The 56697-nt window shown below is 73.2% G+C and carries 48 protein-coding genes (1 of these 48 only partly in view); 23 read left to right on the top strand and 25 right to left on the bottom strand.

Annotated features, from left to right (window positions below; genetic code table 11):
- Positions 1 to 571, bottom strand: partial view of an RtcB family protein gene (locus ACIP4O_RS28810; RefSeq protein ID WP_401578920.1) — the 5' end (the start) only. Its footprint begins 623 nt before the window's first position; only the first 571 of its 1194 coding nucleotides appear in the window; its start codon is at positions 569 to 571; the stop codon falls past the left edge of the window.
- Between the two features lie 328 nt (positions 572 to 899).
- Between ACIP4O_RS28810 and ACIP4O_RS28805 the strand changes: the two genes are divergently transcribed.
- From ACIP4O_RS28805 to ACIP4O_RS28795, 3 genes are all read left to right on the top strand, one after another.
- Positions 900 to 1778: a hypothetical protein gene (locus ACIP4O_RS28805; protein WP_401578919.1), complete on the top strand. Its 879-nt coding sequence runs from the start codon at positions 900 to 902 to the stop codon at positions 1776 to 1778.
- 140 nt (positions 1779 to 1918) lie between these two features.
- Entirely contained in the window at positions 1919 to 2905 is a 987-nt protein-coding gene (locus ACIP4O_RS28800) for a DUF3558 domain-containing protein (protein WP_401578917.1), read from the top strand.
- 241 nt (positions 2906 to 3146) lie between these two features.
- Entirely contained in the window at positions 3147 to 4658 is a 1512-nt protein-coding gene (locus ACIP4O_RS28795; RefSeq protein ID WP_401578915.1) for a DUF2637 domain-containing protein, read from the top strand.
- 70 nt (positions 4659 to 4728) lie between these two features.
- Here ACIP4O_RS28795 and lysS read toward each other — a convergent pair whose 3' ends face one another.
- Entirely contained in the window at positions 4729 to 6462 is a 1734-nt protein-coding gene (lysS, locus tag ACIP4O_RS28790) for a lysine--tRNA ligase (RefSeq protein WP_401578913.1), read from the bottom strand.
- A gap of 171 nt (positions 6463 to 6633) precedes the next feature.
- Here lysS and argS point away from each other — a divergent pair, with 171 nt between their 5' ends.
- Positions 6634 to 8427: an arginine--tRNA ligase gene (gene argS / locus ACIP4O_RS28785; protein ID WP_401578911.1), complete on the top strand. Its 1794-nt coding sequence runs from the start codon at positions 6634 to 6636 to the stop codon at positions 8425 to 8427.
- Between the two features lie 119 nt (positions 8428 to 8546).
- On the opposite strand, the gene ACIP4O_RS28780 is transcribed toward argS, so the two are convergent.
- On the bottom strand, positions 8547 to 9794 hold the full coding sequence (locus ACIP4O_RS28780; RefSeq protein ID WP_401578909.1) for a PLP-dependent aminotransferase family protein: 1248 nt from the start codon (positions 9792 to 9794) through the stop codon (positions 8547 to 8549).
- Positions 9795 to 9945: 151 nt separating this feature from the next.
- Between ACIP4O_RS28780 and ACIP4O_RS28775 the strand changes: the two genes are divergently transcribed.
- Entirely contained in the window at positions 9946 to 10884 is a 939-nt protein-coding gene (locus ACIP4O_RS28775; protein WP_401578907.1) for a hypothetical protein, read from the top strand.
- A 4-nt stretch (positions 10885 to 10888) separates the two neighbouring features.
- Here the strand turns inward: ACIP4O_RS28775 and ACIP4O_RS28770 are convergent, their stop codons facing one another.
- Entirely contained in the window at positions 10889 to 12319 is a 1431-nt protein-coding gene (locus ACIP4O_RS28770) for a helix-turn-helix domain-containing protein (protein ID WP_401578905.1), read from the bottom strand.
- Positions 12320 to 12575: 256 nt separating this feature from the next.
- On the opposite strand from ACIP4O_RS28770, the gene ACIP4O_RS28765 reads away from it, so the two are divergent.
- The gene (locus ACIP4O_RS28765; protein ID WP_401578903.1) at positions 12576 to 13403 is read left to right on the top strand and encodes a DUF4232 domain-containing protein; all 828 of its coding nucleotides are present in this window, start codon (positions 12576 to 12578) and stop codon (positions 13401 to 13403) included.
- A 100-nt stretch (positions 13404 to 13503) separates the two neighbouring features.
- On the opposite strand, the gene ACIP4O_RS28760 is transcribed toward ACIP4O_RS28765, so the two are convergent.
- A complete protein-coding gene (locus tag ACIP4O_RS28760; RefSeq protein WP_401578901.1) occupies positions 13504 to 14907 on the bottom strand; it encodes a family 2B encapsulin nanocompartment shell protein in 1404 nt (467 codons plus the stop codon).
- Positions 14908 to 15293: 386 nt separating this feature from the next.
- Between ACIP4O_RS28760 and ACIP4O_RS28755 the strand changes: the two genes are divergently transcribed.
- The 3 genes from ACIP4O_RS28755 to ACIP4O_RS28745 all read left to right on the top strand — a co-directional run bounded on the left by ACIP4O_RS28755 (position 15294) and on the right by ACIP4O_RS28745 (position 21148).
- The gene (locus ACIP4O_RS28755) at positions 15294 to 17639 is read left to right on the top strand and encodes a germacradienol/geosmin synthase (protein ID WP_401578899.1); all 2346 of its coding nucleotides are present in this window, start codon (positions 15294 to 15296) and stop codon (positions 17637 to 17639) included.
- Between the two features lie 567 nt (positions 17640 to 18206).
- The gene (locus tag ACIP4O_RS28750; protein ID WP_401578897.1) at positions 18207 to 18923 is read left to right on the top strand and encodes a DedA family protein; all 717 of its coding nucleotides are present in this window, start codon (positions 18207 to 18209) and stop codon (positions 18921 to 18923) included.
- Between the two features lie 572 nt (positions 18924 to 19495).
- On the top strand, positions 19496 to 21148 hold the full coding sequence (locus ACIP4O_RS28745) for a hypothetical protein (protein ID WP_401578895.1): 1653 nt from the start codon (positions 19496 to 19498) through the stop codon (positions 21146 to 21148).
- Between the two features lie 76 nt (positions 21149 to 21224).
- Here ACIP4O_RS28745 and ACIP4O_RS28740 read toward each other — a convergent pair whose 3' ends face one another.
- Both ACIP4O_RS28740 and ACIP4O_RS28735 read right to left on the bottom strand, forming a co-directional pair.
- Positions 21225 to 21401, bottom strand: coding sequence for a hypothetical protein (locus ACIP4O_RS28740; RefSeq protein ID WP_401578893.1), 177 nt, complete (start codon positions 21399 to 21401; stop codon positions 21225 to 21227).
- Between the two features lie 83 nt (positions 21402 to 21484).
- Entirely contained in the window at positions 21485 to 22993 is a 1509-nt protein-coding gene (locus ACIP4O_RS28735) for an MDR family MFS transporter (RefSeq protein ID WP_401578891.1), read from the bottom strand.
- A 110-nt stretch (positions 22994 to 23103) separates the two neighbouring features.
- On the opposite strand from ACIP4O_RS28735, the gene ACIP4O_RS28730 reads away from it, so the two are divergent.
- The 7 genes from ACIP4O_RS28730 (at position 23104) to ACIP4O_RS28700 (ending at position 27637) form a co-directional block, all read left to right on the top strand.
- The gene (locus tag ACIP4O_RS28730) at positions 23104 to 23664 is read left to right on the top strand and encodes a TetR/AcrR family transcriptional regulator (RefSeq protein ID WP_401578889.1); all 561 of its coding nucleotides are present in this window, start codon (positions 23104 to 23106) and stop codon (positions 23662 to 23664) included.
- A 142-nt stretch (positions 23665 to 23806) separates the two neighbouring features.
- Positions 23807 to 24301: a cupin domain-containing protein gene (locus ACIP4O_RS28725; RefSeq protein ID WP_401578887.1), complete on the top strand. Its 495-nt coding sequence runs from the start codon at positions 23807 to 23809 to the stop codon at positions 24299 to 24301.
- Between the two features lie 60 nt (positions 24302 to 24361).
- A complete protein-coding gene (locus ACIP4O_RS28720) occupies positions 24362 to 24718 on the top strand; it encodes a VOC family protein (protein ID WP_361332937.1) in 357 nt (118 codons plus the stop codon).
- Positions 24719 to 24767: 49 nt separating this feature from the next.
- Positions 24768 to 25283, top strand: a complete 516-nt coding sequence (locus ACIP4O_RS28715; protein ID WP_401578884.1) for a DinB family protein — start codon at positions 24768 to 24770, stop codon at positions 25281 to 25283.
- A 66-nt stretch (positions 25284 to 25349) separates the two neighbouring features.
- The gene (locus ACIP4O_RS28710) at positions 25350 to 26258 is read left to right on the top strand and encodes an NAD-dependent protein deacetylase (protein ID WP_401578882.1); all 909 of its coding nucleotides are present in this window, start codon (positions 25350 to 25352) and stop codon (positions 26256 to 26258) included.
- A 42-nt stretch (positions 26259 to 26300) separates the two neighbouring features.
- Complete coding sequence (locus tag ACIP4O_RS28705) at positions 26301 to 27266, top strand: hypothetical protein (RefSeq protein ID WP_401578880.1); 966 nt, start codon at positions 26301 to 26303, stop codon at positions 27264 to 27266.
- Positions 27263 to 27637, top strand: coding sequence for a hypothetical protein (locus ACIP4O_RS28700; RefSeq protein ID WP_401578878.1), 375 nt, complete (start codon positions 27263 to 27265; stop codon positions 27635 to 27637). The genes ACIP4O_RS28705 and ACIP4O_RS28700 overlap by 4 nt, the downstream gene beginning before the upstream one ends.
- Here the strand turns inward: ACIP4O_RS28700 and ACIP4O_RS28695 are convergent.
- Positions 27621 to 28235 carry a TetR/AcrR family transcriptional regulator gene (locus ACIP4O_RS28695; RefSeq protein WP_401578876.1) on the bottom strand — a complete coding sequence of 205 codons (615 nt, stop codon included), beginning with the start codon at positions 28233 to 28235 and terminating at the stop codon, positions 27621 to 27623. The two genes, ACIP4O_RS28700 and ACIP4O_RS28695, sit on opposite strands and share 17 nt — an antisense overlap.
- Positions 28236 to 28425: 190 nt before the next feature.
- Between ACIP4O_RS28695 and ACIP4O_RS28690 the strand changes: the two genes are divergently transcribed.
- Positions 28426 to 29253, top strand: a complete 828-nt coding sequence (locus ACIP4O_RS28690; RefSeq protein ID WP_401578874.1) for an SDR family oxidoreductase — start codon at positions 28426 to 28428, stop codon at positions 29251 to 29253.
- A 121-nt stretch (positions 29254 to 29374) separates the two neighbouring features.
- On the opposite strand, the gene ACIP4O_RS28685 is transcribed toward ACIP4O_RS28690, so the two are convergent.
- Positions 29375 to 30034, bottom strand: coding sequence for a histidine kinase (locus ACIP4O_RS28685; RefSeq protein WP_401578872.1), 660 nt, complete (start codon positions 30032 to 30034; stop codon positions 29375 to 29377).
- A gap of 172 nt (positions 30035 to 30206) precedes the next feature.
- Here ACIP4O_RS28685 and ACIP4O_RS28680 point away from each other — a divergent pair, with 172 nt between their 5' ends.
- Both ACIP4O_RS28680 and ACIP4O_RS28675 read left to right on the top strand, forming a co-directional pair.
- Entirely contained in the window at positions 30207 to 31877 is a 1671-nt protein-coding gene (locus ACIP4O_RS28680; protein ID WP_401578870.1) for a BCCT family transporter, read from the top strand.
- A 153-nt stretch (positions 31878 to 32030) separates the two neighbouring features.
- Positions 32031 to 34466, top strand: coding sequence for a beta-L-arabinofuranosidase domain-containing protein (locus ACIP4O_RS28675; RefSeq protein ID WP_401578868.1), 2436 nt, complete (start codon positions 32031 to 32033; stop codon positions 34464 to 34466).
- A gap of 3 nt (positions 34467 to 34469) precedes the next feature.
- Here the strand turns inward: ACIP4O_RS28675 and ACIP4O_RS28670 are convergent, their stop codons facing one another.
- The 3 genes from ACIP4O_RS28670 to ACIP4O_RS28660 form a co-directional block, all read right to left on the bottom strand.
- The gene (locus tag ACIP4O_RS28670; protein ID WP_401578866.1) at positions 34470 to 34982 is read right to left on the bottom strand and encodes a GNAT family N-acetyltransferase; all 513 of its coding nucleotides are present in this window, start codon (positions 34980 to 34982) and stop codon (positions 34470 to 34472) included.
- Positions 34983 to 35114: 132 nt separating this feature from the next.
- Entirely contained in the window at positions 35115 to 35399 is a 285-nt protein-coding gene (locus tag ACIP4O_RS28665) for a hypothetical protein (protein ID WP_401578864.1), read from the bottom strand.
- Positions 35400 to 35403: 4 nt separating this feature from the next.
- Positions 35404 to 38949 carry a hypothetical protein gene (locus ACIP4O_RS28660; RefSeq protein WP_401578862.1) on the bottom strand — a complete coding sequence of 1182 codons (3546 nt, stop codon included), beginning with the start codon at positions 38947 to 38949 and terminating at the stop codon, positions 35404 to 35406.
- A 369-nt stretch (positions 38950 to 39318) separates the two neighbouring features.
- On the opposite strand from ACIP4O_RS28660, the gene ACIP4O_RS28655 reads away from it, so the two are divergent.
- On the top strand, positions 39319 to 39825 hold the full coding sequence (locus ACIP4O_RS28655) for a hypothetical protein (protein WP_361332964.1): 507 nt from the start codon (positions 39319 to 39321) through the stop codon (positions 39823 to 39825).
- Positions 39826 to 39910: 85 nt separating this feature from the next.
- Here ACIP4O_RS28655 and hemB read toward each other — a convergent pair whose 3' ends face one another.
- From hemB to ACIP4O_RS28625, 6 genes are all read right to left on the bottom strand, one after another.
- Positions 39911 to 40906: a porphobilinogen synthase gene (hemB, locus tag ACIP4O_RS28650; RefSeq protein ID WP_401578860.1), complete on the bottom strand. Its 996-nt coding sequence runs from the start codon at positions 40904 to 40906 to the stop codon at positions 39911 to 39913.
- 60 nt (positions 40907 to 40966) lie between these two features.
- A complete protein-coding gene (locus ACIP4O_RS28645) occupies positions 40967 to 42631 on the bottom strand; it encodes a uroporphyrinogen-III synthase (RefSeq protein WP_401578859.1) in 1665 nt (554 codons plus the stop codon).
- Positions 42628 to 43614 carry a hydroxymethylbilane synthase gene (gene hemC, locus ACIP4O_RS28640; protein WP_401578857.1) on the bottom strand — a complete coding sequence of 329 codons (987 nt, stop codon included), beginning with the start codon at positions 43612 to 43614 and terminating at the stop codon, positions 42628 to 42630. The genes ACIP4O_RS28645 and hemC overlap by 4 nt, the downstream gene beginning before the upstream one ends.
- Complete coding sequence (locus ACIP4O_RS28635) at positions 43611 to 44981, bottom strand: glutamyl-tRNA reductase (RefSeq protein WP_361332975.1); 1371 nt, start codon at positions 44979 to 44981, stop codon at positions 43611 to 43613. Before ACIP4O_RS28635 ends, hemC begins: the two co-directional genes overlap by 4 nt.
- Entirely contained in the window at positions 44978 to 45790 is an 813-nt protein-coding gene (locus ACIP4O_RS28630; protein ID WP_361332977.1) for a redox-sensing transcriptional repressor Rex, read from the bottom strand. Before ACIP4O_RS28630 ends, ACIP4O_RS28635 begins: the two co-directional genes overlap by 4 nt.
- 344 nt (positions 45791 to 46134) lie before the next feature.
- Positions 46135 to 46407, bottom strand: a complete 273-nt coding sequence (locus tag ACIP4O_RS28625; protein ID WP_401578854.1) for a glutaredoxin family protein — start codon at positions 46405 to 46407, stop codon at positions 46135 to 46137.
- An 80-nt stretch (positions 46408 to 46487) separates the two neighbouring features.
- Between ACIP4O_RS28625 and ACIP4O_RS28620 the strand changes: the two genes are divergently transcribed.
- From ACIP4O_RS28620 to ACIP4O_RS28610, 3 genes are all read left to right on the top strand, one after another.
- Positions 46488 to 47405, top strand: a complete 918-nt coding sequence (locus ACIP4O_RS28620) for an HAD family hydrolase (protein WP_401578852.1) — start codon at positions 46488 to 46490, stop codon at positions 47403 to 47405.
- A 393-nt stretch (positions 47406 to 47798) separates the two neighbouring features.
- Entirely contained in the window at positions 47799 to 48572 is a 774-nt protein-coding gene (locus ACIP4O_RS28615; protein WP_009067884.1) for an ECF subfamily RNA polymerase sigma factor, BldN family, read from the top strand.
- A gap of 235 nt (positions 48573 to 48807) precedes the next feature.
- Complete coding sequence (locus tag ACIP4O_RS28610) at positions 48808 to 50091, top strand: DUF5667 domain-containing protein (RefSeq protein WP_401578850.1); 1284 nt, start codon at positions 48808 to 48810, stop codon at positions 50089 to 50091.
- Positions 50092 to 50186: 95 nt separating this feature from the next.
- Here ACIP4O_RS28610 and ACIP4O_RS28605 read toward each other — a convergent pair whose 3' ends face one another.
- The 7 genes from ACIP4O_RS28605 to ACIP4O_RS28575 all read right to left on the bottom strand — a co-directional run bounded on the left by ACIP4O_RS28605 (position 50187) and on the right by ACIP4O_RS28575 (position 56564).
- Positions 50187 to 51155, bottom strand: coding sequence for a lysophospholipid acyltransferase family protein (locus ACIP4O_RS28605; protein ID WP_401578848.1), 969 nt, complete (start codon positions 51153 to 51155; stop codon positions 50187 to 50189).
- Positions 51156 to 51186: 31 nt separating this feature from the next.
- Positions 51187 to 52215, bottom strand: coding sequence for an NAD-dependent epimerase/dehydratase family protein (locus tag ACIP4O_RS28600; RefSeq protein WP_401578847.1), 1029 nt, complete (start codon positions 52213 to 52215; stop codon positions 51187 to 51189).
- A 182-nt stretch (positions 52216 to 52397) separates the two neighbouring features.
- A complete protein-coding gene (locus tag ACIP4O_RS28595) occupies positions 52398 to 52496 on the bottom strand; it encodes a 30S ribosomal protein bS22 (protein WP_003948845.1) in 99 nt (32 codons plus the stop codon).
- Between the two features lie 187 nt (positions 52497 to 52683).
- A complete protein-coding gene (locus ACIP4O_RS28590) occupies positions 52684 to 52896 on the bottom strand; it encodes a helix-turn-helix domain-containing protein (RefSeq protein WP_007823614.1) in 213 nt (70 codons plus the stop codon).
- A 608-nt stretch (positions 52897 to 53504) separates the two neighbouring features.
- On the bottom strand, positions 53505 to 54677 hold the full coding sequence (locus tag ACIP4O_RS28585) for an acetoin utilization protein AcuC (protein WP_401578845.1): 1173 nt from the start codon (positions 54675 to 54677) through the stop codon (positions 53505 to 53507).
- On the bottom strand, positions 54646 to 55878 hold the full coding sequence (locus tag ACIP4O_RS28580) for an MFS transporter (RefSeq protein WP_401578843.1): 1233 nt from the start codon (positions 55876 to 55878) through the stop codon (positions 54646 to 54648). Before ACIP4O_RS28580 ends, ACIP4O_RS28585 begins: the two co-directional genes overlap by 32 nt.
- Positions 55879 to 55919: 41 nt before the next feature.
- Entirely contained in the window at positions 55920 to 56564 is a 645-nt protein-coding gene (locus tag ACIP4O_RS28575) for an HAD family hydrolase (RefSeq protein WP_401578841.1), read from the bottom strand.
- Positions 56565 to 56697 lie beyond the last annotated feature (133 nt).

Genomic DNA, 56697 nt, shown 5'->3' with positions numbered 1-56697 from the left:
CGAGTTCCTTGCCGATGTTGCGGGACCCGGAGTGGAGCATGAGCCACACCTGGTCCTCCGAGTCGAGGCAGAACTCGATCATGTGGTTGCCCGAGCCGAGCGTCCCCATCTGCTGCCCCGCCCGCTCGCGGCGGAAGCGGACGGCCTCGGCGACCGTGTCGAAGCGTGACCAGAAGCCGTCCCATCCCGCGGTCGGGAAGCCGTGCAGGCGGCCCGGGTCGACGGGGGAGGCGTGCATGCCGCGCCCGACCGGGATCGCCTGCTCGATGCGCGAACGCAGGTGGGAGAGGTCGCCGGGCAGGTCGTTCGCGGTCAGCGAGGTGCGGACCGCCGACATCCCGCAGCCGATGTCCACGCCGACCGCCGCCGGGCACACCGCGTCGCGCATCGCGATCACGGAGCCGACCGTCGCGCCCTTGCCGTAGTGCACGTCGGGCATGACGGCGAGGCCCGCGATCCACGGGAGCGTCGCGGTGTTGCGGAGCTGGTCGAGCGCGCCGGGGTCGACCTCGGACGGGTCGGCCCACATCCGGATCGGTACGCGGGCTCCGGGCAGTTCGGTGTACGGCATGGTTCCCCCTCGGGACACCCGGCAGGGACACCCGTCAGGGCGTACGAACACGCCTCGACGGAAAAAGCCGGGAATCGGCAAAAATGATCATGTGGCGGACAGAACTACGTCCGCGCTGCATCTCGTTCACACAAAAATGCGGTCACACATACCGCAGCCAGGGGCACCAAAAGGGACAAGCGACCGGCGTGCTCCTCGGCTCGTGCGGTACACATTGTCTCCATCGGCCGCATACCCGCGGCAACCGATTAACCGGCACGAGACCCCGCTCCCAGGCGCGCCGCACGCGCCCGTGGCGGCGCGGGTCGTGACGAGGGGAGCTGCACGAATGCGCGCGAAGGCGTGGGCGCCCGGCGTCGCGGTCCTGCTGGCGGTGGCGCTCGCCGGGTGCACGGGCGGCGAGGACGCCCGGGACCCGGACGCCAAGCGCGGCGCGAGCGACACCACGACGGCGGCGGCCCCGCGCCCCGGGCGCTTCGACACCCTCCCGCAGCCCTGCAAGGCGGTCGACCGCGCGATGCTCGACTCCCTCCTGCCCGGACTGCGCGCGCTCCCGGCGGACGAGCGCGAGGACGGCTACGCGGGCACGCTCGCCCCGACCTTCGACAACGAGCGCAAGGTCGGCTGCGCCTGGAAGGCCGAGTCCGCCGAGGCCGACGACGGCGCGGGCCGCACCGACTTGCTCACGCTCGACCTGGAGCGGGTCGTCTCCTACGACGCGTCGAAGAGCGACGACGACAGGGCACGCGAGATGTACGGGAAGCTGCGCACGGCAGCCCACATCCCGGACCCGTCCCCGAGCGGCTCCCCCACCACGTCCACCAGCGGCTCCCCCTCGCCCGAGGGCTCCGCTTCCCCCTCCGGCAGCCCGTCGCCCCGGAGTGGCGAAACCGGCAAGGGCGGACAATCCGCCAGCACCAGTCCCTCCGCCTCCGTTTCGGGCGATACCGGCACAACTCCCGCCGAACTCCTCCCCCGTACCCTCTCGGGCCTCGGCAACGACGCCTTCCTGAACGACTCCCCGGGCAGCGCGTCGGCGGGCGCCCCGTCCCGCACCGTCACTGTGGTGTTCCGCACGTCGAACGTCGTCGTGAGCGTCGTCTACAAGCAGCAGCCCGGGGACCCGCGGCAGCCTGCCGACGGCAAGGAAATGCAGGACAAGGCACGGAAACTGGCGGGCCGGATCGCGGGCTCCTTCGAGGAGTGATCAAGGGCGGCGGCGGCCGAGTACCGGCGCCCGGGGAGGCGCGCGGGACGTACGGGGGTCTTTGTCCGGCGTACGGTGACTCACCGGACCTGCCGGCCGGGCCCCCGAGGCCCCGGTCGCACGACCTGAGCGAAGGAACCATGCACCGACCAGTACAGCGCCTCTCCCGCATACTCGCCTGCGCTGCCGTTCCCGTGATCCTCGTGGCGGCGGGCTGCTCCTCCGACGACGGCGACGGCGGCGCGGCGAAGGACGACGCCAAGCAGTCGGCCGCCGCCGGGAGCGGCAAGGACGCGAAGACGAGCGAGAGCGCCTCCCCCGACGCCACCGGCACGGCGACCGTACGGGCGAAGTACGCGAAGCTCCCCGAGCCGTGCGCGGCGCTGAGCGCCAAGACCCTCAAGGCGCTCGTGCCCGCCGCGAAGGACAAGAAGGGCAGCCAGGGCAGCTCCGACGACCTCAACGCGCGCGGCACCTGCTCCTGGAACAGCCTCGACAGCAACGGCGTGCACGGTTCGCAGTACCGGTGGCTGAGCCTCGCCCTCGTCCGCTTCGACTCGGACGCGACCCTCGGCACGGGCGACGAGCGCGCCGCCTCCTACCTCGCCAAGCAGGTCACGGCGGCGCGGGCGACGGCGGACGCGAAGGGCCTCAAGAGCGAGAAGGTCACGGGGCTCGGCGACGAGGCGACCGCCGTCACGTACGAGCTGAAGAAGAAGGAGGGGGACTTCAAGCAGCAGACGCTGCTCGTGCGCACGGCGAACGCGGTCCTCACCCTCGACTACAACGGCGCGGGTCTCGCGGGCGAGAAGGACCCGGACCCGGCGAAGCTCCTCAAGGACGCCAAGCGCGCGGCGGGCGACGCGGTCGCGGCCGTCGCGACGGCGAACGGCGGCGCGGCGTCGGGCTCGGACGACGCCTCGAAGGGCGCGAGCGAGTCCCCCAAGGCGGACGACGACAAGAAGTCGGACGCGGACGAGTCGGGCAAGGACGCCAAGTCCTCCAAGTCCCCGGCCGCGAGCCCCTCCGCCTCGAAGTCGGCCGGCGCGGACGAGGACAAGTCCGGCGACGCGTCCGGCGACAAGGACGCGGGCAAGGACGCCGACACGGAGAAGTCGGCGGGCTGACCCCCCGGCACGCTCCGCCACCCCCGCACCGGCCGGTCCCCTCCCAGGACCGGCCGGTGCGGGGGTTCCGCGTCCCGCCGCCGTAACGATCAGGACACACCCCGCCCCCGCTCCCGCTTGGGCGAACCCGCGCGCGAGGACGCGTGCGAGGCCGCCCGGTGACCTCACCCGCCGAACGCGTGTGCCAATCTGTGGGGGCGCACGTCGGAAGGCGCCTGTCGGGCAGAGGGAGGGATCGCGGGTGGCCGCGACGCAGTTGACACGGACTCACCGCATCCTCGTGGGTGTGGTCGTCGCGGGCGCGGTGATCATCGCGGGGATCGGTTTCGCCGGTTCGTACGCGGCCGTGCGCGAACTCGCCCTGGAGAAGGGCTTCGGCAACTTCAGCTACGTCCTGCCGATCGGCATCGACGCGGGGATCTGCGTCCTGCTCGCGCTCGACCTGCTCCTGACCTGGATTCGTATCCCCTTCCCGCTGCTGCGTCAGACGGCCTGGCTGCTCACGGCCGCGACGATCGCCTTCAACGGCGCCGCCGCCTGGCCCGACCCGCTCGGCGTCGGCATGCACGCCGTCATCCCCGTCCTCTTCGTCGTCTCCGTCGAGGCCGCGCGGCACGCCATCGGGCGGATCGCCGACATCACGGCCGACCGGCACATGGAGGGCGTGCGGATCACCCGCTGGCTCCTCTCCCCCGTGCCGACCTTCCTGCTGTGGCGGCGCATGAAGCTGTGGGAGCTGCGCAGTTACGAGGAGGTCATCAAGCTGGAGCAGGAGCGGCTCGTCTACCGGGCCCGCCTGCGCTCCCGCTTCGGCCGTTCCTGGCGCCGCAAGGCGCCCGTCGAGTCGCTCATGCCGCTGCGCCTGGCGAAGTACGGGGTGCCGCTCGCGGACACGGCGGCGGACGGGCTCGCGGCGGCGGGCATCGACCCGAGCAGGCCGGTCGTGGCCCCGGTGGAGACGGCGGCGGTCGCTCAGACGCCACCCAGGGCACAGCTCACGGCCCAGGCACCCGACTCGGCCCCGCAGCAGCCCGTACCGCCCCGGCCCGTCCCGCAACAGCAACAGCCCCCGCAGGCCGCGCCCGTCCACGAGCAGCCCGCCGCGCAGGACCCGACGAGCCCGTGGTTCAAGGGCCACCCCCAGGCCGTCGCCTACCAGGGCGGCTACGACCCGACCTTCGACCCCGAGCCCTCCGCGCCGCCCCCCGAGGACCCGCAGTACCCGGAACCCCCGGCCGACGAGGAGGACCCGCGCTTCGCCCCGCGCTTCCACGCGCCGTACCAGCCGCAGCACTGGTACGAGGGGGAGCAGGACCAGCAGGCGCAGCAGGGCGGGCAGCCGCAGGAGCCCATCCAGGTCCCGAACGGCCCGTACCGCACGCGTCCGCTCGCCGAGGAGCGGCCCGAGCCCGTCGAGCCGGTTCCCGGCCCCCGCATCCCCGGCCAGCGCCAGGACTCCCCCGCCGCGGGGGCGCCCGCCGAGGAGACCCCCGCCGAGGACGCCGCCGCCGAGAGGGACGACTGGCTGCCCGACGACATCTCGCGCGAGGACGCGTTCTACGGCGTCTTCCGGCAGTACGTGCGCGAGATGGGCGGCTTCCCGAACCCGCGCCAGTTCGGCAAGTACCTCCTGGAGAACTACAACGTCAGCGCCCCCGAGGGCGGCCCGCTGCCCGAGCGTGAACTCACGGCCTGGCTGGACGAGTTCGAGCCGCGCCACACCGGCGAGCTGGACGCCGACGCGCCCGCCTGAGCCACCCCGCGCGTACGGGAGAGGGCCGGCCCCCACGAGGAGGTCCGGCCCTTTCCCGTACGCGTGCGCCTCACTGCCCCAGCAGGAACCGCACCCGCTCCGCGCCCACCGCGAGGAGCAGCGTGGGCAGGCGGGGGCCCGTGTCGCGGCCGACGAGGAGGCGGTACAGGAGCGCGAAGAAGGTGCGCTGCGCGGTCTTCAGCTCCGGCGTCGGCTTCGCCTCCGGGTCGAGCCCGGCCATGATCTTCGGCACGCCGTAGACGAGCGTCGTCAGGCCGTCGAGCGACCAGTGCGTGCCGAGCCCCTCGGCGAGCAGCCGCAGCGACTCGCGGTCGGTGTCGCCGAGCGAGCCGAGCAGCTCCGCGTCGGGCTCGGTCCGTACCACCGTGCGCTGGTCGGCCGCGACGTACGTGGAGATCCACGCCTCGGCGCGGTCGAGCCGGGGCCGCACCGCGTCGAGCGAGTCGAGCGGGTGGTTCGGGTCCAGCTCGCCGAGGATGCGCAGCGTCTGGTCCTCCGCGCCCGCCGTGATGTCCGCGACGGAGGCGAGGGTGCGGTACGGGAGCGGGCGCGGCGTCGCGGGCAGCGGCCCGGCGGCCGTGCCGACCGCGCGCGTGTACGCGGCGGTGTCCGCCGGGAGCGCGGAGCCGTCCGCGACCTTCGCGCCGAGCTTGTCCCACTCGTCGTACAGGCGCTGGATCTCCTGGTCGAAGGCGATCTTGAACGACTGGTTCGGGCGGCGGCGCGCGTACAGCCAGCGCAGCAGCGGCGCCTCCATGATGCGCAGCGCGTCGGCCGGGGTGGGGACCCCGCCCTTGGAGCTCGACATCTTCGCCATGCCGCTGATCCCGACGAAGGCGTACATCGGCCCGATGGGCTGCGTACCGCCGAAGATCTCGCGGACGATCTGCCCGCCGACGACGTACGAGGAACCGGGCGAGGAGTGGTCCACGCCGGAGGGCTCGAAGATCACGCCCTCGAAGGCCCAGCGCATGGGCCAGTCGACCTTCCAGACCAGCTTGCCGCGGTTGAACTCGGAGAGCTTCACCGTCTCCGAGAAGCCGCAGTCGGCGCACGTGTAGGAGAGCTCGGTGCTCTCGTCGTCGTACGCCGTGACCGTCGTGAGGTCCTTCGCGCAGTTCCCGCAGTAGGGCTTGTACGGGTAGTAGCCGCCCGCGCCGCCGCTGCCGTCGTCCTCGCTCGCCGCGCCGGAGCCCTCGGCGGCCTCGACCTCGGCCTCGTCGAGCGGCTTCTGGCTCTGCTTGCCGGGCTTCTTCTTCGTCCGGTACTTGTCGAGGATCGCGTCGATCCGGCCGCGCTCGCGCATCGCGTGCAGGATCTGCTCGCGGTAGACGCCCGCCGTGTACTGGGCGGTCTGGCTGATGCCGTCGAAATCGACCCCGAGGTCCGCGAGCGCGCCGGTCATCGCGGCCTTGAAGTGCTCCGCCCAGTTCGGGTACGCGGAGCCCTTCGGGGCCGGGACCGAGGTCAGCGGCTTGCCGATGTGCGCGGCCCAGGACTCGTCGACACCGTCGACACCGTTCGGGACCTTGCGGTAGCGGTCGTAGTCGTCCCACGAGATGAGGTGGCGGACCTGGTACCCGCGCCTGCGGATCTCGTCGGCGACGAGGTGCGGGGTCATGACCTCGCGCAGGTTGCCGAGGTGGATGGGGCCCGAGGGCGAGAGCCCGGAGGCGACGACGACCGGTTTGCCCGGGGCACGACGCTCGGACTCGGCGATGACCTCGTCGGCGTAACGGGAGACCCAGTCTGCGGTCTCTGTGCTCTGAGCCACGATCGGCACGTCCTTCTTCCGGGGAGAACGGGGATGGTCGTCGCCCATTGTCCCAGGAGCGGGGGCGTGGGGGAAAACGGGATACGGAGCCCGCGCGGGATAACCGTTCGAGAGGCGTGGCGGCCTGGTGGGATACTGGCGGGAGTATCTGCACCCCCGAGGAGAACGGCTCCCCTTCCTATGGCTTCGGTCACGTCCCTCACCGCTTCCGTCGAACAGCAGCTCAAGGACGCTCTCGCCGCCGCCCTGCCGGGCGCCGCCGACGCGGACCCGCTGCTGCGCCGAAGCGACCGGGCCGACTTCCAGGCCAACGGGGTGCTCGCGCTCGCGAAGAAGGCGAAGGCCAATCCGCGCGAGCTGGCGACCCAGGTCGTGGCGGCGCTCCCGGACAGCGCGGTGATCAAGGACGTCGAGGTCTCGGGCCCCGGCTTCCTCAACATCACCGTCTCGGACGAGGCGCTCCTGCGGAACCTGGCGGCACGGGCCGCCGCCGGTGAGCGGCTCGGCGTCCCGTACGCGAAGCACCCGGGCCGGACCGTGATCGACTACGCGCAGCCGAACGTGGCCAAGGAGATGCACGTCGGGCACCTGCGCTCGGCGGTCATCGGCGACGCCGTGATGCGGATGCTGGAGTTCACGGGCGAGACCGTGATCCGGCGCCACCACATCGGCGACTGGGGCACCCAGTTCGGCATGCTCATCCAGTACCTCATCGAGCACCCGGCGGAGCTGGACCGCTCCTCGGACCCCTCCGAGGTCTCGCAGGCCGCCGGTGAAGCCGCCATGTCGAACCTGAACCGGGTCTACAAGGCGTCCAAGGCGCTCTTCGACGAGGACGAGGGCTTCAAGGACCGGGCCAGGCGGCGGGTCGTGGACCTCCAGGCCGGGGACGAGGAGACCCTCGACTTCTGGCACCGGTTCGTGGACGAGTCGAAGGTCTACTTCAACGCGCTCTTCGGCAAGCTCGACATGGACATCCGCGACGCCGACATCGTCGGCGAGTCCGGGTACAACGACATGCTCGCCGAGACCTGCGACCTCCTGGAGCAGTCGGGCGTCGCGGTGCGCTCCGAGGGCGCGCTGTGCGTCTTCTTCGACGACGTGAAGGGCCCCGACGGCCAGCCGGTCCCGCTCATCGTGCGGAAGTCCAACGGCGGCTTCGGGTACGCGGCGACCGACCTCTCGGCGATCCGGAATCGGGTCTTCGAGCTGAAGGCGGACACCCTCCTGTACGTCGTGGACGCGCGGCAGGCGCTGCACTTCAAGATGGTCTTCGAGACCGCGAAGCGGGCGGGCTGGCTGAGCGAGGACGTCCGGGCCGTGCAGCTCGCCTTCGGCACGGTGCTCGGCGCGGACGGCAAGCCGTTCAAGACGCGGGCGGGCGAGTCCGTCCGGCTCGTCGACCTCCTCGACGAGGCCGTCACGCGGGCGACGGCCGTCGTGCGCGAGAAGGACGTCAAGGGGCAGCTGAGCGAGGAGGAGATCGCGGAGCGGGGCGCGCAGGTCGGCATCGGCGCGGTCAAGTACGCGGACCTGTCGACGTCGGCGAACCGCGACTACAAGTTCGACCTGGACCAGATGGTCTCGCTCAACGGCGACACGAGCGTGTACATCCAGTACGCGTATGCCCGTATCCAGTCGATCCTGCGGCGCGCGAAGGACTCGGACGCCCCGGCCCCGGCCGCCCACGCCGAGCTCCCGCTCGCCCCGGCCGAACGCGCCCTCGGTCTCCACCTGGACGCCTTCGGGGACCAGGTCCTGGAGGCCACCCACGAGTACGCGCCGCACAAGCTCGCCGCGTACCTGTACCAGACGGCCTCGCTGTACACGACGTTCTACGACCAGTGCCACGTCCTGTCGGAGGACAACTCCCCGGAGGTCGTGGCGAACCGGCTCTTCCTGTGCGAGCTGACGGCGGACACGCTGGCGGCGGGGCTGGGGTTGCTGGGGATCAGGGCGCCGAAGAGTCTGTGAGCCTGTGAGTCTGTGAGGGGACGGGGAGCCGTGACGGAACGGGGCGGCCCCCTCCCCGGCGGCATGGCCAACGCCGGGGCGGTCCGCCCCCGCCCCGCGGGTACGGCGGCGGGTTGACGTCACTTCCGCAGCGCGGTGCCCAGCCTCCCCAAGCCCTCCGCGATCGTGGCCTCGTCCTGCGTGACGAAGCACAGGCGCAGGGTGCGCGGGTCCGGGTCCGCCGCGTAGAACGGCGCCCCCGGCACGTACGCCACGTCGTAGGTGATCACCTCGCGCAGCAGCTCCGCCGCGTCGGCCCCCTCCGGGAGCCGCGCCCACACGAACATGCCGCCCTCGGGGCGCGCGAAGTCCGCGCCGTCCGGGAGGGCTTCGGGGAGCGCGGCGAGCATCGCGTCCCTGCGCCGGCCGTACGCGGCGGCGACGGACGCCACGTGCGCGTCGAGGTCGCGGTCGGCCAAGTACCGTGCGGCGGCGAGCTGGTTGAGGGTCGGGGTGTGCAGGTCGGTGGACTGCTTGACGACCGCGCAGGCACGCCGCAGCGCCTCGGGCGCGCGCAGCCAGCCGAGCCGCAGCCCGGGTGACATGACCTTCGAGAAGCTGCCGAGCAGCACGGTGCGGTCCTCGGCGCCCGGGTACGTCGCGAGCCAGGGCACGCGCTCCCCCTCGTACCGCAACTCCCCGTAGGGGTCGTCCTCCAGGAGCCAGAAGCCGCGCCGCGCGGCGACGTCGGCGACGGCGGCGCGGCGGGCGGCGGGCGTGGTGCGGCCCGTGGGGTTCTGGAAGGTGGGAACCGAGTAGAAGAACTTGGGCCGCTCGCGCGCGGCGAGCGCGTCGAGGGCATCCGGGTCGACGCCGTCCCCGTCGCACGGCACGGGCACGACGCGCGCCCCGGCGAAGGCGAAGACCTGGAGCGCGGCGAGGTAGCACGGGCTCTCGACGAGCACCGTGTCCCCCGCCTCGACGAGCGCGCTCGTCACGAGGTGCAGGCCCTGCTGAGAACCGGTCGTGACGAGCAGATCCCGCGCGTCGGTGGGGAGTCCGCGCGCGGTCGTACGGGCGGCGAGCGCGGCCCGCAGCGTCGGCTCGCCCTCGGTCGTGGCGTACTGGAGCGCCTTGCCGCCGCTCCCGCCCTCGCCCAGCACGGCGGCGAAGGCGGCGGCGACCCCCGCCACGTCGAAGAACTCCGGCGCGGGCAGCCCACCCGCGAAGTTGATGACCTCGGGCCGCGCGGTGACGGCGAGGATGTCGCGCACGGGCGAGGACTTGACGGCGGCGGCACGGGCGGCGAGCGGCGGAAGGCGGTGCGGGGCGGGGGCTTGCGCTTGCGCTTGCGCTTGCGCTTGCGCGGGAACGGGTGCGGGTGTCATGGCTGCGCAGCTTAGGGCGCGGACACGGCAACGGATACGGCGTCCCAAGGGACGGTCGGCGCGGACAGGCCGAAGCCCGCCACGCCCACGATCGGGTGATCACCTCGATGGCGGAACGTTCCGGCGCGAGATGGCTACGTAGAGTGCTCACATGGTCACCTCGCAACACGAGGCATCACACCGCGTCTTCCAGGACCGGCCCGAACTGCTCGGCCCGGTCTTCCGGATGCTCGGTGTTCCGCTTCCCCCGAAGCTCGCTGTGGACGTGCTCAATTCGGACGTCACGGAGATCCGCCCCATCGAGCGGCGCATCGACAGCGTCCTGCACATCACCCCCTCGGAGGGGAAGCCCTTCCTGCTCGCCATCGAGGCGCAGGGCAGGAAGGCCCCGGACAAGGCCGCCACCTGGACGTACTACCTGGGGTACCTGGCGGCGAAATACCAGTGCCCGGCCAATCTCCTGGTCGTCTGCACCGACGAGCACACGGCCCGCTGGGCCGAGGGGCCCTTCGAGCTCGGCGGGGCGGACTGGCCGAGCCTGACGCTGCGCCCGCTGGTGGCGGGCCCGCACAACGTTCCGCTCATCACCGATCCGGCCGAGGCCGCCGACGACCTCGCTCTCGCTGTCTTCTCGGTCCTCACGCACGCGAGCCACAGACTGACCCCCGAGACACTGAGGGCGGTGGGTACCGCGCTGCGCAAGGCCGATGCGCGGTCCAGTGAGTACTTTTTCGATATCGTGAACATGGGGCTGGCCGGCACCGGCCACCGCGCACTCTGGGAGGACATCATGAGGGCCAGCTACTTCCCCGGAAGCGGCACTCTCCTTGAGCGGACTTTCCTCGAGGGAAAGGCCGAAGGGGAGGCCACCGGCAAGACCGAGGGAAAGGCCGAGGGGAAGGCCGAGGGAAAGGCCGAGGGGAAGATCTCCCTCCTCCTCAAGCTCCTCGACGCCCACGGCGTCTCCCTCACCGAGGACGCCACCGCCCGCATCAACGCCTGCACCGACCTCGACACCCTCGACACCTGGTTCGACCGCGCCCTCACCGCGCGCACCATCGCGGAAGTCCTCGACCCGACCGTCGACTGACCTCCTACCCCTTCACCTCCGGCCCCCACTCGGTGTCGCCCGGTGGCCACTGCCACGTGGGGCGGTTCTTGGCGGGGGCCGTGCGGAAGGGGGTTCCCGCGTCGGTGACGCGGAGCGTTCCGTGGCGGTCGCCGCTGGACCAGTCGATCTCCAGGCACCACGTGACGTCGTGCGCCGCCGTGTTCGCCGTCACGTAGAAGACCTCGGGGTCGCTCGCGCTCACCTTGTACGGGAAGTCCCGCTGCCCCGAGAGGGGCTTGAGCGCGGGCCGGGGCGCGTCGAGGTCGGTCGTGAAGCCCTCCGCCGGGACGTTGCCGCCGCAGCCCACGCCCATGATGTACGCGTCCCAGGCGAGCGGCGGCCCGCTCCGCAGCGTCCGTACCCGCATCGCGTTGAGGACGACCGTCTCCTCGCCCGTCCCCTGGAGCGTCACCGCGACCCGCTGCTTCCCGGCCGGCACCGCGCCGAGCGCCCGCGCCCACCCCGCCGCGTCGCCCTCGGTCGGCGGGGGCGGCATCTCCTCGTGATCGCTGTGCACGAGGTAGCGGGGGCTGCACGGGTCCTCCCACGCGTGCGCGTTGACGCGCGCCGTGACCGGGGTGCCCGTGGGGGCCGCCACCGACCGGCTCGGCGTGGCGGAAGCCGTGCGGCTCGGGGGCGGGTGCGGCGAGGGCGTGTGCGAGGGACTCTTCGAGGGTGCGTGGCTCTCGGTGTGCGTACGGCTGGGAGTCACCGCCCGGCCCGCCGCCGCGTGTCCGGCCTTCGCCGCCGCCTCGTCCCCCGCTCCCCCGTCCCCGCTCCCGCCAGCGAGCCGCCCCGCCACGATGCCGCCCCCGGCCACGAGCACCACGAGCGCGGCGGCGGAGGCGAGGAGGACGCGGGGGCGGCGGGGACGGGAGGACGGCGCCGGGACCGTACCGGTGACGGTGGCCTCGGCAGGCTCCTCCTCCCCGGCGGCGGGCGCGGGCCTTGGCTGCTGCGGGACGCGGGCCGGGGCGGGCTTCCCGGGGGCGGGGGCTTCGGCGGCCTTCTCCGGTACGGGTTCCGCCGCGGCCTCCGCCGGTACGGGTTCCGCCCCGGCCTCCGCCGGTACGGCCTCCGCCCCGGCCTCGTCCGGCTCGGGTTCCGCCTGCGCGGATGGCGTCGGCTCGCTCCGTACCGCCTCCTGCTGTTCCTTCGCCGCCGCCCGGGCCGCGTCCGCGAGGAGCCAGCGGCGGTGCAGGTCCATCAGTTCAGCACGGTCCGCGCCGCACAGGCGGGCGAGGCGGTCGGCGGGGGTGAACTCCGCCGGGAGCGCGTCCCCGTTGCAGTAGCGGTGCAGGGTCGACGTGCTCAGATGCAGGCGCTTGGCGAGCTGACCGTAACTCAGCCCGGACCGCTCCTTGAGCTCCTTCAACCGTGCCGCGAACGCCTCGCTCTCGGCTCCCGAAGCCACCCCGTACCGCCTTCCCTCAGTCCTTCGCACCCCCGCCGCCGTCCCGTCCGGCCGTTCCAGGCGTCCCTCGTTCGCGCAGGTCAGAGGGGGTGGAATCGTTCCGGTGTCCCGGCCGGGCCCGTCACGCTGGCGGCCGGGACACGGGCGGGGCCAAGCTCAGGACATCAAAGCACGGCGCCGGTTCACGACCGGCCGCACCACCGGGCACACCGCCGGTGGCCGTGCGACACCCACGTACCGCTCGAGAGGCTTCGCCATGCGCGCCTACAGCCGCACCCGCTCCCTTCGTACCCTCGCCGCCGCACTCGTCGCGGCGGGCGCCCTCTCGCTCACCGCCTGCTCGGGCGAAGGCAGCGGCGGGGTCGGCGAGGCGAAGGACGCGGGCCCCGCGACCACCGTCTCCCAGGCGAGCCAGAAGGAGAAGGGGCAGCCTGCGGAGGAGTCCGGCAAGGGGGACGGCGGCAACACGGCGGGCACCTCCGGCTCCTCGGCCACCTCCGGCTCCTCGGGCACCTCCGGCTCCTCGGGCACTTCCGCCCAGGGCTCCTCCGGCTCGGGCTCCGGTACGGACTCGGCGGGCGGTACGACGTCGGGCGGCGGTACGGCCAAGAACTCGGCCGGTGCCGGCGGTGCGCAGGCCGGCCGGGGCTCCGAGAAGGGCCCCACCGACACCCCCTGCACCGCCTCCAACAGCAAGGTCCAGGTCTCCTCCGTCTCCCGCCCCCTCAACCACCTCCTCATCACCCTCACCAACACCTCAGGCGCCACCTGCAACGCCTACTACGCCCCGTACGTCGGCTTCGACGGCGACCAGGCGGCCACGCAGCGGATCGAGGACTCGAAGCCGCAGGCGGTCGTGACGCTCGCCCCGGGCGAGCACGCCTACGCCTCGGTCGCGCTCGGCGGCGACGGCGACCACGCCCGTACCTCGCGCAAGGTCACGGTCTCGATGACCGGCAGGAACGACGCGGGCTCGGTCGGCGGCACCGCCACGCTGAACGCGCCGGGGGGCAAGGTGTACCTGGACGACAACGCGTCGGTCAGCTACTGGCAGCGCGAGATGAGCGACGCGCTCACCTGGTGACCGCGCCGGTCCGGCGGACGCGCGGCGGCCCGTACCCCACCCGAGGGGGTACGGGCCGCCGTGTGTGCGGGCTCAGCGCCGGCCGCTCAGCGCCAGCGGCTCAGCGCCAGCGGCTCACCTGCACGTTCTCCAGGACCCCGAGCGCGTCCGGGACGAGGACGGCCGCCGAGTAGTAGGCGGTGACGAGGTAGGAGATGATCGCCTGCTCGTCGATGCCCATGAAGCGGCAGGACAGGCTCGCCTCCAGTTCGTCGGGGATGCCCGGCTGGTGCAGGCCGATGACGCCCTGCTCCTCCTCGCCCGTACGCATGCAGATGATCGAGGTCGTGCGGTCCTCGCGCACCGGGATCTTGTTGCAGGGGTAGATCGGTACGCCGCGCCAGGTCGGGACGCGGTGGCCGCCGACGTCGATCGACTCGGGGACGAGGCCGCGCCTGTTGCACTCGCGACCGAAGGCGGCGATGGCGCGCGGGTGGGCGAGGAAGAGCTTCGACCCCCGGCGGCGGGAGAGGAGTTCGTCCATGTCGTCCGGGCTCGGCACCTCGTCGTGCGGCTGGAGGCGCTGGTCGTAGGCGGCGTTGGCGAGGAGCCCGAAGTCCCGGTTGTTGACGAGTTCGTGCTCCTGACGCTCGCGCAAGGCCTCAACGGTGAGCCGGAGTTGGTGCTCGGTCTGGTTCATCGGCTGGTTGTAGAGGTCCGCGACGCGCGTGTGGACCTTCAATACCGTCTGCGCGACGGAGAGTTCGTACTCGCGGGGGCTCGCCTCGTAGTCGACGAACGTGTGCGGGATGACCGGCTCGCCGCTGTGCCCGGCGGCGAGGTCGATCGCGGCCTCGCCGTACTTGTTGGTGCGCTGCTCGGGCACGAGGGCCGCGCGGCGCAGGTGGTCGGCGAGGGCGGGGGCGCGCTCGGCGAGGTTGAGCACGTCGGCGCGGCTGAGGACGAGGACCGTGCACTCGGTCTCGGCGCGGGCCGTGCTCTCCCAGACTGCGTCCCCGGACAGGAGGGCCTGTTCGCCGAAGTAGGAGCCGTCGCCGATGAGGCCGAGGCTCGTCTCGTCGCCGTACGAGCCGGTGCCGAGGCGGGCGATGCGGCCGTGGGCGAGGAGGTGGACCGCGTCGGCGGCCTCCCCGGCGGTCGTGATGACCGTACCGGCGGGGTAGACGCGCTGCTCGCAGCGGCCGGCGAGTTCGCGGAGCGCCTCGGCGTCCTCGAAGTCGCGCAGCGGCGGCAGTTCGCGCAGTTCGTCGGGGATGACGCTGACCTGCGAGCCGGTCTGGACGAAGGTGACGCGGCCGTCGCCCACGGAGTAGGAGAGGCGGCGGTTGACCCGGTAGGTGCCGCCCTGCACAGAGACCCACGGCAACGCCTTGAGCAGCCAGCGGGAGGTGATCTCCTGCATCTGCGGCGCGGACTTCGTGGTGGTGGCGAGATTGCGCGCCGCCGCTGCCCCGAGCGCCTGCTGGGGCGTTTCCTGTGCTTCGTTTTCAGCGCGGACGGACAAATGAATACCTCCGTGTCGGTGAAATGCCGAGCCATTTTTACAGCCGATCGCATTTCCCCGCACCCATCTGCGGAGTGAATCGCCGTACGTCCGTACGAGTGAGGCACGGGGCCGGTACGTGGGCGGGGCGGAACCCGCGAAATCTCGGGCACACCCGTGTCGACCTGCACAGACACTGGTCACGGTCAAGCCGTTCCGCGAGTGACCACCCGTGCGGGGACGGCGTACGAAAAACGGCGTCCGGCCCGTACGAAATGTGCTCCTGCCCACGTTTCCCGAGCCGTATTCGGTACCGCTTTGCGGAAAAGCCGAATGTATTGCGGGGCCTCGTGCCGGTCCCCGATACTCCATGGGTCCGTATTCCCGACGCGTATTGGCGTTGATCCATGGCCCAGCCCTTCACGCTCCCCGATTTCTACGTCCCGTACCCGGCCCGGCTGAACCCGCACCTCGAAGCCGCCCGCGTCCACGCGCGCGCGTGGGCCGGCTCGATGGGCATGCTGGAGGGCTCGGGGGTGTGGGAGCAGCGCGATCTCGACGCGCACGACTACGCGCTGCTCTGCGCCTACACGCACCCGGACTGCGACGAGGAGGCGCTGAACCTCGTCACGGACTGGTACGTGTGGGTCTTCTTCTTCGACGACCACTTCCTGGAGCTGTTCAAGCGCGGTCAGGACCGCGAGGGCGGCAAGGCGTACCTGGACCGGCTGCCCGCCTTCATGCCGGCGGACCTCGCGGACGGCTTCCCCGAGCCGGAGAACCCCGTGGAGGCGGGGCTCGCGGACCTGTGGCGGCGCACGGTCCCGTCGATGTCGGCGGACTGGCGCGAGCGCTTCTCGACCTCGACGCGCAATCTCCTCAACGAGTCGCTGTGGGAGCTGTCCAACATCAACGCGGGCCGGATCTCCAATCCGGTCGAGTACATCGAGATGCGCCGCAAGGTCGGCGGAGCGCCGTGGTCGGCGGGGCTCGTCGAGTACGCGGCCGGGGCCGAACTCCCCGCCCGGGTCGCCGGGACCCGCCCGCTGCGGGTCCTCACGGACGCCTTCTCGGACGCCGTACACCTGCGCAACGATCTCTTCTCGTACCAGCGCGAGGTGGAGGACGAGGGCGAACTCAGCAACGGCGTGCTGGTGTTGGAGCACTTTCTGGGGTGCACGACACCGGAGGCCGCCGAGGCGGTCAACGATCTGCTCACCTCCCGGCTCCAGCAGTTCGAGAACACCGCGCTCGTCGAACTGCCCGCGCTGAGCGCCGAGTACGGACTCGATCCGGCCGAGAACGCGGCACTTGCCTCGTACGTCAAGGGACTTCAGGACTGGCAGTCGGGCGGCCACGAGTGGCACCTGCGCTCCAGCCGCTACATGAACGAGGGCGCCGTCTCGGGCGTGGCCGCCGGTTTCACCGGGGTCCTCGGTACGAGCGCGGTGCACCTCGCCGCCGCGCTCGGCAAACCGGCCCGCGCCCGCCTGCGCTCCCACACCCGCCCCCCGCACACCCACGAAGGCCCGTCCCTGCTCCCGGACTTCACGCTGAGCTACCCGCTGGGCCTGAGCCCGTACCACGAGCAGGCGCGTACCGCCTCGGTGGACTGGGCGGAGCGGATGGGACTGCTCGACGACATCTGGGACCGCGAGAAGCTGGAGGGCTACGACTTCGCGCTCTGCTCGGCGGGTCTCGACCCGGACGCGAGCGCGGAGGAGCTGGAACTCAGCGCGGAGTGGCTGACGTGGGGCACGTACGGGGACGACTACTACCCGCTCGTCCTCGGCCGCCCGCGCGAGCTCGCGGCGGCCCGCGTGCTGCACGAACGGCTGCTCGCCTGCATGCCGTTGGAGGACCCGGCGCTCGCGGCGGGCTTCGCGGTGGCGCCGATCGAGCGCTCGCTCGCCGACCTGTGGACGCGGACGGCGGGACCGATGGACCTCCTCACGCGCTCCGCCTTCCGCGACGGCGTGGAGCACATGCTGGAGAGCTGGCTGTGGGAGCTGGGCAACCAGGCGCAGCACCGCGTGCCCGACCCGGTGGACTACCTGGAGATGCGCCGCCACACCTTCGGTTCCGAACTCACCATGAGTCTCAGCCGGATGCGGCACGCCGCCGCGCTCCCGCCGGGGGTCCTCGACAGCGGCACGGTGCGGGCGCTGGAGAACGCGGTGGCGGACTACGGCTGTTTGATCAACGACGTGTTCTCGTACCAGAAGGAGGTGCAGTACGAGGGGGAGCTGCACAACCTGGTGCTGGTCGTGGAGAACTTCTTCGGGTGCGACTACCCGACGGCGTTCCGCATGGTGGAGCACCTGATGGCGGCGAGGCTGGACCAGTTCGAGCACGCGGTGGCGCACGAACTGCCCGTCTTGTACGTGGACTTCGGTTTGTCGCGCGAGCAGATCGGCACGATGGAGACGTACTTGGGCGAGCTGCGCGACTGGCTCGCCGGCATCCTCAACTGGCACCGCGGCGTACGGCGTTACGACGCGGCGTTCCTGCCGGGGTGCTTGCCGTACGGGGCGGTGCCGGAGACGGCGGGGCGGGGCGGGGGCGGCGCGCCGACGGGGGCGGGCGCGCGGGGCGGGGCGGGCGCGCGGGTCGGGGCGGGCGCGCCGAGCGGGGCGGGCGGGCCCGCGGGTCTGGCGGCAGCGGCGTCCGGCACCGTACCCGGGTGGCAGTACCCGTCGGGGATCGGGACGAGCGCGGCGCGGGTGGGGTCGGGCGCGGTGCCCGTGCGGTAGGGGGGGCGGCGGGTGACCGGAGAGGGGGCGACGAGCGGATCGCGCGAGGGGGCGCGGTTCGCCCGCCGCCCCCGCCGGGGGGAAGGCGGTTCGCCCGCCGCCCCCGCCGGGGGGGGAAGGCGGTTCGCCCGCCGCCCCGCCGGGGGCCTCGCGAGTGGGCGAGTACTCACTCACCTCTGGCTAAGGCATCGCCCTTGCGGAAACGATCCGCCCGGTGTGTCGCGCGAAAACGTCTCACTCCATCGAGTGGCGGGATGTACGACTTCGGCGAAGTTATCCACAGATTGGCCGAGGTGATCGGGCGGTGCGCCCGACTTGCGGAAGACTGATAACAGGGGAGCCCCCCAGGGCGGGTGGGGGCTGTCCGCTGCCCCGCCATGCGCAAGCCCCCCGCCACACGAAGGAGCCCCGCCACGCGGAGGCGCCCCCAGTCTGCCCCCACCCACCCCGCTCCCCCTCCCCCTCCCCCTCCCCCGTGGAAAACCTCACCCCCTCCTGCGGATCTCCTCGTTCCGGCCGTTCGTTCCCCCTTCATACCGTGCCGGGACCCCGCCCACAGGAGCCCCCATGATCACCCTGACCACCGCCACCACCCCCGCCACTACCCCTCCCGCTTCCCCCTCCGCCGCCCTGCCCTCCGCCTCCCCCTCAGGCGGCCTCACCGGCTGGGCGACCGATCTCGTCGAGCGGTTCGGCGGTCCCGGCGCCGGGGCCGCGATCGCGCTGGAGAACCTGTTCCCTCCGCTGCCCAGCGAAGTGGTCCTGCCCCTCACCGGATTCGCGGCGGCGCGCGGGGTCCTGACCCTCGCCTCCGCCCTCTTCTGGACCACGCTCGGCTCCGTCGTCGGGGCCCTCGCGCTCTACGCCATCGGCGGCCGGCTCGGCCGTGAGCGCCTCTACGCCCTGTGGGCGCGCCTCCCGCTCGTCCGCGTCCGCGATCTGGAGCGTACGGAGGCGTGGTTCTCGCGGCACGGCACGAAGGCGATCCTCCTCGGCCGCGTGATCCCGGTCTTCCGCAGCCTCGTCTCCGTACCCGCCGGGCTGACCCGGATGCCACTGCCCACCTTCACGGCGCTCACGGCGCTCGGCAGTCTCGCCTGGAACTCCGTTCTGGTGTACGCGGGTTACCTCCTCGGGGACCGCTGGGAGCTGGTCGAGCGGTACGCGGGCCTGGCGAGCAGACTCGTCGTGGTCGCCATCGCCGTGGCCCTCGTGGCGTGGCTCGCGTTCCTCGTACGGAACCGGAAGCGGCCCGATAGCCAGGGCGGCCACCGGCGCCGCTGAGCCCTTCGCCGCATACCTGCCGGTCAGGGCCCCTTCTGCCCGTACGAGGCCCCGGTCCGCTCGCAGGCCGCCTCTCACGCGGCGCCGTCGAGAAGCACCTCACTCCGTCTTCGGGAAGCTGGGCCCGCCCGATTCACCGGCCCGCACCCGCCGGGCCCTCACGGTGCTCCGCTGCCTGGAGGGCCGAGCCGGGCGACCGGGCCAGGGGCTTGCGCCGCGCAGGGAGGCACCCCAGGCCGCACCCCGTACGGGCGCCCGCGCCACGGCACCCGCACGGCCGCCCCCCCATCCGACGCCCGCACGGCCGCCCCCCACCCGACGCCCGCCCGGCCGCCCCCCACCCGACGCCCGCACGGCCGCCCCCATCCGGCCCCCACCCGACGTCCCGCCGACCCCACCCCTCCCGCCCTTGCGGACCCCGCACACTGCCCCCGAGGCCGCTCCGCGAAGGACCCCGCGCCCACTACTGTCGGACCGGCCGGTCCCGTACCCGGGACCGGCGGACCCGGCGTCGGCATCCCGGCCCGGCAAGACCCGTACGCGGCAAGGCGAGAGAAGGCGGCGGCCCCCGTATGAGCACTCCCGTCCACGGCACCCCCGCCCGCGAGTTCCCCGTACGGCAGCGCCCCCGCCGGGAGTCCGCGCCCGACCCGCATCCCCTGCACGCCCTCCAGGCCCGCGCGGGCAACGCCGCGACGTACGCGGCCGTGCAGCGCGCGCGGAGCAAGGGGAAGTCCCCGGTCCTGCCCGACATCCCCGAGCTCAGCGCCTCCTCCCAGCAGGCCCGGACACCCGAGGTCACCACCTCCACGCGCGCGCGGACACCCGCGATCGCCGCTCCCCAACGCGCGCAGACACCCGAGATCGCCGTGAAGGAGGAGCGGAAGAAGCTGCGGGACCGCATGTCCGCCGCGCTCACCCGGGCGAAGAAGCACTTCGACATCTCCGACACCTTCGTCAGCCGCGGCCAGATCCCCGGCAACGCGGGTGTCAACAACCTCGGCGCCACGGGCGGCGACACCGGCATCAGCCATGCCGCCGCCGCGTCCGGTTTCGCCGTCGGCGCGGAGAACTTCCTCGCGGACGGCGTCAACGCCGGGCTCGACATGATCGACGCGCAGAAGGCGCGCAAGGACTACGCGGCGAACCCGACGGGGCCGACCTCGCACCAGCCGCACAAGAAGACGCGCACGAAGCCGACCGACGCACTCAGCAACTCCGCGACCACAGCGGGCGACGGCCTCAGCGCCGTCAAGGACATGCTGCGCAGCGAGGCCGTGGAGCACGCGCTCAACGTCAGCGAGGCGAGCGGTGCCGTCTCGGGCGTGCTCGGCGTCGCCAAGGCGGGCCGCCACACCCGCCGCCTCGCGCTCACGCAGCGCAAGTACAGCGAGCTGAAGAAGCTCGACAAGCCCGTACGCACCCCCGAAGACGCGCTCACGCGGCTCGGCGAGGCGAACACCGCCGGTCAACTGGCCTTCGGGCGCGCCTACATCGCGCTCAACCGGATGTGGGACGAAGACGGCGGCGAGCAGTTCGCGGAACAGCTCGACGCGGCTCTCGACACCGCCATCGACGCCGCCGGTCACGTCAAGGAGGCGGCGGCGCGGTTGCGGCACGCCGAGGACTCCAACGCGATGGCCGACTCGCAGGACTACTCGCTCAGCAAGCAGCGCCACAAGATGGGCAAACTCGCCGCCAGCGCGGCGGGCGAGACCCTGAAGGCGGCGAGCGGCGCGGCGACGATCGCGACCGCCGTGACCGCCGGTCTCGCGACGACCCCGGTCGGCTGGGGCCTCGCGGCCGCGGCGGCCGGATTCCTCCTCGGCGGCGCGCTCTACAAGACCGTCCAGGCGGGCAAGAAGCGGTTCGAGGACGCCACCGACCCGAATCGGTACGCGCCCGAGGGCGCCGAGCACTACCGCGAACCCAAGTCCAAGGAGGAGGCGTTCAAGGAGTCGCTCAAGTTCTGGCGCAAGGTGGAGCACGGGAAGCGGCAGGCCGTCGCACGCGAGATCTACAAGCGCGCCGCGGGCGACGCGATCCCCGGCAGCAAGGAGACGGCCCCCGACATGCGTGCCTCGGCACGCGCGCTCCTCGTCGCCCTCAAGGCCGGCCCCTCCCACCTCGGCCTGAGCCAGGAGGCCTGGGACGAGTCCCTCAACAACCCGGAGAAGACGGCCTCTTGGCAAGCGGAGATCGCGGCGCAGCTCGCCTCCGGCTGAGGGACGGGCGCGGCCGGGGGCGAGGCGCACGGAAGGACGCGAAGCCGCTCGCCGATATTCCCGACACCGCCGTCCGCTATGGGCAGTTGCCCGCCAACGCGGGGGTCTCGCAGTACGCCTCCGCCCAGCAGAACTCCGAACTGTCCCACGAGATCGCCCACTCGGGCATGGGCGGCGGAGCCGAGAACCTGCTCGTGGACGCGCTCGGGGCGGCGGTCGGCGGGATCGGCGCGCGCAAGGCGGCGAAGGACATCGCGGGCACCCCGCAGGACGCCCCGGCGGCCCCGCCGCAGCCACCGCCCGTCCGAGGCCCCCCGGCCGCAGCCCCCGCCCCCGCTACCCCCGCACCTCCCCCTCGCCCTTCCCCTTCCCCTTCCCCTTCCCCTTCCCCTTCCCCTTCCCCTTCCCCTTCCCCTTCCCCTTCCCCTTCCCCGGCAGCACCGCCGACAGCGGCAGCGCCACCGCCGTCGCCGCGAGCGCCCACCAGAAGGCCGCTCCGTAGCCGTCCGCCAGCGTCTCGGCGCTCGCCGTCGTGTGCTGGAGGACGACCGCGAGGACGGCGGTGCCGACCGAGCCGCCGATCTGCTGGGAGACGCGCGAGATGATGCTCGCGTCCGGGATCTCGTGGTGGGCGAGGCCGATGAAGGCGGCGCCGCTCAGCGCGACCATCGCGGCGCCGAGGCCCAGTCCGCGCAGGAAGAGCGCGGCCAGGAGCAGGACCGTGTCCGTGTGCGCGTCCGCGAGGGCGAAGGGCAGGGTGCCGAGCGTCACGAGGGCGAAACCGGCCAGTGCGACGGGGCGCGGGCCGAGCCGGTCGGTGAGGTGCCCCGCGCGGGTCCGGGCGGCGAGCGCGCCGAGGCCCTGCGGGATGAGGAGGAGCCCCGCGCCGAGCGCGCCCTGCCCCCGTACCTGCTGCCAGTAGAGCGGGAGCAGCAGCATCGCGCCGTACAGGCTCGTCCCGCCGAGGAACAGCAGGGCCGCGGAGGCGGCGGGCGCGCGGTGGCGCAGGAGCCGCAGGTTGATGAGCGCGTGCGCGCGCGGCAGCGAGCGGGCGACGAAGGCGAGGACGAGCACGAGCCCGGCCAGCAGCGGTACGAGCACGCCCGCGCTCGTGAAGCCCGCGCTGCCCTCGACGCGCGAGAGCCCGTACAGGAGCGCGGCGACGCCCGGCGAGAGCAGCAGCAGCCCGAGGACGTCGAGGCGGGGGCGGGGGGCGTCGGCGGCCGGGCGGTCGTCGGGCAGGTTGCGATACGCGAGGATGGCGCCGACCAGGCAGAAGGGGATGTTGACGAGGAAGAGCCAGCGCCAGCTCGCGACGCTCAGGATGAGGCCGCCGAGCACGGGGCCGAGGATGGGGCCGAGCGCGGTGGGCAGGGTCACGGTCGCCATGACGCGGCCGATCTCGCGGCCCTTCGCGGCCTGCATGATCAGCGTCGCCATGAGCGGCATCATGATGCCGCCGCCGATGCCCTGGACGACGCGGAAGGCGATGAGCGCGGGCGCGTTCCAGGCGAGCGCGCTGAGCACGGAGCCGAGCAGGAACACGGTGAGCGCGCCGGTCCACAGGCGTTTGCCGCCGACGCGGGCCTGGGCCCATTTCGCGAGCGGGATCGTGACGAAGACGGCGAGGAGATAGCCCGTACTGACCCACTGGATCGTGGCGAGCGAGGCGTGCAGGGAGCGGGTGAGGTCGTCGAGCGCGACGGTGACGATGGTGGTGTCGAAGACGACGGCGAGCGCCCCGACGACGACGGTGAAGGCCAGTCGCCAGACGGCCGGGTCGACGGGGGCGGGCGCGCCGGGCGCCGGGCCCGGGGGCGCCGAGGGGGAGAGGGATGAGGGCATGACGGAGGACCGCCTTAAGATATAGAGTCCTATCTAGAGCTTCCGGGATCGAGAGTAAGGGCCGACCTTTAGATAGGCAACTCTATCTAAAGCGACGGGGAGGTACGTGGATGGCTGAGCGGCGACGTGGGGCCGCCCTGGAGCGGGCGCTCCTGGACGCGGCGTGGGAGGAGCTGACGGCGCACGGCTACGCCGGCTTCACGATGGACGCGGTGGTACGGCGCGCGGGGACGAGTCCGCCGGTCCTCTACCGCCGCTGGCCGGACCGCGACACGCTCGTACGGGCCGCCGTCACGCACGTACTGGAACGCTCGCACATCGACGTACCCGACACGGGCAGCCTGCGCGGGGACGTCCTGACCCTGATGCGGACGATCAACGAGACGCGCGTCCGGCTCATCACGGTCATGAACGCGCACCTCGCGGGCTACTACCAGGAGACGGGCACGAACCCGGGCGACCTCCTCACGCAGGCGCGCGAGGCGAACAGCGACGTGATCTGGGAGCGGGCGGTGGCGCGCGGCGAGATCGCCCCCGGCCGCCTGACGGAGCGGATCAGGAGACTCCCCTTCGACCTGCTGCGCCACGAGATCCTGATCTCGTTCGCGCCGGTGCCGGACGAGGTGCTCGAAGAGATCGTGGACACGATCGTGCTGCCGCTGGTCGGGTAGGGAGCGGGGCGCGGGCCGGGGGCGGGTCGGTACGGGGCGAGGCGGGGGCGGTCCCCGGGCGGACAATGCCACCGGGCCCGTACCCCCTCTCCACCGGCGCCACAACGCCGCACCGCCCCCCTCCTCCCGAAAGGCAGCCGCCATGACAGAACCCGCCCCCGCCCCGGCTCCCCGCCTCCTCGCGGACTTCGACGCGGTGCTGCGCGAAGCGCCCGGCGAGGCACGCGGGGCCTTGTGGCGGCTGGCGGAGGAAGGACGCCAGCTCGACGCGAACCTCGTACGGCTGGGGCCCGGCGAGGAGGTGGGCGCACACCGCGAGGACGCGCTGGACGTGCTGCTGCTCGTCGTGGCGGGGACGGGGTCCGCCGCGGGGACCGAGGTGCGTCCGGGCAGCGCGGTGTGGCTGCCGCGCGGGGCGACACGGGGACTGCGGGCGGGAGGGCGCGGGCTCGCCTACCTGACGGCGCACCGGCGCAGGGCGGGGCTGGCGATCACGGGGCGGCGGGCGGAGCCGGTGGCCGAGGGCGGGGAGCCCGCGTGCCTGCTGCCGCTCGTGTGCCAGGAGTGCGGGCGCGTATCGGCGGACACGCACCCGGTCTTCTGCTCACAATGCGGGGAGCGCTGGCCCACCGGCTGAACCGGGCAGCGCGCCAGCCGAACGGGCTCCGCCCGAGCCCCCTACCGAGAGGCGGCCTCCATGGTCTCCGTACGCCGCGTCGTCCCCGTCCTTCGCACCCACTCCCCCGCCCGCAGCCGGGAGTTCTTCGCCCTGCTCGGCATGGAGCAGGTGATGGACCACGGCTGGATCGCCACGCACGCCGCGCCCGCGACCCCGGCCGCGCAGCTCAGCACGACCACGGGCGACGCGACCGGGCCCGTCACGCCCGTCCTGAGCATCGAGGTCGACGACGTCGACGCGGCGTACGAGACGCTGCGCGCGAGCGGCGCGGAGGTGCTGTTCGCGCCGCGCGACGAGGAGTGGGGCGTCCGCCGCTTCTTCGTGCGGGAGCCGGGGAGCGGGGCGGTGCTCAACGTGCTGGCCCATGGGGGGTGAGGGGCCGGGCCGGGGGCACCGGCGCGAGGGGCCGGTAGGGTGCGCCCCCATGACACCGGAACTGCGACGCCCCCCGCTGCGAGCGGACGAACGCACCACGCTCGGCGGCTGGCTGGACCTGCAACGGAAGATCCTGCGCTGGAAGTGCGAGGGCCTGAGCGCCGAGGACGCGCACCGCTCCGTCATCCCGACCTCACCGGCCATGACGATGGCCGGTCTCGTCTCCCACATGCGCTGGACCGAGCACCTGTGGCTGGAGGTGGCGTTCCTCGGCGGCGACAAGAAGCGGAACCCGGTGTTCGACGCGCCGGGCGGGGACGCCGACTGGCAGACCGGCGGCCGTCCCCTCGCCGAGCTGCTCGCGGAGTACGAGGCGCAGTGCGCCCGCAGTGACGAGATCGTCGCCGCCGCCTCCCTGGACGACACCGGCCGGCACCCCGACTTCCACGACAGCGGCGCCAGCCTCCGCTGGATGCTGATCCACCTCGTCGAGGAGACGGGCCGGCACGCGGGGCACGCCGACCTCGTCCGGGAACTGCTCGACGGCACCAAGGGCTACTACTAGGCGGTGCCGGAGCCGCCCCGCGCAGCGGACCCCCGCGCCTGTCGCCCCGCGTCGTAGCCTGGCCCCATGCCCACGCAGCCGCAGCCGCAGCAGCCCCCCGGCTCCGCGCCCGACGCCCCCGCGGCACCCACGGACCCGAGCGCCTACGACACCCTCGCCCGCCTCCTCGCCACCGCTGCCTTCACCGTCCTCACCGGCGCCGGCATCTCCACCGAGTCCGGCATCCCCGACTACCGCGGTCCCGCCGGGAGCCTCAGGCACCACACGCCGATGACCTACGAGGAGTTCACCGGCAGCGAGGAAGGGCGGCGCCGCTACTGGGCGCGCAGCCACGCCGGGTGGCGGCGGATCTGGCGGGCCGCGCCCAACGCGGGGCACTACGCGGTCGAGGCGCTGCGCCGCGCCGGGTTCGTCAACGGCGTCATCACGCAGAACGTCGACGGGCTGCACCGCGCGGCCGGTACGCGCGAGGCCGTCGAGCTGCACGGCGGGCTCGACCGGGTGAGCTGCCTCGACTGCGGTCGCGTCACCGCGCGCGAGGAGCTGGACGGGCGGCTGCGCGCGCTCAACGGCGACTTCGGCGAGGCGGCGGGCGCGCGGATCAACCCGGACGGGGACGTCGAACTGCCCGCCGAGCTGGTACGGGACTTCCGTATCGCCCCGTGCGCGGCCTGCGGCGGCGTCCTCAAGCCGGATGTCGTCTTCTTCGGCGAGAGCGTCCCGAAGCCGCGCGTGAGGCGCTGCTTCGACCTCGTCGACGCCGGGCACGGCGTCCTCGTGCTCGGCTCCTCGCTCACGGTCATGTCGGGCCTCAGGTTCGTACGGCACGCGGCCCGCGCGGGCAAACCGGTCGTGATCATCAACCAGGGCCCCACCCGGGGCGACGACCGTGCGACCCTCCGCCTCGACCTCCCCCTCGGCACCGCCCTCCCCGACCTCGCCCACCGGCTCGGCGCCCGGCTGCCGACCTTCTGAGACCGCCATCGCGACCCGCTGCCGCCCCAGGAGGCGCCCCCCATGCCCGCCGCCGAACTCGCCGCGCTCGACGACACCGCCCTCTCCCGCCTGCTCGCCACGAGCACGCCGCTGGCCGCCGGGATCGGGGGCCGCACGGCACGGCTCGACGTCGCGGGCACCCCCGTGTTCGTCAAGCGGGTGCCGCTGACGGCGCGCGAGGCGGAGCGGGAGTCGACCGCCGACCCGTACGGGCTGCCGCTCGTCTGCCACTACGGGATGGGCGCGAGCCCCGCCGGCGGCGCGTGGCGCGAGCTGGAGGCACACCGGACCGCCGAACGCCTCGGGGTGGCGCCGCGGTTGTACCACTGGCGACTCCTGCGGGAAAAGGAGCCGCCACGGCTCCCCGACGAACTCGCCGACACCGAGGCGGTGTCACGCGACTGGGGCCCCGAAGCGGCCCTTCGCATCCGGGAGTTGAGGGACTCGCCCGCGAGTCTCGCCCTCTTCATGGAGTACGTGCCGCAGACCCTCCACGACTGGCTCAAGCCCCGGGTGCGGGGTGCCGGCGGCGAGCGGGAGGTGGCGCGCGTGGCAGCTCGACTCGACGCCGCCGCGCGGAAGATGAGCGCCCATGGGCTCGTGCACTTCGACGGGCACTGGGGCAACGTCCTCACCGACGGCCACCGCGTCCTCTTCACCGATTTCGGCCTCGCGCTCGCGGACACCTTCGCGCTCACGGCGCGCGAGACCGCGTTCCTCGCCGACCACCGCGAGCACGACCTCGGCTACGCCCGCAGCTTCCTCGTCAACTGGCTCCTCACGCAGGCGTACGGCCTGACGAGCGCGGAACGCCACGCCTACGTCCGCGCGCCCCGCCCCCTGCCCGAGCCCGGTCCCGGTGCCGCCCTCCTCGCGCGCGACGCCCCGCTCACCGCCGTACTGACGCCCTTCCTCGTCGCGGTCGCCAAGGGCGCCAGAAACACCCCGTACCCGGCGGCCGAGCTGGCCCGTACCCTGCGCCCTTGAGCGCCGGACCTGTCACACTCCACCTCAACCACCCCGTGCCGATACCGGCGGGGCACCGCGTCGAGACCGTCGAGTACGCCGACACCCGCCCGGAGAAGAAACGTGGACGGCACGGCTTCGACGCGGCGGAGCCCTTCCGCCACCCGGTCGTCACCGACCTGGACACGGGCATCCGCTGGATGAACCACGTGCACGCGAGCCCGCACGGCAACGGCGGCAACTCCTTCAAGGCGAACGAGTACCCGCTCGCTCCCCGCACAGGCGGCCTGGAGATCGCCCGGACCTGGCGCGGCGGCGTCACCGCGTGCACGCTCGTCTTCGTGGAGGGCCTGAGCACCCAGCACACGGCGCTGGTCATCGCGCCCGCGTAGCGCCCGGCTCCGCGGCGGCCCCCGGCGCCGTCAGCCCGGCCAGGACGAAGGCGACGACCGTTTCCGTGGCCGGGAAGACCGTCCGCTCGGCCGGCTGCCGTACGAGCGGCCGTCCGTACGTGTACATCACGAGCGAGAAGGCGAGCGCGCACCGCTCCGCGACCTCCTGCGGCGTCAGCCCCGGAAGCGCGCGGCCGATCCGCACCTCGAAGGGCGCTGGCGTGAACGGCGTGGCCACGTTGGGGAGCTGGCCCGCGGGCAGGGCGGTACGGGCCAGGAGGTGGACCAGGACCCGGCCGTCGCGCGTCGCGACCAGCTCGGCGAACGGCTCCACGAGGCCGCCGACCAGCTCGGCGACCGAGGCAGCGTCCCCCGGCACGCGTTCCCACCAGGCCCGCCACACCGGGCCCAGCTCGCGTTCGAGGAGCGCCGAGACGAGGCCCTCGCGCGAGCCGAAGTGGTAGTGGACGGCGCCCGGGTTCAGCCCGGCGGCGGCGTTCACCGCGCGCAGCGAGACCTGCTCGGCACCCTTCTCCAGGAACAGCCCCTTCGCCGCGTCGAGCAGTCGCTGCCGGGTCGAGACCTCCGTGTCACTCACGTCGGCCATTGCACCACAGACGCCGCGTCCACCGCTCCCACCTGGCACTTCCGGTTCAATCACTGATTGGACTATGGTCGAAAGTGACGGCGGGACCGCGTCCCGGCCCGGCCGGAACACGCACCATCCATCCCCGCCCCGCCCCGGGAGCCCCCTCCCGGCCCGCACCACCGCACGAAGGAGAACCACCATGAGCACTTACGCCGTCACCGGCTCCGCCTCCGGCATGGGCGCGGCGAGCGCCGCACGACTGCGCGCGGCGGGGCACGAGGTCGTCGGGGTGGACCTGCGGGACGCCGACGTCGTCGCCGACCTCGGCACCGCTGAGGGCAGGGCGCACGCGGTGCGCGAGATCATCCGGCTCTCGGACGGCAGGCTCGACGGCGTGGCGGCCGTGGCGGGAGTGGGCCCGCAGCTACGGGACGCCGGAGCCGTCGTCTCGATCAACTACCACGGCCCGGTGGCGCTCCTGCGCGGCCTGCGCCCGGCCCTCGCGGCCTCCGGCGCCGGCCGCGCCGTCGTGATCAGCTCCAACTCCTCCACGACCGTGCCGATGATCGACGAGGAACTGGTACGGCTCCTGCTCGCCGGGGACGAGGAAGCGGCCAGGACCCGCGCCCGCGCGGCGACGGTCGCGCTCCCCGAGGACATAGCCGCGAACAGCCCGAGCATCAGCGCCTACGCCAGCTCGAAGTTCGCCCTGTCCCGCTGGGTCCGCGAGGCGGCCGTCGCGCCCGAGTGGGCGCGCGAGTCCGTCACGCTCAACGCGATCGCGCCCGGCGCGGTCGTCACCCCGCTCATGACGGGTTCGACGGTGAAGGAGGAGGACCTCGACGCGGACGCCTTCCCGACCCCGATGCCGCTCGGCGTCTTCGGCCGCCCCGAGGACATCGCCTTCTGGGTCGAGCAGTTCCTGCGCCCCGAGGCCCGCTTCACGACAGGCGCGGTGCTCTTCGTGGACGGTGGCACGGACGCCGCGATGCGCCCCGAGGCGCAGCCCACGGCCATGGCGCTCTGACCCCGCCGCCCCGGCACCTCCCGCGCCCGCGTGACGCCCGCGCCCCGCCCGCGTCACGCAGCCCGCGCCGCGAAGCGCCCCGCGCCCGCGCGACGGCCCGCGTCCCGCCCCGCCGGGCGCCTCACGCCCCGTCCGCCGCCCGTTCCCCCCGCGCGGGCCCCGCCGGGCCGCCCCGCGCCTGCCGGTGGTCCCCGCGGAAGAAGGCCGCCGTGCGGGCGCGGAAGTCCTCGGCCCGCTCCCGCGCCTCCGCCCGCCGCTCCTCGCGGACCTTCGCGCGGGCGCCCCGCGCCGCCTCGTCGGCCGCCTGCTGCGCGGCGCGCACCTCCTCCTCGACGGCCCCGGCGGGCACCCGCAGGACGCGGCCCCGGTAGCGGGCCGCGAGGGCGTCGGCGACGGCGGGGTCCCGCTCGTCGTTCACCGCGACGATGAGGACGTTCGAGCCGTCCGGCAGCCCCCGGCTGAGGACCGTGAGCGCGTCCACCTCGCCCGCCTCCTCCTCGCCGGTGGCCGCGAGCCCGAACAGGGTCCCCGCCGTCCAGCCGAAGAGGACCCCGACCGGGCCCGCGAGCACGCCGAGGAGCGCGCCGACGACGCCGCCCGCACCGGTCGTGAGGTACTCGGCGGGGGCGTAGGTCTCGGTGACGGAGAGGGTCCCGTCGTTCGCGCGCTCCAGGACGGCGGCCCGGCTCACCTCCTCGGTCTCCTCGGCGTCGTGGAAGGCCGCGTAGGTGTCGCTGGGGTCGGGGAAGCTGAAGAAGAGGACGTTCGCGTTCCAGGCCATGACCGGGGGCTCCCTTTCGTGCGCGGGGACAGCCGTACGCACCACGCGCCGCCGGTACGCACCACCGCACCGACGCTAACCAGCCCGCCCCGCCCCCGCACGCCCGCGCCACGCGCCCTTTTCGCGCGTTTCGCCCCCGTACCTACCACAATGGCCGTCATAGTGGGCTCCCATGAGCACCCCGCGCGAGGAGTCAGCGCCTCCCGAAGCCGCCCAGGACAACTCCCCCGACCGGGTGGTCGTCGCGCTCGGCGCGCTCGGCGTCCTCGGCGTCGTGCTGTGGGCCGCGCTCGGCAAGGACTCCTTCGACGCGGCGTCCGGCGCGGCGCTGCCGTGGGTGCTCGACAACTTCGCGTGGCTCTTCGTCATCGCCGCCGACGTCTTCCTGATCCTGAGCCTCTACCTCGCCTTCGGCCGCTACGGCAGCATCCGGCTCGGCGGCGACGACGCGCGCCCGGAGTTCAGGAACTTCTCCTGGATCGCGATGATGTTCAGCGCGGGGATGGGGATCGGGCTGATCTTCTACGGGGTCGGGGAGCCCGTCGCGCACTACCTCAGCCCGCCGCCGGGCAGCGGCGCGAAGCCCCGCACCGAGGGGGCGGCGAGCGCGGCGATGCAGTACTCGTTCTTCCACTGGACGCTCACCCCGTGGGCGATCTACGGGATCGCGGGCCTCGCGCTCGCGTACACGACGTTCCGCAAGGGGCGCGGCAACCGGCTCAGCGCCGTCTTCGTACCGCTCATCGGGGAGCGCGCGGCGAACGGGGTGCTCGGGCGCGTCCTCGACCTGCTCGCGGTCTTCGCGACGGTGTTCGGCACGGCGACGAGCCTCGGCATCGGCGCGCTCCAGATCGCGACGGGCCTCGATCTGACGGCGGGGCTCGACACGAGCAGGACGGTCGAGCTGCTGATCATCGTGGTGCTGAGCGCGGCGTTCGTGGTCTCGGCGTTCACGGGGCTGCACGGCGGCGTGAAGTGGCTCAGCTCCATCAACCTGGCGATCGCCGCCGCGCTGATGGTCTTCGTGTTCGTCGCGGGCCCGACCGTGTTCCTGCTCGACGCGCTCCCGTCGAGCGCGGGCGGCTACCTGGACCGGCTCGTGGCGATGGCGTCGAGCACGGGGGCCTTCGGGGACGAGAAGTGGCTCGGCGCGTGGACGATCTTCTACTGGGCGTGGTGGCTGTCGTGGGCGCCGTTCGTGGGGACGTTCATCGCGCGGATCTCGCGCGGGCGCACGATCCGCGAGTTCCTCCTCGCGGTGCTGCTCGTGCCGAGCGGCGCGACGGCGCTGTGGTTCGTGGTCCTGGGCGGTACGGGCATCCGGCTCGACCGCACGGGCGCGGTCGACATGGCCGCGAAGGCGGAGGAGGGCACGGAGGCGACGCTCTTCGCGATGCTCGACGCGCTGCCGCTCCCGACGGTGACGGCGTGGGTCGCGATGGTCCTGATCATGATGTATTTCGTGACGAGCGCCGACTCGGCGTCGCTCGTGATGGGCTCGCTCACGAGCCGCGGCGCGCTCCACCCGCGCCGGTGGCTCGTCATCACGTGGGGCGTCCTGATGGCGGCGGTCGCCGCGGCGCTGCTCCTGGCGGGCGGCCTGGACTCGCTCCAGTCCGCGACGATCCTCGTCGCGCTGCCCTTCGTCGTGGTCATGCTCTTCCTGTGCTGGTCGCTCCTGCGCGAGCTGCGTACGGACCCGGGCGCGGGCCCCAAGCGCTCGGAGGGCAGCCACGGCCTGCGGGACGCGGTACGGGCGCTGGTCGGCGAGGAGCTGAGGTCCCGGCCGGTGCGCACCCACCGGCTGCCGCCGAGGAAGCCGGGCGGCGGCCCCCGGGACTGAGAGATCTTCGCGGCACCTCTGGACACCCGCCGCCACGAGTGCTGTCATACCGCCGAGCCCTCTGATTTCCAACGTTGTAAGGGAGTTGGGCGCACCACCGCACCCCGAAGAGCCCCCAGAGCATCTGCCGAGCCGACAGGAGCACCACCCCCCATGCACCTGAATCGCAGACAGTTCACCTCCGCCTCGCTCGCCACCGCCGGCGCCTTCGTCCTCGGCGCCCGCTTCTCCGGCGTCGCGACGGCCGCCGGCGACCGGGTCGCACCCGCCCGGGGCGGCCACTACACCCCCAACGCCGCACCCCTGCGCCCCACCGCCTTCCTCCGCCTGCCACCGACCGCCGTCACCCCGAAGGGCTGGCTCGCGACCCAGCTCACGCTCCAGCTGCGGGGCCTGTGCGGCCAGTACGCGAAGACCTCGCACTTCCTGGACCGCGCCACGAGCGGCTGGGCCCACCCGGAGCGCGAGGGCTGGGAGGAACTCCCGTACTGGCTGCGGGGATACACCGATCTCGCGATCGTCACGCGCGACGCCGAGGCGCTCGCGGCCGTGCGCGACTGGATGGACGCGATCCTCGCGACCCGGCAGGCCGACGGCTTCTTCGGTCCCACCAGGCTGCGCACCTCGCTCGGCGGCGGCCCCGACTTCTGGCCCTACCTGCCGCTGCTCCAGGCGCTGCGCTCGTGGTACGAGTACGACGGCGACGCCCGCGTGGTCCCCGCCCTCACCGCCTTCCTCCGCTACATGAACGCGCAGGGCCCGAGCGCCTTCAACCGGAGCTGGGTCTCGGTGCGTTGGGGCGACGGGCTCGACACGGTCTACTGGCTCTACAACCGCACCCAGGACGCCTTCCTCCTCGACCTCGCCGACAAGATCCACGCCAACGGCGCCGACTGGCGCGGCCGGCTGGCGAGCCCGCACAACGTGAACATCGCGCAGGGCTTCCGCGAACCGGCCCAGTACGCGCTGCGCAGCGGCGCGGCATCCGACACGCAGGCCACCTACTCCACGTACGAACTCGCCATGAGACACGGACAGTTCCCCGGCGGCGGCTTCGCGGGCGACGAGAACATACGGGACGGGCACGACGACGCGCGCCAGGGCTTCGAGACGTGCGGCGTCGTGGAGTTCATGGCGAGCCACGAGCTGCTGACCCGGCTCACCGGCGACCCGCTGTGGGCCGACCGCTGCGAGGAGCTGGCGTTCAACGCGCTGCCGCCCTCGCTCGACCCGTCCGGCAGGGCCATCCACTACGTCACGAGCGCGAACAGCGTCGACCTCGACAACTCCCCCAAGTCCGACCGGCAGTTCCAGAACTCCTTCGCGATGCAGGCGTATCTGCCGGGCGTCGACCAGTACCGCTGCTGCCCGCACAACTACGGCATGGGCTGGCCGTGGTTCGCGCGGGAACTGTGGCTCGCGACGCCGGACAACGGCCTCGCCGCGGTGATGTACGCGCCGAGCGAGGTCCGCGCGAAGGTCGGCGCGGACGCCACCGAGGTGACCGTGAGCACCGACACGGCCTACCCCTTCGGCGACACGCTGACCCTCACCGTCCGCACCCCGCGCCCCGTCGCCTTCCCGCTGCGGCTCCGCGTCCCCGCCTGGTGCGCGACGCCCGAACTGACCGTGAACGGCACGAAGTCGGCGGCCCCCGCGGGCCCCGCCTTCACCACGGTGAGCCGTACGTGGCAGGACGGCGACACGGTACGGCTCCGCCTCCCGCAGCGGGTCACCGTGCGCACGTGGGCGGAGCAGCACGACGCGGTGAGCGTCTACCGCGGCCCGCTCGCGTACGCGCTCCGCGTCGGGGAACGCTACGAACGCCTCGGCGGCAGCGACCAGTTCCCCGAATACGCGGTGCACGCGACGGGCACGTGGAACTACGCCCTGCTCCCCAACGGCCCCACGCCCACGGTCCGTTCCACCGGAGCCGCCCCGACCGCGAACCCGTTCACGCTCGACGGCACCCCGCTCGCCCTCACCGCGCGGGCCCGCCGCCTGCCCGAGTGGAGCGCCGACGCCCAGCACGTCGTGTGGCCGCTGCAACAGAGCCCCGCCCGGAGCACGGAGCCCGAGCAGGACGTGACCCTCGTCCCCCTCGGCGCCGCCCGGCTCCGCGTCGCCGTGCTGCCCACGGCGGACGCGGGCGGCACGCCGTGGCTCGCGCAGCGCTGGTACCGGTTGCGCAACAGGCACTCGGGGAAGGTCCTCGCCGTGGACGGCATGTCCCACGCGGACTCGGCGCGCGTCGTGCAGTTCGCCGACAGCGGCACCGCCGACCACCTGTGGGAGCTGGTCCCCGAGGGCGACGGCTGGTACCGGGTGCGCAACCGCGAGTCGGGCAAGGTCCTCGGCGTGGACCTCATGTCGACCGCCGACTCGGCGCACGTCGTGCAGTTCGCGGACAACGGCACGGACGACCACCTGTGGCAGTTCCTGCCCGCGCCGGGCGGCGGCTACCGCCTCAAGGTGCGGCACTCCGGCAAGGTCCTCGGCGTCGACGGCATGTCCACGGCCGACTCCGCGCAGGTCGTGCAGTTCGCCGACAACGGCACGGACGACCACGTGTGGGAACCGCTGACCTGACGCCTACAGCTCCACGCCGTAGTACCGCACCCCGTCCTCCTCGCGCTCGAAGACGAACCCGGCCGCGAGGAGGACGCGCTGCGAGGCGACGTTGCCGACGTCGGTGTCGGCGGCGACCCCGCACACGCCCTGCTCGCGCGCGAACACGAGCAGCCCCCGTACGGCCTCGGACGCGAACCCCCGCCCCCACACGGCCGGAACCAGGTCGTACCCCAGCTCGACCCACCCCCGCTCGTCCGGCGGCCCGTGGAACCCGATCCCGCCCACGGCGGCCCCGTCCTGGCGCCGCCGGATCTCGTAGGCGGGGAACTCCGCCGGATACCCGTACTTCTCCAGCATCTCCAGGTAGTGCAGGGCCCCGACCCGCGAGGTGTGCCCCGGATACCCCTCCCCCCACGGCACCGCGCCCGGCCCCGCCCCCGGCACCCCCGCCGCGATCTGCTCGGCCTCCGCCACCGTCAGGGGATGCAACACCAGTCGCCTCGTCGCGAGATCAGCAGCCATGGCTATGGGCATACCAGGTGCGGTCGTGCTTCGCAGCCGTTTACCGCAATCGCGGGCGGCGGGCCGCGCGGCGGCCGGAACGGCGTGGTCCCCGCCCGGCGGAAGCCGGACGGGGACCACAAGGAGCCCTGCCCCCCGAGACGCTCAGCGCCAGACGGCGGGAATCTGCGCCAACTGCTCTTCCAGACTCCAGTCGGCGGGCCGGTATTCAGGCTCCTTCCACTCCGCGCCGGACGCGAGCCACAGCGCTCGGCTCGCCTGGACACGGCCGTAGGTCTCGTCCTCTATGCCGGACTCCGTGCCGCAGCAGGGGCAGATGAGGTACTGGGGCACCCCGTACTCGTTCCACAGCGCGCCCTCCCCGCCGAGACCGCACACGCGGCAGATCTCCTCGACGGGGACCGTGGGCCCATCCTCTTCCTCAGCCATCGGATCAGCGTATCTCCGTGCCGCGGCCGGGCTGAGCGAGCCAATCCTCAAGCGTTCCCTCGTAACCGTTCGGGTTGCTCGGGCTCATCGGCTTGGGCTTGTACATCGTCTGCGGTATCCCGTCCTTCGTGAAGGCGGCCCAGGCCCCGTTGCTCTTGTCGAAGATCGCGACCGATCCGCCGTTTTGCCTGTAGACGCGGTAGCCGGCCGCCGGCTTGCCCTTCAGGGCGATGTCCCCGTAGTTGCGCGCGAGCTTGACGTACTCCTGCGCGTTGGCCAGCTCGGAGAACTCCGCCCTGTGCTTCTTCCAGTGGGTGAAGGCGTTCTGGGCGTTGCTGAGGCCCCTCTTCGGGTTCGCGGACCATATGTGCGGGACCTTCCCCTCCGCACGCATGGCCTTGTTGAACGCCTCGATCGCCTCGACACCGCGCTTGCCCCACTTCCCGCCGGTCGCGCCCCAGCCGAGGAACGGGATCATCGCCGCGCAGGACAGGCCCGCGTTCAGGCTGTCGCCCTCGGCCCCGTACCAGCCGCAGTTGATACCGTCGGCGATCTCCCCGAGACCGGGCACCAGCCCCGCCGTGTCCAGGACCGTGTGCCCCAGCGTGGCGAGGTCCCACCAGTCGGTGTCGCCGCGCTCCTGCTGCTCGGCCAGGTCGGCGAAGTACTCCTCCAGCGCCTGGAGGGACGCCTCGTCGGCCCGGTCCTGCTCGTCCTCCAGCGCCTTGCGGATCTCCGCCCACTGCTTCTCGGCGGCGACGTTCAGCGCCTCGTTCATCGCCTCGGCCGCGGCGTCGGCGTCCTTGCCCGCCGCCTCGGCGGAGGCGCGTGCCGCACCGGCGGCGGCCCACGCGGAGTTGGCGGAGCCGTGCGCGGAGGCCGCGGAGGCCTCGGCACGGACGACGGAGTGGTCGGCGTCGCGGGCGGCGGCGTGGGCGTCGGCCTCGGCGGCCCGGGCCGTCTTCGCCGACTTCGCCGCCTCGTCGGCGGACTTCTGCGCCGCGTCGGCGGAGGCGTCGGCGTCCTTGCTGTAGGAGGCGGCCTGCTCGGCCGACGCCTTCGCCTGGTCCGCGTACTTCTTCGCCTCGGCGGCGGCCTTGCGCGCCTTCGCCGCCGTCTCACCGGCGAGCGCCGCGTTCTGCTGGGCGACGGCCGCCACCTTGGCGGCGCTGGCGATCAGGCCCTGGACCCGCGCCGTGTGGGTCGCGGTGAGCAGGTCCTGGCGCTTGGCCTTGAAGCGGCCGGTCTCGGTGAAGGCGTGCAGGACCTGCGGCGGGCCCTCCAGGGCGATGCGCGCGGCGGCCTTCTCCTCCGGCGTCCCGGAACCGACGAGCTGCGTCGCCTGGACACGTTCGTCGTTGGCACGCTGCACGTAGTAGTCGCTGTCGACGAAGTCCCGCAGCTTCGCGGGGGAACCGTCGTTGAGCGCGGCCTGGCCCGCCTTCCTGACGCCGGGCCCCGCGCCGTTCATCAACTGGGTGATGCGCACGCGGAGGTCGTTGGAGACGGCCTGGAACTGACCCGTCTCCAGGAACTCCTCGATCGGGGCGTCGCCCTTCTCCACGACGGCGGTGGCGGCTGCGCGCACGTCCGACGACGTCGAGTCGGTGGCGAGGGTCTCGGCCCGCGCGCGCCGGTCGAGAGCGGCGGCCTGCTCGCGGCCCTCGGCCACGTACCGCACCACGTCGTCGGCGGAGCCCGCGAGGGCGACCTCGGCGGCGCTGACGCTCCACGGGCCGCGCGTGCGCACGGTGTTGAGCGCGACCTTGCGGGCCTTGGGCGCGAGGGTGTCGGCGTCCTCGCCGGAGGCGGATATCTCCTCGGCGAGTTCCGTGGCCTCGGCGTCGAGCGCGGCGGCGGCCTCGGCCTGCTTCTTCCCCTCGGCGACGCGCTCGTCGTCCTGGTCCCGCAGCGAACGCGCCTGCTCCACGGCCCCGGCCGTGCGGGAGGCCAGTTCCTCCGCCTCGACCTCGCGGGCGAGGGTGAACGTGTCCTTGGCCTGCTGCACCGCGGCGCTCGCGGCGTCGGCGGCGGTCTTCGCCGCGGCGGCGTGTTTGGTGGACTCGGCGGCGGCGGTGGCCGCCTCGCCCGCGTGCTCCGCGGCCTCCTTGGCGGCGGCGGCGGCCTTCTCGGCGTGCTCGGCCGAGGAGTTGGCGGCGTCCCTGGCCTCCCGTGCGGCCTTGGCCGACTTCGCCGCGAGCGAGTCGGCCCTGTTGGCGGCGGCCGTCGCCTCCGCGGCGTGCCGGTGCGCCTCGGCGGCGGCGGCCCTGGCCCGGGCGGCCTGCGCGTCGGAGACCCCGGCCTGACCGCTCGCCTCGGCCGCGGCGGACGCGGCGGCGTCGGCGTTCTGCCCCGCGCTGGCGGCCGCCTGGGCCGCGCCGGCCGCCTCGACGACGGCGGTGGCGGCGAAGTCGGCCGCCTGCGCCGCCTTCTTGGCGCCCTTGGCGGCGTCCAGGGCGTCCTCGGCCGCGGAGCGGGCGGCGGACGCCTTCCCCGCGTCGGTGGCCGCCGCGGCGGCGGCGTTACGGGCCCGGGCGGCGGCGTTGGCCGCGGCGGCCGCCGCCGAGGCGGCCTGGGCCGCGGCGTTGGCGGCGACGCGGGCTGCCCGGTTGGCGGCGCTGGCGGCGTCGACGGCCACCTGGGCGGCGCGGGCGGCCCCGCGCGCCGCGTCGGCGGCGCGACCCGCCGCGTTCGACGCCTTGACGGCGTCGTTCTTCGCGGCCTCGGTCTCCTTCGCGGCCTTCTGCGCCGCTTCCTTGGCGAGCTTCGTCGCCTCGATCGCGCGCGCCGAGGCCTCCTTGGCGCGGTCGGTCTCCACCCGCGCCTGCCGCCCGGCCTCGGTTGCCTGTGTGGCGAGGTCGGCCACCGTGGCCTGCTCCTGGTCGCGGGCGCGGGCGGTGTGCTGCCCGACCTCCAGGAACTCCCTGATGTCGTTGATGTCGCCGTTGAGCGCGACGCGGGCGGCCTCCTTGGTGGCCTGCCCGCCGGTGCTCATGATCTGGACGACCTGCACCCTGGCATCGTTGTCGGCGGCGGTGTACTGCCCCTCGGAGAGGAACTTCCGTATCTCGTCCATCCCCCCGTTGAGCGCCTTGCGCCCGTCGGCCGCCACCTGCGGCCCCGCGGCGGAGGAGATGATCTGGGTGACCTGGACGCGCTGGTCCTGCTCCAGAGGGGCCTTCCAGCCCTCCTCCAGGAAGTCGGCGAGGCCCTCCTCGGGACCCGCGAGGGCCTCCTGGGCCGCCTCGCGGACAGCGCGTCCGCCGAGCGAGAGGATCTGGACGGTGGCGACGCGGTCGTCCGCCGTCCGCGCGAGCGCTTCCTCCCCGTCCAGGAACGTGCGTACGTCGGCGTCGGAGCCGAGCAGCGCGGCCTCGGCGGCCGCCTTGACGCCCGGTCCGCCCTCCTCCCACGCCGAGAGCACCTTTCCCCGGTCGGTCGCGGGCAGGTACTCGACAGGCGCGTACTCGTCCGGGTCGGGGTCGAGCGCGGAGGCGGGCGCCGGACCGAGCATCCCGGCCGTCATGGCGAGGAGCAGGGCCACACCCACCGAAGCGGCCCTCGTCCGGCCACGTGCCACCGCCGTCGGCCCCCGCCCGGGTCTCGCCCTCCCACTTCCTGTGCGTTCGCGAAGGTTCCTCACCACTGCTCCCCTTTTCGGACAAACCACTTGTGCTTGCGCTTCCTTGACGCTGCATCACCATAGGTTTGAAGTACTTGTGAGAAAAGAAGGTAAGTCCTTTGCGCGTGTGATACTTTCCGATCACTTCAGGTACACCAGGGGCAACGGCACCCGCACACCCCACGCCACGCGGTTGACGGTTCGCCGGCGCACGGGGCGCGGAACACCTGCGTGTGAGACACCACGTGGGCACGGCGAGTGCCGGGCGCTGTGTCCGTGACGACTACGGATGCACAGATGACTCTGAATTCGCGCTCACGCTCGCTCCTCGCGACCACCGCGACGGCGCTCGCGCTGGCGGGCGTCTCCACATGGGCCTTCGCGGACGGGAACGACACCCCCTCCGTCCAGGCGGCAGCGGCGGACCAGCCCGGATACGCCGTCGAGACCTTCGACTATCCCGGCGCCGACCGCATCGCCGCCGAGCAGGGCATCACCCTGCGGCGCGGCGACGGCCACATCGTCCTCGCGGAGTGCGACGACTCCAGCCCCATGATCAAGGTGTGGACCCGTAAGAGCGCGGCGGGGAAGTTCTGCTTCAGCAGCACCGCGCCCACCGGGTTCCTCACCCTGGAGGTCCCGGACGTCTACGCCATCGAGACCGTCCAGCGGTCCGTGCACGCGGAGCTGGAGGCCGAGGGCAAGTCGGTGGAAGTGGACGTGAAGAAGGACGAGTTCAAGGGCGTGGGCGAGGGAGTGGGCGACGCCCCCGCGGTCCTCCTCGAACTCCGCGTCACCGGCTGACCCGCCTCCCGCACGGCCGTACGTCGACGGCCCCCGCCCCCGCGGTCACGGGGAACGGGGGCCGTCGACGTACGGCCGGCGCGCGTCACCGCAGCGCCCGCGCCACCTCCACCGCCCAGTACGTCAGCACGCTGCGGGCGCCCGCGCGGCGGATGCCCACGAGGGACTCGCGGATGGCGGCCTCGCGGTCGATCCAGCCGCGCTGCGCGGCGGCCTCGATCATCGCGTACTCGCCGGAGATCTGGTACGCGACGACAGGGACGTCGACCGACTCGGCGACCTTCGCGAGGACGTCGAGGTAGGGCCCGGCGGGCTTGACCATGACCATGTCCGCGCCCTCCTGGAGGTCCAGGGCGAGTTCGCGCAGCGACTCGCGGAGGTTCGCGGGGTCCTGCTGGTACGTCTTGCGGTCGCCCGTCAGCGAGGAGCCGACGGCCTCGCGGAACGGGCCGTAGAACGCGGAGGCGTACTTCGCCGTGTAGGCGAGGATCGCCACGTCCTCGTGGCCCGTCTGGTCGAGCGCGTCGCGGATAACGCCGACCTGGCCGTCCATCATGCCGCTCGGGCCCACGACGTGCGCGCCCGCGTCGGCCTGGACCTGCGCCATCTCCGCGTACCGCTCCAGCGTCGCGTCGTTGTCGACGCGCCCCCGCGCGTCCAGGACGCCGCAGTGCCCGTGGTCGGTGAACTCGTCGAGGCACAGGTCCGACATGACGAGCAGGTCGTCGCCGACCTCGGCCCGTACATCCCGCAGGGCCTGCTGGAGGATGCCGTCCGGGTCGGTCCCCGCCGTCCCCACCGCGTCCTTCTTCGCCTCCTCGGGCACGCCGAAGAGCATGATCCCGGAAATGCCCGCCTCGGCCGCCTCGACGGCCGCCTTGCGGAGCGTGTCGCGCGTGTGCTGCACGACCCCGGGCATGGTCTCGATCGCGGCGGGCTCGCCGATGCCCTCCCGTACGAACGCGGGCAGGATGAAGTCCGCCGGGTCGAGCCGCGTCTCCGCGACCATGCGGCGCATCGTCGCGTTCGTACGGAGCCGCCGCGGCCGGATGCCGGGGAAACCGTCGCCGTACTCGCTCATACTCGAACCACCTTCACGGAAAACACGGGAACTCGGGGACACGAAGGGCACGCGCGGTCGTCACGTGGTGCTGCGCCGCCTGCGCGCCCCGGGACGCCGCTCGCTCGGCCGGGTCACCTGCTCGCCCGCGTCGAGCGCGGCGAGCCGGCGCCGGGTGCCGAAGTCGGCGAGCGCGGCGGCGAGCTTGAGCGCGGACGGCTCGGGGGCCATGACGTCCACGCGCAGCCCGTGCTCCTCGGCCGTCTTCGCCGTCGCCGGGCCGATACAGGCGATGACGGTGACGTTGTGCGGCTTGCCCGCGATGCCGACGAGGTTGCGGACGGTGCTGGAGGAGGTGAACAGGACCGCGTCGAAGCCGCCGCCCTTGATCGCCTCCCGCGTCTCGGCCGGGGGCGGCGAGGCGCGCACGGTGCGGTACGCGGTGACGTCGTCGACCTCCCAGCCCAGCTCGATGAGCCCGGCCACGAGGGTCTCGGTGGCGATGTCGGCGCGCGGCAGGAAGACGCGGTCGATCGGGTCGAAGACCGGGTCGTAGGGGGGCCAGTCCTCCAGGAGCCCGGCGGCCGACTGCTCGCCGCTCGGCGTCAGGTCCGGCTTCACGCCGAAGTCGACGAGGGCCTTGGCGGTCTGCTCGCCGACCGCGGCGACCTTGATCCCCGCGAAGGCGCGCGCGTCGAGCCCGTACTCCTCGAACTTCTCCCGCACCGCCTTGACGGCGTTGACGGACGTGAACGCGATCCACTCGTAGCGCCCGGTCACCAGGCCCTTGACGGCCCGCTCCATCTGCTGCGGGGTACGCGGCGGTTCGACGGCGATCGTCGGGACCTCGTGCGGCACGGCGCCGTAGGAGCGGAGCTGGTCGGAGAGCGCGCGGGACTGCTCCTTCGTGCGCGGCACCAGGACCTTCCAGCCGAAGAGCGGCTTCGACTCGAACCAGGCGAGCTGATCGCGCAGGGCCGGGGCGGAACGCTCCCCGACCACCGCTATGACCGGCTGCGCGCCCTCGGGCGAGGGGAGCACCTTCGCCTGCTTGAGCACCTGGCCCACGGAGGCGAGCGTCGCCGTCCAGGTCCGCTGCCGGGTCGTGGTCCCGGCGACGGTCAGCGAGATGGGGGTGTCGGGCTTGCGCCCGGCGCTCACCAGCTCACCGGCCGCGCGCGCGACGCTCTCCAGGGTCGTGGTGACGACGACGGTGCCGTCGCTCTGCCCGACCTCGGTCCAGCAGCGCTCGGAGGCGGACGCGGCGTCCACGAACCGTACGTCGGTGCCCTGCGCGTCGCGCAGCGGAACCCCGGCGTAGGCCGGGACCCCGACGGCGGCGGCGATGCCGGGGACGACCTCGAAGGGGATGCCCTCGGCGGCGCAGGCGAGCATCTCGGCAGCGGTGTCGGTGTCGAGACCGGGGTCCCCCGGCACGGCTCGGACGACCCGCCTGCCGCCCCGCGCGGCCGCCATGACAAGATTGGCCGCGTCACCGACTCCCGGAGTTCCGGGCTCGGTTGACGTCTCGTCGGTCAGCAGGGGTGCGTCCGCGTCGGTGCGCGCGTGCGCCCGGACGACGTCGAGCACCCGGGGCTCGGCGATCAGCACATCGGCCGCGGCCAGTGCCTCCACGGCCCGCAGGGTGAGCAGGCCGGGGTCGCCGGGACCCGCGCCCAGGAAGGTGACATGCCCGTGGCCCGCCTCGGTGGCGACGGCGGCAAGGGCGGAGGTGGTGGGGCTCATCGTGCTCGCTCCCCCATCAGACCGGCCGCGCCCTTCGCCAGCATCTCGGCGGCGAGTTCCGCGCCGAGCGCCTCGGCCTCCGCTTGCGTGGAGGGCACGTGACCGGTGGTGGTCAGCTGCACCAGCGCGGCACCGTCGGTCGAGCCGACGACACCCCGCAGGCGCATTTCGGTGGTCTGCCGCGCCATGTCATTGGGCTGCGCGGCCTGGTCCTGCGTTCCGTCGGGGAAGTCGGCGAGCGCGCCCACGGGTGCGCTGCAACCTGCTTCGAGCGCCGCGAGCAGCGCCCGCTCGGCGGTCACGGCGGCCCGCGTGTACGGGTCGTCGAGCCGGGCGAGCGCCTCGGCGAGCGGCCCCGGGGGGCACTCGACGGCGAGCGCTCCCTGGCCGGGCGCCGGCAGGACGGTGTCGGGCGCGAGGTACTCGGTGACCTCACCACCCCTGCCGAGCCGGTTGAGCCCGGCCGCGGCGAGAACCACGGCGTCCAGCTCACCGTCCCGTACGAAGTTGATCCTCGTGTCGACGTTGCCGCGGATCGGCACCGTCTCGACGCCGAGTCCGTGCGCGCGGGCGTGGGCGTTGAGCTGCGCCATGCGGCGCGGCGATCCGGTCCCGATCCGCGCGCCCCTCGGCAGGCGCTCCAGGGTGAGCCCGTCGCGCGCGACGAGCGCGTCCCTGGCATCCTCGCGCCGCGGGATCGCGGCGAGCACGAGCCCTTCGGGCTGCGCGGTCGGCAGGTCCTTCAGGGAGTGCACGGCGAAGTCCACGTCACCGCGCAGCAGCGCGTCGCGCAGCGCGGTGACGAAGACCCCCGTACCTCCGATCCGCGCGAGGTGCTCGCGCGAGGTGTCGCCGTACGTCGTGATCTCCACGAGTTCGACGGGACGGCCCGTCGCCTCGCGCACGGCATCGGCCACGAGCCCGGACTGCGCCATGGCGAGCTTGCTGCGCCTGGTGCCGAGCCGGAGTGGCTTGTCGGTCATGACCGCCCTCGATTCGGGTCGTCTGTACTGCTCGCGTCGGCCCGGCTGACGGCGGCCACCGTCTGCGGGTCGAGGTCGAAGAGGGTGCGCAGCGCGTCCGCGTACCCGGCACCGCCGGGCTCGCTGGCGAGCTGCTTCACCCGCACCGTCGGCGCGTGCAGGAGCTTGTCCACGACGCGGCGCACGGTCTGGGTGATCTCGGCGAACTCGCGCTCGCCGAGGCCGGGAAGGCGCCCGTGCAGGCGAGCCGTCTCGGCGGCCACCACGTCGGCGGCCATGGTGCGCAGGGCCACCACGGTGGGCGTGATGTGCGCGGCCCGCTGGGCGGCGCCGAAGGCGTCCACCTCCTGGGCGACGAGGTGCTGCACGCGCTCGACGTCGGCGGCCATGGGCGCGTCGGCGCTGGCCGCGGCGAGCGACTCGATGTCGACGATGCGGACGTGTTCCAGGGCGTGTGCCGCCCCGTCGATGTCGCGCGGCATCGCGAGGTCGAGGAGCGCGAGCGGGCGCGCGGCGCGGCCCGTGACGGCTTCCTCGATGGCCTGGGCGGGCAGGACGAGCCCGGTCGCGCCCGTGCACGAGACGACGATGTCCGCGCGGGGCAGCTCGTCGGTGGCCTCGCCGATCGGCAGGGCGCGCGCGGCGACGCCCGTACCGCCCGGCTGGGTGAGGATCTCGACGAGCCGGTCCGCGCGCTCGCGGGTGCGGTTGGCGACGACGATCTCGGCGACGCCGGCCCGCGCGAGCGTGGCGGCGGCGAGCGAGGACATCGAGCCCGCGCCGATGACGAGGGCGCGCTTCCCCTTCGCCCAGTCGTCGACCGAGGTGCCCGGCTCACCGCTCTCGGCGAGCTGTTCGAGACCGAAGCTCACGAGGGACTGGCCCGCGCGGTCGATCCCGGTCTCGCTGTGGGCGCGCTTGCCGACGCGCAGCGCGGACTGGAAGAGGTCGTTGAGGAGGCGGCCCGCGGTGTGCAGTTCCTGGGAGCGCGCGAGGGCGTCCTTGATCTGCCCGAGGATCTGTCCCTCGCCCACGACCATCGAGTCCAGGCCGCAGGCCACCGAGTAGAGGTGGTGGACGGCGCGGTCCTCGTAGTGGACGTAGAGGTACGGGGTCAGTTCTTCGAGGCCGACGCCCGCGTGCTGGGAGAGGAGCGTGGAGAGTTCGGCGACGCCCGCGTGGAACTTGTCGACGTCCGCGTACAGCTCGATGCGGTTGCACGTGGCGAGGACCGCGGCCTCGGCGGCCGGCTCGGCGGCGAGGGTGTCCTGGAGGAGCTTGGCCTGCGCGTCCGCGGTGAGCGCGGCGCGTTCCAGGACGCTCACGGGGGCGCTGCGGTGGCTGAGCCCGACGACGAGGAGACTCATGCCCGCATCACGGCGGGCAGGTCACCCTCCGGTCCCGGACCGTCCCCGGCGCGAGCGGCGCGCTCGGCGGGGGTCTCCTTCGCGGCGACGCCGCTGACGGCGGTGGTCGGCGCGTCGCGCACGGCGCTCTCCTCGGCGAGGTTCTCCTCACCGGCCTTGCGCTGCTCGTGGAAGGCGAGGATCTGGAGTTCGATGGAGAGGTCGACCTTGCGCACGTCGACGCCGTCCGGCACGGCGAGGACCGTGGGGGCGAAGTTGAGGATCGAGGTGACGCCGGCCCCGACGAGCCGGTCGCAGACCTGCTGCGCGGCCCCGGCGGGCGTGGCGATGACCCCGATCGAGACGTGCTGCTCGCGGATGACCGTCTCCAGCGTGTCGATGTGCTGGACGGGAATGCCGGCGACGGGCTTCCCGGCGAGCGCGGGGTCCGCGTCGACGAGCGCCGCGACCCGGAAGCCGCGCGAGGCGAAGCCGCCGTAATTGGCGAGCGCGGCGCCGAGGTTGCCGATACCGACGAGAACGATCGGCCAGTCCTGGGTGAGGCCCAGCTCACGCGAGATCTGGTAGACGAGGTACTCGACGTCGTAGCCGACACCGCGGGTCCCGTAGGAGCCGAGGTAGGAGAAGTCCTTGCGCAGCTTCGCGGAGTTGACCCCGGCGGCCGCGGCGAGTTCCTCGGAGGAGACCGTGGGGACCGAGCGCTCGGAGAGCGCGTTGAGGGCGCGGAGGTACAGCGGAAGGCGGGCGACGGTGGCCTCGGGAATTCCTCGGCTGCGGGTCGCCGGTCGGTGAGTTCGGCCAGTTGCCACGGTGCTCCTGCGGGTAGAGCGGGGCTCTGGGCGGTCAGTTGTCCCAGGACCGCCCCGTCGCCAGCAGGCTATGTCTTTGTGAACGCGTGCACAAAGATGGTGTCCGTTTTGTCCGGCCAAAGTGACCGGGGTCACGTGGCCGAATCCCCACGTCGGGGAACCATTTCGCGCGGGGCGCGAGCGACCGTGCGGGGACAACGCCGACACCCCTTTCCGAATGCCCAGTGCCCCCGCAGCCTGCGATTCGATGGTACCTGGGTTATTTCAGCCCCTCTGGGGGTACCTCCCGGCCGAAGGCTGGGGGAGATTGAGGAGCGGGGTCCGGGGCGGAGCCCCGAAAGCCGTCACCGCAGAGCCCGGCGCAGCCGCTCCGCGTCCACCCTCCAGAACGTGTGCTGCTCCCCGTCCACCAGGACGACCGGCACCTGTTCCCAGTACTCCCGGTACAGCGCCTCGTCCCGCGTGATGTCCTTCACCTCCCACGCCACCCCCAACTCCCCGCACACCGCGCCGACCACGCGCTCCGCGTCCTCGCACAGGTGGCACTCCGGCTTCGCGATGAGCGTCACGGTCCGTTCGGCTGCGGGCCTGCGCCGCCCGAAGAGTCGTCCAGTCATACCTCTCATTCTCCGTCCCGCCCCGGGGGCTTCGGCTCGCGGTCCGCCGCCCCTCCCGCCGACTCGATATGCTCGACCGCATGGCCGCTCCCGGATGGCTCACCCCCCGCAGGCGCCCCGCCACCGCACGCAGCGTCCTGGCGGGCGAAGCGGCGGCCGAGGCCGCGCGGAAGAGCGAGAGCGAGTCCGCCGGGGGCGTCCCCGAGCCCGAGTTCCCGGTCGCCGGGGACACCCGCGCCGCCGCCTTCTTCGACCTCGACAACACCGTCATGCAGGGCGCGGCCCTCTTCCACTTCGGCAAGGGCCTCTACAAGCGGCACTTCTTCGAGCGCCGCGAACTCGCGCGCTTCGCCTGGCAGCAGGCGTGGTTCAGGATCGCGGGCGTCGAGGACCCGGCGCACATGCAGGACGCGCGGGACAGCGCCCTCTCCATCGTCAAGGGCCGCCGCGTGGCGGAACTCACGTCGATCGGCGAGGAGATCTACGACGAGTACCTCGCCGACCGCATCTGGCCCGGCACCCGCGCCCTCGCGCAGGCCCACCTCGACGCGGGCCAGAAGGTGTGGCTCGTGACGGCCGCGCCCGTCGAGACGGCGACGATCATCGCCCGCCGCCTCGGCCTGACCGGCGCGCTCGGCACGGTCGCCGAGTCGGTCGGCGGCGTCTACACGGGCCGGCTCGTCGGCGAGCCGCTGCACGGCCCGGCGAAGGCGGAGGCGGTACGGGCGCTGGCCGCGGCCGAGGGGCTCGACCTCGCGCGCTGCGCGGCGTACAGCGACTCGTACAACGACGTACCGATGCTCTCGCTCGTCGGACATCCGTACGCGATCAATCCTGACGCGAAACTGCGCAAATATGCCCGTGCCCGCGAGTGGCGGCTGCGCGATTACCGGACCGGCCGCAAGGCGGCCCGGATCGGCGTCCCGGCGGCCGCCGGACTCGGCGCCGTGGCCGGCGGCACGGCCGCCGCGGTGGCGATCCACCGCCGCCGTCACTGACCGCGTCCACCGCGAAGCGGCACGTCAGACCCCTCACCTTCACTCTGCGTGAAGCTCGCCGTGTGGGCCCGAGGTTCAGCCATACCCAGCCGGGGCGCCCGGTAGTCGCGATTCCGGGCAGCCGTGTCCCCGCGACACGCACTCGGAAGACTTCGCGCAAAAACGGTCACCAACAGGGCTTTTGAGCGATCACCAATGCCAGCGACTCCATAAGAGAAGCGACGCAAGCGGTGATTTGAGCAACTCGGTGTAGCGCCGCCTGCACGAAGCGTTATTCTCCTCAAACGCATGACGGCCCCCTGCCTCCTGTACGCCGAGTGAACATGAGCCCGAGCGGTACGGGGGACGAGGAGCCGGAGTGCACGTGATGGAAGCTCTGCCTCTGGGAGTCCCGTGTACCCACACGTCGGGGTTGACGCCGCGGGCCTGGCCGCTCTCCGCGCCTCGGTAGTCGACCGCCTGCGCGGTTTCGTCCCCACCGCGTACGCCACACCCGTCTTCGCCACGCCCGCGCCCGCTCGACCGTGCTACGCCCTGGCCGAGTCGAGTACGGCCGTCGGCAGACGCGGCAGGTCCGCCGCGGCCACCACCACCCACCGCCGGCCCGCCGCGGACAGCGACAGCGCCCGCATGATGGACCTTGTCGAGAGGGCGCAGAGCGGCGAGGCCGACGCCTTCGGCCGCCTCTACGACCAGTACAGCGACACCGTCTACCGCTACATCTACTACCGCGTCGGCGGGAAGGCGACGGCCGAGGACCTCACGAGCGAGACCTTCCTGCGCGCCCTGCGCCGGATCGGCACCTTCACCTGGCAGGGCCGCGACTTCGGCGCCTGGCTCGTGACGATCGCCCGCAACCTCGTCGCCGACCACTTCAAGTCCAGCCGCTTCCGCCTCGAAGTGACGACGGGCGAGATGCTCGACGCCAACGAGGTCGAGCGCAGCCCGGAGGACTCCGTCCTCGAATCCCTCTCCAACGCCGCCCTCCTCGACGCCGTCCGCCGCCTCAACCCCCAGCAGCAGGAGTGCGTGACCCTGCGCTTCCTCCAGGGCCTCTCCGTCGCGGAGACGGCCCGCGTCATGGGCAAGAACGAGGGCGCGATCAAGACCCTCCAGTACCGGGCCGTGCGCACCCTCGCCCGTCTCCTCCCGGAGGACGCCCGCTGAACGAAACGGCTGCACCGAGGGCGCTCGCACCGGCGGCGTCCCCTCACGCAGCGCGCCCGGACGGGCACGCAAGGACACAGTCCCCGCATCTTCGTCACCCGTCCGTAACCCCGCCCCCAAGCCCGTCGTTGTCCCGAACGCAGGCTCCCTGCGGTCACGCCGCCCCCGCCACGGCGGCGGCCCCCACCAGGACCTTCCGGGGAGCCGATCGTCATGACGAGAGGAGGTGCCGCCAGTGATCGCGAACGTCTCGGCGCACCGGCGGGCGAACGCCTTCGCCCAGGCCCTGGACGAGCGGCCCGGGCAGGGCCTCGCGGCACAGCAGGGCACCGCACAGGAGCCACGGGACCGCACCGACGAGCCGAGCCGGATGCTCGCGCTCGCCACCGGACTCGCCTCCCTGCCACCGCCCGTGCTGGACCCCGGGGTGAAAGTGGTCCAGCGGGCCCAACTGGTCGCCGCGATGGAGACCATGCTCCGCGAGGGCACGGTGCCGGGCCTGGACAGCCCACGCCCTTCGGTGCCCGGTCAGCGCTCCCGCAAGGGCGCCCACCGGGCGAACCCGCTCAGCAAGCTCAAACCCCGCACCCGCCTCTCCAAGCGGCTCGCCGCGGGCGGCCTCACGGTGAGTGTCGCCGCGGGGGCCTTCGGCGGGGTCGCGGCGGCGAGCGGCGACGCCCTGCCGGGTGACTCGCTCTACGGGCTCAAGCGCGGGATGGAGGACCTCAGGCTCGGCATGGCCGGGGACGACGCCGATCGCGGGCAGCTGCTCCTCGACCAGGCGGGGACGCGGCTCTCCGAGGCCCGCAGACTCATGGACCGGGGCAGCGCGGGCCGCCTCGACCACGAGCACCTCGGCGAGGTCCGCCGCGCGCTCAACGGCGTCAAGTACGACGCGGGCGAGGGCCACCGGCTGCTCAGCAAGGCCTACGAGGCCGACCACTCCCTCGGTCACCTCCAGGCCCTCTCCTCCTTCGCGGGCACCCACCGCGAGGCCTGGGACCGGCTGCGCGAGCGCCTCCCGGTCCAGTTCGTCGAGGTGAGCGACGAGGTCACCTCGGTGTTCGACGCGATGGAGAGCGAGGTCACCCCGCTGCTGCCGCACACCCCGGCCGCGAAGCCCGGCACCCCCGAGCAGCCGGGCTCCCCGACCGCGGGCGACCGCGACAGCGCGGGACCGCACGCCCGCGAGCGCGAGGAGCACCCCGGCGACGGCAAGGGCGGGGACCCGCGCGAGTCGCCCGGCCGGGGCGGCGCGCACGGCACCTCACCGACCCCCTCCGGAGAGTCCCGCGACGAGGACGGCCTCCTCGGCGACGCGGGCCGGCTCCTCGACCCCCTCAAGCCCTCGCCCGGCGCCTCCTCCCCGGACGGCACCGGCGGCGGCAGCGCGAAGGGCGAACAGGGCGGCGCGGGAGACAAGGACCGCGCGCCCGACCCCGTCCCGGACATCACCCTGCCCCCGCTCCTGCCAGGAGTCCTCCCGGGCCTCGGCCTCGGCGTGGAGGACGACTCGTAGGCGCGGCGAGGGGTACGGGAGCGGGGCCGCGCCTTCCACGAGGCGCGGCCCCGCTCCCTTACCCCGGGCTGACGGGCCCGCCGGTGCGAGGCCCCTCAGAAGAACACCGACCGCCGCCCCACCAGCGCCTCGTACAGCATGTGCTGAATCCGCTCCCGCACCTGGTCCGTGAGGTTGAAGACGAGCATGGGGTCCTCGGCGGCGGCGGGCGGGTGGCCGGAGGTGTCGAGCGGGGCGCCGAACTCGATGGTCCACTTCGTCGGGAGCGGGAGCGCGCCGAGCGGGCCGAGCCACGGGAAGGTCGGCGTCACGGGGAAGTACGGGAGGTTGAAGAGGCGCGCGAGGGTCCTCGCGTTGCCGACCATGGGGTAGATCTCCTCGGCGCCCACGATCGCGCACGGCACGATGGGCGCCCCGGCGCGCAGCGCGGTCGCGACGAAGCCGCCGCGCCCGAAGCGCTGGAGCTTGTACCGCTCCGCGAACGGCTTCCCCAGCCCCTTGAACCCCTCCGGCATCACCCCGACGAGTTCGCCCGCGGTCAGGAGCCGCTCGGCGTCCTCCGCGCAGGCGAGCGTGTGCCCCGCCTTGCGCGCCAGCTCACCGACGACGGGCAGCCGGAAGACGAGATCGGCGGCGAGCAACCGCAGCCGCCGGGCGGCCGGGTGCTCGTCGTGGAGCGCGACCTGGAGCATGAGCCCGTCGAGCGGCAGCGTCCCCGAGTGGTTCGCGACGAGGAGCGCGGCCCCGTCGGCGGGCACGTGCTCCAGTCCCTTCACCTCGACCCGGAAGTACTTCTCGTACAGCGGTCGCAGCGCCTCCAGGAGCACGCCCTCGGTCAGTTCGGCGTCGTACCCGAAGTCGTCCACCTCGTACGCGCCGGTGAGCCGCCGCCGCAGGAAGGCGAGCCCGCCCGCGAGCCGCCGCTCCCACTCGGGCCCCGTACCCTCCGCCTCGCGCGCGGCCCCCGGCAGTTCCCGCACCTCCGCCTCGCCGCCGTCCCGCCGCTCGCCACGCCGCTCACGGGCGCGATCGTCGTCGAACGGGATCACTTTCGCGTCGGCCATGGGGCGGGACTCCTTCGGATGCGGTGGTGGTTCAGGACGTGCGGGGCGCGGCGAGGCGGTCGAGGACGGCGCCGAGGAGCGCGGGTGGGAGCAGCCCGGGGCCGCGGGCGCGCGCGTAGTCGGCGAAGGTCCCGGCCGTCCCGTACGCCGGGACGAAGCCGAGGTCCTCGCGGAGCCGGTCGGTGGCCACGACCCTGCCATGGGTGAGCATCCGCCACTGCTCGGGCGAGAAGTCCCCGAGTCCCGCACCGCGCAGCGCGGCACCCGCCCAGCGCGCGACGGGCGGCAGGAGCGCCACCGTGGGCCGCCCGAGCCGCCGCGCGCACTGCGAGAGCAGCAGCACGCCCTCGCCCGCGACGTTGTACGTGCCGTTGCCGCGCGCCGAGGCGCTCTCCGGCAGGCAGGCGATCAGCCGCAGCACCGCGAGCACATCGTCCTCGTGCACGAACTGGAGCCGCGGGTCGTGCCCGAGCACGGTCGGCAGCACGGGCAGCGCGAAGTACGCGGCGAAGGGCGACTCGGCGCCGGGGCCGAGGATGCCCGCGAAGCGGAGCACGCCGACCGCGACATCGGGGCGGCGGCGGGCGAAGCCCCGTACGTAGTTCTCGACTTCGCCGACGTCCTTCGCGAAACCGCCGTGCGGCGGCGCGTGGTGCGGACCGCTCTCGTCGACGACGGCCGGGTCGCGGGCGGCCGAACCGTACACGGCGGTCGAGGACTTCACGACGAGACGGCGCAGCCACGGGGACTTCTGGCAGGCGGCGAGGAGCTGGAGGCTCCCGATGACGTTGGTCTCCTTGACGCCGGCGCGCGGCACTCCGGGCGCCGTGCCGGTCACGTCGAGGTGCACGACGGTGTCGACGGCGTGCTCGGCGAGCACGCGCGCGATGGCGGGCTGCCGCAGATCGGCGCGGACGAACTCCGCCCGCCCGAGCGGCTGCCCGGGCGCGGCGGCGTCCACCGCGATCACCCGCTCCACCGCGGGGTCCTCCTGCACGGCCCGTACGAACCGCGCCCCGAGCCTGCGCCCGGCCCCCGTCACCAGCACGACACTGCCCACGCGATCGCCGCCCTTCCGTGGCGTACGCCGATGGGGCCACGGTAGCGGGCCCCCGGCGCGGGGCGGGGAGCGGTCTCAGCCCCCTGCCACCGGGGAACCCGCCGTACACAGGACCGCGGCCCTCCCCCGGAGTGAACCGGGGAAGGGCCGCGGCGGAGCGCCCCGCTCGCGCGGGGAAGGGCTCACTTCTTGTTACGACGCTGGACGCGCGTACGCTTCAGCAGCTTGCGGTGCTTCTTCTTGGCCATCCGCTTGCGCCGCTTCTTGATGACAGAGCCCACAACAACCCTCGCTCACTACTCGGAACACCCCCGCAACTGGCGGGGGCACTTGGTGCGGGGCTGCATGGGCCCACACGACCTACGTCGGCCCAGCCTACCCGCCACCCGCTCCGAGCCCTAAATCGAGGGCGACCCCCCTGCCCGGGACCCGGCTGAGCACCGGTTCCCGGGCGGGCGGGCAGCGGGATCAGGCGGTCTCCACCCCCACGTAGGACTCGCGGAGGTACTCGTGCACCGCCTGCTCGGGGACCCGGAAGGACCTTCCGACCCGGATGGCGGGCAGATGACCGCTGTGCACCAGGCGGTACACGGTCATCTTCGACACTCGCATCACCGAGGCGACCTCGGCGACGGTCAGGAACTGGACCTCGTTGAGAGGACGCTCGTCAGCAGTGGCCATCACTACACCTGTACCTTCCGCTCGGACGCGCACCGGCTTCCCCTCCGGTGACTCCTCGTCGCTGAGCGCTCACTCCCCAGATTAGGGGCGGGTGATGCGAGTGGGGAAGAGGAGCAGGCATCCTCTGTTTACCGTGACAGACACGCCGGATTGAGTACATAACGAGTAATCGGCCGGTGGTACCCGGCCCGCACGGCACCCTCAAGCGGAACGCGAAAAGCCACCCGCCCCTCCCCCGCACCGCCGTCCGGCCGGGGCCACGCGCGCCCCCTTGCTCCGCCGCCCCACGGCGGAGCTGACCTGCACCGCGACCCCGCCCCTCTCCCGCGCCCCACCACGGCTTCCACCTCGTCCGCCCCCCGTGAGCCGGTCCGTCCCAGGAGGCTCCGGCGAAGGGCTCGCGCCCGGCTCACGCCCGGCGCGAGCGGAGGGCGCCGAGGGGACGGGAGGAGGCGCGGGAACGTAGGCGGCGGGGACGGACGTAGGGGGAAGCGGGTCGTTTTGTCGACACAGCGGTGCGGGTTCGGGGGGAGGAGAGGGGGCCGGGGTGGCCAGGAGGGGTGAGGCGTTGGGCGTAGGAGATGTGCGCCGAGGTGCCTCGCCGCCCGTTACGGAAGGAGCCCCCGCAACGGGAAGACGGACTTCCGCGTCGCGATGATCGCCTGATCGATCCGGTCCGCCGGGTCGTAGCCCTCTTCCCACGGCTGCCACCGCACGGGCCAGCGGCCGTCCGTCATCCGGTACGGCGCCTGCTGCCGCGTCTCGGCGTACACCTGTTGCCGCCACTCCTCCGGTACGGCCGCGAGCGGTTCGACGGGCCGGTGCGCGGCGATCGCGGTGAGGTGGGTCCACGAGCGCGGTACGACGTCGGTGACCGCGTAGCCACCGCCGCCGAGGGCGAGCCAGCGTCCCCGCGCGTACGTGTGCGCGAGGTCGTGGCACGCCGCCTGCACGGCGCGCTGGGCGTCGAGCGAGACGGCGAGGTGCGCGAGCGGGTCCTCGAAGTGGGTGTCGGTGCCGTGCTGGGTGACGAGGAACTGCGGGTCGAAGCCCCCGAGGAGTTCGGGCACGACGGCGTGGAAGGCGCGCAGCCAGCCCGCGTCCCCGGTCCCCGCGGGCAGCGGCAGGTTCGCCGCCGAGCCCTCCGCGTCCGCGGCGCCCGTCTCCTGCGGCCAGCCGGAGTTGGGGAAGAGGGTGCGCGGGTGCTCGTGGACCGAGATGGTCAGGACGCGCGGATCGGACCAGAACGCGGCCTCGACGCCGTCCCCGTGGTGCACGTCCGTGTCGACGTACGCGACCCGCTCGGCGCCCAGTTCGAGGAGCCGCGCGATGGCGAGCGCCGCGTCGTTGTAGACGCAGAACCCGGAGGCCGCGGCGGGCATCGCGTGGTGGAGGCCGCCGGTGAAGTTCACGGCGTGCGCGGTGTCCCCGCGCCACAGCGCCTCGGCGGCGGCGACGGACTGCCCGGCGATGAGCGCGGACACCTCGTGCATGCCCGCGAACGCCCAGTCGTCGATGGTGCCGAGCCCGTACCGCTGGTCGGCGTGCTCCGGGTCGGCGGAGGCGGCCTTCACCGCCGCGATGTAGTCCTCGCGGTGGACGAGCCGCAGCGTCGATTCCCCGGCGGGCGGGGCCGCGACGACCTTGAGCGCGGCGTCGACGCCGAGGCCCGCGACGAGCTTGCGGGTCAGGTCGAGCCGTACGGGGTCCATCGGGTGACCGTCGCCGAAGTCGTACGCGGTGACGCCGTCATCCCACATCAAGTGCGCGAGGCCGCTCATGCCCGTCACCGTACCGGGCGGGCGCGGGCGCGAAGGAACGCGCGTACCCCAGCGTGAGGAGGACGAGGACGAGCGGCACGATCATCGCGCCCCGGTAGTTCCAGGCATCGCCGAGCGCCCCGACGAGCGGGGAGCCGACGAGGAATCCGACGTAGTTGAAGATGTTGAGCCGCGCGACGGCCGCGTCCGAGGCGTGCGGGAACATCCGCCCGGCGGCGGCGAAGGTCTGCGGTACGAGGACGCACAGCCCGAGCCCGAGCAGCGTGAAGCCCAGCATCCCCACCCAGGCGCCGGGCGCGAGTGCCACGACACCGAAGCCGGTCGCGGCGAGCACGGCGCCGGCCCGTACGACCACGACGGGGCCGAAGCGCCGCACCCCGAAGTCCCCGAGTCCGCGGCCGATGAGCGTCGTGACCATGTACACGTTGTAGGGGACGGTCGAAAGCTGCTCCGAGCTGCCGAGGACGTCCTGGAGGTACTTCGCGCTCCAGTTGGAGACGGTCGAGTCACCGATGTACGCGAAGGTCATGACGAGGCAGAGCGGGAGGAGCATCCGGAAGACGACACCGGAGCCCTGCGCCCGCTCCTGCTCCTGCTCCTGCTCCTTCGGCGCGGGAGCCCCCTTGCGCGCGTCCGCGTACCACCGGCTGCCGATGAGGGCTGCGGGCACGGTGACTGCGACGAGCGGGAGGTAGGAGACGCCGAGCGAGAGGTGCCAGTGCGCGCCGGCCCAGGCGAGCGAGGCGCCGAGGATGCCGCCGAGGCTGTAGACGGCGTGGAAGCCGAGCATGATGCTGCGGCCGTAGGCGCGCTGGAGGCTGACGCCGAGCATGTTCATCGAGGCGTCGAGCGCGCCGACGCCGAGCCCGAAGACGGCGAGGACGAGGGCGAGGACCACCATGCCGTCGCCGTAGCCGACGCCGAGGAGGGCGAGCAGCGCGAGGGGTTGCGACCAGCGCAGTACCCGGCTCGGTCGCACCCGCTTGACGAGCTGTTCGGTGACGACGCTCCCCACACCGGCGAGGACGGGGACGGCGGCGAGGAACACCGGGAGGAGCCCGTCGGATATCCCGTACTTGTCCTGGACGGCGGGTATCCGGGTGACGAGCAGCGCGAAGGCGGCGCCCTGCACGAAGAAGCTCAGGGCGAGCGCGATCCTGCCGTGCCGCAGGCGGGCGTCGAGGGGGGCGGGAGCGGTCATGGCGGGAGCGTAGGCGCCCGCGCTACCGGTCGGTAGATCAATCAGCCGAGCAAATCGGGGAGTTCGGCCATGCGCCCGAAGCCCGCGGTGACCGGGCCGAGCCCGGCCGCCGGGGTCATGGCGGTAAATCCGTACACGTCCATCCCGGCGGCCCGCGCGGCCTGGACGCCGAGCGGGCTGTCCTCGACGACCGCGCACCGCTTGGGGTCGACGCCCATCACGTCGGCCGCGTGGAGGAAGAGGTCGGGGGCGGGCTTTCCGCGGCCGACGTCCTCGGCACTGAAGACGCGGTCCTCGGGAAACCAGCGGTCGAGCCCTGTGACGCCGTGCCCGAAGCGGATGCGCTCGTGGCTGCCGGAGGAGGCGACGCAGTACGGCGTCCCGCTCTCCTTCAGCCACGCGAGGACCTCACCGACGCCGACGACGGGCTTCAGCTCGCGCGCGAAGGCCGCGAAGACCCGCGCGTGGAAGTCGGCGTCGAAGGTCTCGGGCAGCCGGCGCCCGCTCCGGTCGAGGATCGTGTCGTGCACCCGGTGCAGGGCGCCGCCCATGTAGTCCCGGAGGGAGTCCTCGTACGTGGTGGGGTGGCCGAGTTCGGTGAGATACGCGGCGAGCACCGTATTGGACAGCGGTTCGCTGTCCACGAGGACGCCGTCGTTGTCGAAGATGACCAGGTCGTAGCGCATGACTCCGACAATAGCCCGGCCCGGAATACGGGCCCGTGAACGCGGAAAAGCCCCGCACCAATTGAATGGTGCGGGGCTCCCCCACAAATATTGTTCGGCGGCGTCCTACTCTCCCACAAGGTCCCCCTTGCAG

The organism is Streptomyces sp. NPDC088923 (assembly GCF_044749745.1).
Lineage (GTDB): Bacteria > Actinomycetota > Actinomycetes > Streptomycetales > Streptomycetaceae > Streptomyces.
This window is presented reverse-complemented; position numbering and strand designations above follow the sequence as displayed.

Coding starts and splice junctions, on each gene's coding strand:
- ACIP4O_RS28805 (WP_401578919.1), top strand. CDS start 900: ATGCGCGCGAAGGCGTGGGCGCCCGGCGTCGCGGTCCTGCTGGCGGTG.
- ACIP4O_RS28800 (WP_401578917.1), top strand. CDS start 1,919: ATGCACCGACCAGTACAGCGCCTCTCCCGCATACTCGCCTGCGCTGCC.
- argS (WP_401578911.1), top strand. CDS start 6,634: ATGGCTTCGGTCACGTCCCTCACCGCTTCCGTCGAACAGCAGCTCAAG.
- ACIP4O_RS28780 (WP_401578909.1), bottom strand. CDS start 9,794: ATGACACCCGCACCCGTTCCCGCGCAAGCGCAAGCGCAAGCGCAAGCG.
- ACIP4O_RS28775 (WP_401578907.1), top strand. CDS start 9,946: ATGGTCACCTCGCAACACGAGGCATCACACCGCGTCTTCCAGGACCGG.
- ACIP4O_RS28765 (WP_401578903.1), top strand. CDS start 12,576: ATGCGCGCCTACAGCCGCACCCGCTCCCTTCGTACCCTCGCCGCCGCA.
- ACIP4O_RS28755 (WP_401578899.1), top strand. CDS start 15,294: ATGGCCCAGCCCTTCACGCTCCCCGATTTCTACGTCCCGTACCCGGCC.
- ACIP4O_RS28750 (WP_401578897.1), top strand. CDS start 18,207: ATGATCACCCTGACCACCGCCACCACCCCCGCCACTACCCCTCCCGCT.
- ACIP4O_RS28745 (WP_401578895.1), top strand. CDS start 19,496: ATGAGCACTCCCGTCCACGGCACCCCCGCCCGCGAGTTCCCCGTACGG.
- ACIP4O_RS28740 (WP_401578893.1), bottom strand. CDS start 21,401: ATGTCCTTCGCCGCCTTGCGCGCGCCGATCCCGCCGACCGCCGCCCCG.
- ACIP4O_RS28735 (WP_401578891.1), bottom strand. CDS start 22,993: ATGCCCTCATCCCTCTCCCCCTCGGCGCCCCCGGGCCCGGCGCCCGGC.
- ACIP4O_RS28730 (WP_401578889.1), top strand. CDS start 23,104: ATGGCTGAGCGGCGACGTGGGGCCGCCCTGGAGCGGGCGCTCCTGGAC.
- ACIP4O_RS28725 (WP_401578887.1), top strand. CDS start 23,807: ATGACAGAACCCGCCCCCGCCCCGGCTCCCCGCCTCCTCGCGGACTTC.
- ACIP4O_RS28720 (WP_361332937.1), top strand. CDS start 24,362: ATGGTCTCCGTACGCCGCGTCGTCCCCGTCCTTCGCACCCACTCCCCC.
- ACIP4O_RS28715 (WP_401578884.1), top strand. CDS start 24,768: ATGACACCGGAACTGCGACGCCCCCCGCTGCGAGCGGACGAACGCACC.
- ACIP4O_RS28710 (WP_401578882.1), top strand. CDS start 25,350: ATGCCCACGCAGCCGCAGCCGCAGCAGCCCCCCGGCTCCGCGCCCGAC.
- ACIP4O_RS28705 (WP_401578880.1), top strand. CDS start 26,301: ATGCCCGCCGCCGAACTCGCCGCGCTCGACGACACCGCCCTCTCCCGC.
- ACIP4O_RS28690 (WP_401578874.1), top strand. CDS start 28,426: ATGAGCACTTACGCCGTCACCGGCTCCGCCTCCGGCATGGGCGCGGCG.
- ACIP4O_RS28685 (WP_401578872.1), bottom strand. CDS start 30,034: ATGGCCTGGAACGCGAACGTCCTCTTCTTCAGCTTCCCCGACCCCAGC.
- ACIP4O_RS28680 (WP_401578870.1), top strand. CDS start 30,207: ATGAGCACCCCGCGCGAGGAGTCAGCGCCTCCCGAAGCCGCCCAGGAC.
- ACIP4O_RS28675 (WP_401578868.1), top strand. CDS start 32,031: ATGCACCTGAATCGCAGACAGTTCACCTCCGCCTCGCTCGCCACCGCC.
- ACIP4O_RS28670 (WP_401578866.1), bottom strand. CDS start 34,982: ATGCCCATAGCCATGGCTGCTGATCTCGCGACGAGGCGACTGGTGTTG.
- ACIP4O_RS28665 (WP_401578864.1), bottom strand. CDS start 35,399: ATGGCTGAGGAAGAGGATGGGCCCACGGTCCCCGTCGAGGAGATCTGC.
- ACIP4O_RS28655 (WP_361332964.1), top strand. CDS start 39,319: ATGACTCTGAATTCGCGCTCACGCTCGCTCCTCGCGACCACCGCGACG.
- hemB (WP_401578860.1), bottom strand. CDS start 40,906: ATGAGCGAGTACGGCGACGGTTTCCCCGGCATCCGGCCGCGGCGGCTC.
- ACIP4O_RS28645 (WP_401578859.1), bottom strand. CDS start 42,631: ATGAGCCCCACCACCTCCGCCCTTGCCGCCGTCGCCACCGAGGCGGGC.
- hemC (WP_401578857.1), bottom strand. CDS start 43,614: ATGACCGACAAGCCACTCCGGCTCGGCACCAGGCGCAGCAAGCTCGCC.
- ACIP4O_RS28635 (WP_361332975.1), bottom strand. CDS start 44,981: ATGAGTCTCCTCGTCGTCGGGCTCAGCCACCGCAGCGCCCCCGTGAGC.
- ACIP4O_RS28625 (WP_401578854.1), bottom strand. CDS start 46,407: ATGACTGGACGACTCTTCGGGCGGCGCAGGCCCGCAGCCGAACGGACC.
- ACIP4O_RS28620 (WP_401578852.1), top strand. CDS start 46,488: ATGGCCGCTCCCGGATGGCTCACCCCCCGCAGGCGCCCCGCCACCGCA.
- ACIP4O_RS28605 (WP_401578848.1), bottom strand. CDS start 51,155: ATGGCCGACGCGAAAGTGATCCCGTTCGACGACGATCGCGCCCGTGAG.
- ACIP4O_RS28590 (WP_007823614.1), bottom strand. CDS start 52,896: ATGGCCACTGCTGACGAGCGTCCTCTCAACGAGGTCCAGTTCCTGACC.
- ACIP4O_RS28585 (WP_401578845.1), bottom strand. CDS start 54,677: ATGAGCGGCCTCGCGCACTTGATGTGGGATGACGGCGTCACCGCGTAC.
- ACIP4O_RS28580 (WP_401578843.1), bottom strand. CDS start 55,878: ATGACCGCTCCCGCCCCCCTCGACGCCCGCCTGCGGCACGGCAGGATC.
- ACIP4O_RS28575 (WP_401578841.1), bottom strand. CDS start 56,564: ATGCGCTACGACCTGGTCATCTTCGACAACGACGGCGTCCTCGTGGAC.